At 65.5% G+C, this 56,577-nt stretch carries 54 protein-coding genes (2 of these 54 only partly in view); 32 read left to right on the top strand and 22 right to left on the bottom strand.

Features of this window, described 5'->3' with window-relative positions:
• The 10 genes from cysT to aceA all read left to right on the top strand — a co-directional run.
• On the top strand, positions 1-344 hold the 3' end of the coding sequence (cysT, locus tag F7R19_RS02495; protein ID WP_150979251.1) for a sulfate ABC transporter permease subunit CysT. The gene continues 595 nt to the left of window position 1, outside the view; the window shows 344 of its 939 coding nt (coding positions 596-939); its start codon lies beyond the left edge, outside the window; its stop codon occupies positions 342-344.
• 1 nt (position 345) lies between these two features.
• Positions 346-1,233 carry a sulfate ABC transporter permease subunit CysW gene (gene cysW, locus F7R19_RS02490; RefSeq protein WP_061958247.1) on the top strand — a complete coding sequence of 296 codons (888 nt, stop codon included), beginning with the start codon at positions 346-348 and terminating at the stop codon, positions 1,231-1,233.
• Entirely contained in the window at positions 1,230-2,336 is a 1,107-nt protein-coding gene (locus F7R19_RS02485; protein WP_061958248.1) for a sulfate/molybdate ABC transporter ATP-binding protein, read from the top strand. The genes cysW and F7R19_RS02485 overlap by 4 nt, the downstream gene beginning before the upstream one ends.
• On the top strand, positions 2,333-3,280 hold the full coding sequence (locus F7R19_RS02480) for a CysB family HTH-type transcriptional regulator (protein WP_061958249.1): 948 nt from the start codon (positions 2,333-2,335) through the stop codon (positions 3,278-3,280). The genes F7R19_RS02485 and F7R19_RS02480 overlap by 4 nt, the downstream gene beginning before the upstream one ends.
• Positions 3,281-3,547: 267 nt before the next feature.
• On the top strand, positions 3,548-4,717 hold the full coding sequence (locus F7R19_RS02475; protein ID WP_150979250.1) for a sensor histidine kinase: 1,170 nt from the start codon (positions 3,548-3,550) through the stop codon (positions 4,715-4,717).
• Positions 4,718-4,779: 62 nt separating this feature from the next.
• Positions 4,780-5,625, top strand: a complete 846-nt coding sequence (locus tag F7R19_RS02470; RefSeq protein WP_061958251.1) for a LytR/AlgR family response regulator transcription factor — start codon at positions 4,780-4,782, stop codon at positions 5,623-5,625.
• Between the two features lie 98 nt (positions 5,626-5,723).
• Positions 5,724-6,221 (top strand): ribonuclease E activity regulator RraA, encoded by a 498-nt coding sequence (gene rraA / locus F7R19_RS02465; RefSeq protein ID WP_061958252.1) that lies wholly within the window; start codon positions 5,724-5,726, stop codon positions 6,219-6,221.
• A 3-nt stretch (positions 6,222-6,224) separates the two neighbouring features.
• Positions 6,225-6,641: a gamma-glutamylcyclotransferase family protein gene (locus F7R19_RS02460; protein ID WP_061958253.1), complete on the top strand. Its 417-nt coding sequence runs from the start codon at positions 6,225-6,227 to the stop codon at positions 6,639-6,641.
• 75 nt (positions 6,642-6,716) lie between these two features.
• Positions 6,717-7,688 (top strand): alpha/beta fold hydrolase, encoded by a 972-nt coding sequence (locus F7R19_RS02455; RefSeq protein WP_407648764.1) that lies wholly within the window; start codon positions 6,717-6,719, stop codon positions 7,686-7,688.
• Between the two features lie 302 nt (positions 7,689-7,990).
• Complete coding sequence (gene aceA, locus F7R19_RS02450) at positions 7,991-9,286, top strand: isocitrate lyase (RefSeq protein ID WP_150979249.1); 1,296 nt, start codon at positions 7,991-7,993, stop codon at positions 9,284-9,286.
• Between the two features lie 116 nt (positions 9,287-9,402).
• Here the strand turns inward: aceA and F7R19_RS02445 are convergent, their stop codons facing one another.
• Together F7R19_RS02445 and F7R19_RS02440 are read right to left on the bottom strand one after the other, a co-directional pair.
• Positions 9,403-9,837, bottom strand: a complete 435-nt coding sequence (locus F7R19_RS02445; RefSeq protein ID WP_061958255.1) for a universal stress protein — start codon at positions 9,835-9,837, stop codon at positions 9,403-9,405.
• A gap of 213 nt (positions 9,838-10,050) precedes the next feature.
• On the bottom strand, positions 10,051-10,986 hold the full coding sequence (locus tag F7R19_RS02440; protein WP_061958256.1) for a LysR family transcriptional regulator: 936 nt from the start codon (positions 10,984-10,986) through the stop codon (positions 10,051-10,053).
• Positions 10,987-11,159: 173 nt separating this feature from the next.
• Between F7R19_RS02440 and F7R19_RS02435 the strand changes: the two genes are divergently transcribed.
• Together F7R19_RS02435 and aceB are read left to right on the top strand one after the other, a co-directional pair.
• Positions 11,160-11,861, top strand: coding sequence for a haloacid dehalogenase type II (locus tag F7R19_RS02435; RefSeq protein ID WP_150979248.1), 702 nt, complete (start codon positions 11,160-11,162; stop codon positions 11,859-11,861).
• A gap of 49 nt (positions 11,862-11,910) precedes the next feature.
• Positions 11,911-13,497, top strand: a complete 1,587-nt coding sequence (aceB, locus tag F7R19_RS02430; RefSeq protein ID WP_150979247.1) for a malate synthase A — start codon at positions 11,911-11,913, stop codon at positions 13,495-13,497.
• Positions 13,498-13,573: 76 nt separating this feature from the next.
• Here the strand turns inward: aceB and F7R19_RS02425 are convergent, their stop codons facing one another.
• Entirely contained in the window at positions 13,574-13,990 is a 417-nt protein-coding gene (locus F7R19_RS02425; protein ID WP_150979246.1) for a VOC family protein, read from the bottom strand.
• Between the two features lie 226 nt (positions 13,991-14,216).
• Between F7R19_RS02425 and F7R19_RS02420 the strand changes: the two genes are divergently transcribed.
• Together F7R19_RS02420 and F7R19_RS02415 are read left to right on the top strand one after the other, a co-directional pair.
• The gene (locus F7R19_RS02420; RefSeq protein WP_061959396.1) at positions 14,217-14,687 is read left to right on the top strand and encodes an SRPBCC family protein; all 471 of its coding nucleotides are present in this window, start codon (positions 14,217-14,219) and stop codon (positions 14,685-14,687) included.
• Positions 14,684-16,240 (top strand): DHA2 family efflux MFS transporter permease subunit, encoded by a 1,557-nt coding sequence (locus F7R19_RS02415; RefSeq protein WP_150979245.1) that lies wholly within the window; start codon positions 14,684-14,686, stop codon positions 16,238-16,240. Before F7R19_RS02420 ends, F7R19_RS02415 begins: the two co-directional genes overlap by 4 nt.
• Before the next feature lie 3 nt (positions 16,241-16,243).
• On the opposite strand, the gene F7R19_RS02410 is transcribed toward F7R19_RS02415, so the two are convergent.
• Entirely contained in the window at positions 16,244-16,513 is a 270-nt protein-coding gene (locus F7R19_RS02410) for an acyl-CoA-binding protein (protein WP_061959398.1), read from the bottom strand.
• A gap of 188 nt (positions 16,514-16,701) precedes the next feature.
• Here F7R19_RS02410 and tsaB point away from each other — a divergent pair, with 188 nt between their 5' ends.
• From tsaB to F7R19_RS02390, 4 genes are read left to right on the top strand one after another with little or no spacing between them, the layout of a single operon-like run.
• A complete protein-coding gene (tsaB, locus tag F7R19_RS02405) occupies positions 16,702-17,496 on the top strand; it encodes a tRNA (adenosine(37)-N6)-threonylcarbamoyltransferase complex dimerization subunit type 1 TsaB (protein WP_150979244.1) in 795 nt (264 codons plus the stop codon).
• Positions 17,497-17,549: 53 nt separating this feature from the next.
• On the top strand, positions 17,550-18,041 hold the full coding sequence (gene rimI / locus F7R19_RS02400; RefSeq protein WP_150979297.1) for a ribosomal protein S18-alanine N-acetyltransferase: 492 nt from the start codon (positions 17,550-17,552) through the stop codon (positions 18,039-18,041).
• Complete coding sequence (locus F7R19_RS02395) at positions 18,038-19,027, top strand: uracil-DNA glycosylase (RefSeq protein ID WP_150979243.1); 990 nt, start codon at positions 18,038-18,040, stop codon at positions 19,025-19,027. Before rimI ends, F7R19_RS02395 begins: the two co-directional genes overlap by 4 nt.
• Entirely contained in the window at positions 19,002-20,093 is a 1,092-nt protein-coding gene (locus F7R19_RS02390) for a DUF1853 family protein (RefSeq protein WP_150979242.1), read from the top strand. The genes F7R19_RS02395 and F7R19_RS02390 overlap by 26 nt, the downstream gene beginning before the upstream one ends.
• A 113-nt stretch (positions 20,094-20,206) precedes the next feature.
• On the opposite strand, the gene lplT is transcribed toward F7R19_RS02390, so the two are convergent.
• A complete protein-coding gene (gene lplT, locus F7R19_RS02385; protein WP_061959413.1) occupies positions 20,207-21,526 on the bottom strand; it encodes a lysophospholipid transporter LplT in 1,320 nt (439 codons plus the stop codon).
• A gap of 480 nt (positions 21,527-22,006) precedes the next feature.
• Here lplT and alr point away from each other — a divergent pair, with 480 nt between their 5' ends.
• From alr to F7R19_RS02370, 3 genes are all read left to right on the top strand, one after another.
• Positions 22,007-23,122 carry an alanine racemase gene (gene alr / locus F7R19_RS02380; protein WP_061959402.1) on the top strand — a complete coding sequence of 372 codons (1,116 nt, stop codon included), beginning with the start codon at positions 22,007-22,009 and terminating at the stop codon, positions 23,120-23,122.
• Between the two features lie 41 nt (positions 23,123-23,163).
• Positions 23,164-24,531: a DNA repair protein RadA gene (gene radA / locus F7R19_RS02375; protein WP_150979241.1), complete on the top strand. Its 1,368-nt coding sequence runs from the start codon at positions 23,164-23,166 to the stop codon at positions 24,529-24,531.
• 161 nt (positions 24,532-24,692) lie between these two features.
• A complete protein-coding gene (locus tag F7R19_RS02370) occupies positions 24,693-25,178 on the top strand; it encodes a disulfide bond formation protein B (RefSeq protein WP_061959404.1) in 486 nt (161 codons plus the stop codon).
• A gap of 63 nt (positions 25,179-25,241) precedes the next feature.
• Here F7R19_RS02370 and F7R19_RS02365 read toward each other — a convergent pair whose 3' ends face one another.
• Positions 25,242-27,167, bottom strand: coding sequence for an ATP-binding cassette domain-containing protein (locus F7R19_RS02365; RefSeq protein ID WP_061959405.1), 1,926 nt, complete (start codon positions 27,165-27,167; stop codon positions 25,242-25,244).
• A 285-nt stretch (positions 27,168-27,452) separates the two neighbouring features.
• On the opposite strand from F7R19_RS02365, the gene F7R19_RS02360 reads away from it, so the two are divergent.
• From F7R19_RS02360 to F7R19_RS02325, 8 genes are all read left to right on the top strand, one after another.
• Positions 27,453-28,355, top strand: coding sequence for a MurR/RpiR family transcriptional regulator (locus F7R19_RS02360; protein WP_061959406.1), 903 nt, complete (start codon positions 27,453-27,455; stop codon positions 28,353-28,355).
• 33 nt (positions 28,356-28,388) lie between these two features.
• Positions 28,389-29,351, top strand: coding sequence for an isoaspartyl peptidase/L-asparaginase family protein (locus tag F7R19_RS02355; RefSeq protein ID WP_061959407.1), 963 nt, complete (start codon positions 28,389-28,391; stop codon positions 29,349-29,351).
• Position 29,352: 1 nt separating this feature from the next.
• Complete coding sequence (locus tag F7R19_RS02350) at positions 29,353-31,245, top strand: dipeptide ABC transporter ATP-binding protein (protein WP_150979240.1); 1,893 nt, start codon at positions 29,353-29,355, stop codon at positions 31,243-31,245.
• Positions 31,246-31,302: 57 nt separating this feature from the next.
• Positions 31,303-32,853, top strand: a complete 1,551-nt coding sequence (gene gsiB, locus F7R19_RS02345; RefSeq protein ID WP_061959409.1) for a glutathione ABC transporter substrate-binding protein GsiB — start codon at positions 31,303-31,305, stop codon at positions 32,851-32,853.
• Between the two features lie 205 nt (positions 32,854-33,058).
• The gene (gene gsiC / locus F7R19_RS02340; protein WP_061959410.1) at positions 33,059-33,979 is read left to right on the top strand and encodes a glutathione ABC transporter permease GsiC; all 921 of its coding nucleotides are present in this window, start codon (positions 33,059-33,061) and stop codon (positions 33,977-33,979) included.
• Between the two features lie 10 nt (positions 33,980-33,989).
• The gene (gsiD, locus tag F7R19_RS02335) at positions 33,990-34,892 is read left to right on the top strand and encodes a glutathione ABC transporter permease GsiD (protein WP_061959411.1); all 903 of its coding nucleotides are present in this window, start codon (positions 33,990-33,992) and stop codon (positions 34,890-34,892) included.
• Positions 34,893-34,895: 3 nt separating this feature from the next.
• Positions 34,896-35,942, top strand: coding sequence for a DmpA family aminopeptidase (locus F7R19_RS02330; RefSeq protein WP_150979239.1), 1,047 nt, complete (start codon positions 34,896-34,898; stop codon positions 35,940-35,942).
• Positions 35,939-36,766, top strand: coding sequence for a M55 family metallopeptidase (locus F7R19_RS02325; protein ID WP_150979238.1), 828 nt, complete (start codon positions 35,939-35,941; stop codon positions 36,764-36,766). The genes F7R19_RS02330 and F7R19_RS02325 overlap by 4 nt, the downstream gene beginning before the upstream one ends.
• Here the strand turns inward: F7R19_RS02325 and F7R19_RS29645 are convergent.
• The gene (locus tag F7R19_RS29645) at positions 36,759-36,929 is read right to left on the bottom strand and encodes a hypothetical protein (RefSeq protein WP_157779602.1); all 171 of its coding nucleotides are present in this window, start codon (positions 36,927-36,929) and stop codon (positions 36,759-36,761) included. The two genes, F7R19_RS02325 and F7R19_RS29645, sit on opposite strands and share 8 nt — an antisense overlap.
• On the opposite strand from F7R19_RS29645, the gene F7R19_RS02320 reads away from it, so the two are divergent.
• Together F7R19_RS02320 and F7R19_RS02315 are read left to right on the top strand one after the other, a co-directional pair.
• A complete protein-coding gene (locus tag F7R19_RS02320; RefSeq protein ID WP_061959416.1) occupies positions 36,916-37,653 on the top strand; it encodes a hypothetical protein in 738 nt (245 codons plus the stop codon). The genes F7R19_RS29645 and F7R19_RS02320 overlap by 14 nt on opposite strands.
• A 75-nt stretch (positions 37,654-37,728) precedes the next feature.
• Positions 37,729-38,823 carry a M14 family metallopeptidase gene (locus F7R19_RS02315; protein ID WP_150979237.1) on the top strand — a complete coding sequence of 365 codons (1,095 nt, stop codon included), beginning with the start codon at positions 37,729-37,731 and terminating at the stop codon, positions 38,821-38,823.
• A gap of 57 nt (positions 38,824-38,880) precedes the next feature.
• On the opposite strand, the gene F7R19_RS02310 is transcribed toward F7R19_RS02315, so the two are convergent.
• From F7R19_RS02310 to F7R19_RS02245, 14 genes are all read right to left on the bottom strand, one after another.
• On the bottom strand, positions 38,881-39,783 hold the full coding sequence (locus F7R19_RS02310; RefSeq protein WP_150979236.1) for a LysR substrate-binding domain-containing protein: 903 nt from the start codon (positions 39,781-39,783) through the stop codon (positions 38,881-38,883).
• Between the two features lie 129 nt (positions 39,784-39,912).
• Entirely contained in the window at positions 39,913-41,139 is a 1,227-nt protein-coding gene (locus F7R19_RS02305; protein WP_150979235.1) for a metal-dependent hydrolase family protein, read from the bottom strand.
• Between the two features lie 6 nt (positions 41,140-41,145).
• Positions 41,146-42,450, bottom strand: a complete 1,305-nt coding sequence (locus tag F7R19_RS02300) for an MFS transporter (protein WP_150979234.1) — start codon at positions 42,448-42,450, stop codon at positions 41,146-41,148.
• Positions 42,451-42,619: 169 nt separating this feature from the next.
• Positions 42,620-43,414, bottom strand: a complete 795-nt coding sequence (locus F7R19_RS02295; RefSeq protein WP_170292549.1) for a hypothetical protein — start codon at positions 43,412-43,414, stop codon at positions 42,620-42,622.
• A 51-nt stretch (positions 43,415-43,465) separates the two neighbouring features.
• Positions 43,466-45,001 (bottom strand): mannitol dehydrogenase family protein, encoded by a 1,536-nt coding sequence (locus F7R19_RS02290; protein WP_150979232.1) that lies wholly within the window; start codon positions 44,999-45,001, stop codon positions 43,466-43,468.
• A 9-nt stretch (positions 45,002-45,010) separates the two neighbouring features.
• On the bottom strand, positions 45,011-46,222 hold the full coding sequence (gene manD / locus F7R19_RS02285) for a D-mannonate dehydratase ManD (protein WP_150979231.1): 1,212 nt from the start codon (positions 46,220-46,222) through the stop codon (positions 45,011-45,013).
• Between the two features lie 31 nt (positions 46,223-46,253).
• The gene (locus tag F7R19_RS02280; RefSeq protein WP_150979230.1) at positions 46,254-47,795 is read right to left on the bottom strand and encodes a UxaA family hydrolase; all 1,542 of its coding nucleotides are present in this window, start codon (positions 47,793-47,795) and stop codon (positions 46,254-46,256) included.
• Positions 47,796-47,875: 80 nt separating this feature from the next.
• Complete coding sequence (locus tag F7R19_RS02275; RefSeq protein ID WP_150979229.1) at positions 47,876-48,631, bottom strand: SDR family oxidoreductase; 756 nt, start codon at positions 48,629-48,631, stop codon at positions 47,876-47,878.
• A gap of 28 nt (positions 48,632-48,659) precedes the next feature.
• Positions 48,660-49,763, bottom strand: a complete 1,104-nt coding sequence (locus F7R19_RS02270; RefSeq protein ID WP_150979228.1) for a mandelate racemase/muconate lactonizing enzyme family protein — start codon at positions 49,761-49,763, stop codon at positions 48,660-48,662.
• Positions 49,760-51,163 carry a TRAP transporter large permease gene (locus F7R19_RS02265; protein WP_150979227.1) on the bottom strand — a complete coding sequence of 468 codons (1,404 nt, stop codon included), beginning with the start codon at positions 51,161-51,163 and terminating at the stop codon, positions 49,760-49,762. The genes F7R19_RS02270 and F7R19_RS02265 overlap by 4 nt, the downstream gene beginning before the upstream one ends.
• 12 nt (positions 51,164-51,175) lie before the next feature.
• Complete coding sequence (locus F7R19_RS02260; RefSeq protein ID WP_150979226.1) at positions 51,176-51,799, bottom strand: TRAP transporter small permease; 624 nt, start codon at positions 51,797-51,799, stop codon at positions 51,176-51,178.
• An 82-nt stretch (positions 51,800-51,881) separates the two neighbouring features.
• A complete protein-coding gene (locus tag F7R19_RS02255; RefSeq protein WP_407648760.1) occupies positions 51,882-52,880 on the bottom strand; it encodes a sialic acid TRAP transporter substrate-binding protein SiaP in 999 nt (332 codons plus the stop codon).
• Positions 52,881-52,966: 86 nt separating this feature from the next.
• A complete protein-coding gene (locus F7R19_RS02250; RefSeq protein ID WP_150979225.1) occupies positions 52,967-53,992 on the bottom strand; it encodes an L-idonate 5-dehydrogenase in 1,026 nt (341 codons plus the stop codon).
• Positions 53,992-54,816, bottom strand: coding sequence for a FadR/GntR family transcriptional regulator (locus tag F7R19_RS02245; protein ID WP_150979224.1), 825 nt, complete (start codon positions 54,814-54,816; stop codon positions 53,992-53,994). Before F7R19_RS02245 ends, F7R19_RS02250 begins: the two co-directional genes overlap by 1 nt.
• 348 nt (positions 54,817-55,164) lie before the next feature.
• On the opposite strand from F7R19_RS02245, the gene F7R19_RS30100 reads away from it, so the two are divergent.
• Positions 55,165-55,695 (top strand): RcnB family protein, encoded by a 531-nt coding sequence (locus F7R19_RS30100; RefSeq protein ID WP_223505755.1) that lies wholly within the window; start codon positions 55,165-55,167, stop codon positions 55,693-55,695.
• Between the two features lie 119 nt (positions 55,696-55,814).
• On the opposite strand, the gene prmB is transcribed toward F7R19_RS30100, so the two are convergent.
• On the bottom strand, positions 55,815-56,577 hold the 3' portion of the coding sequence (gene prmB / locus F7R19_RS02235) for a 50S ribosomal protein L3 N(5)-glutamine methyltransferase (RefSeq protein WP_150979223.1). The gene runs 131 nt beyond the window's last position; only the last 763 of its 894 coding nucleotides appear in the window; the start codon falls outside the window, past its right edge; it ends in the stop codon at positions 55,815-55,817.

Below are 56,577 nucleotides of genomic sequence, written 5' to 3'. Positions count from 1 at the left end.
TCGGCGCGACACGCCTGCAGACCTTTCGCCGCGTGATCCTGCCGGCCATCCTGCCAGCGCTGCTGACCGGATTCGCGCTGTCGTTCGCGCGGGCCACCGGCGAGTATGGATCGGTGGTCTTTATCTCCGGCAACATGCCGATGGTGTCGGAGATCGCGCCGCTGATGATCTATTCGAAGCTGGAGCAGTACGACTACGCCGGCGCCACTGCCGTGGCCGTGGTGATGCTGGTGATCTCGTTCGTGCTGCTGTTATTGATCAACCTGCTGCAGGCGTGGACGCGCCGCCATCAGAGCGGCGCCCGCGCCGCGGCGCTGCCTGACGGCAATCCGGAGGTGAACTGACATGGCCGGAGCCGTTTCCCGCCTGGGCGCATCGGGCGCCGCGCATCCGTACGGCGCCACGGGCGAATCCGCCTGGGTGCGCTATACGCTGATTACCGTTGCGGTGCTGTTTCTCGGGCTGTTCCTGTTCGTGCCGCTGGCGTCGGTCTTCTATGAAGCCTTGCGCAAGGGCGTGCAAACCTATTTCGATGCGCTGGTCGAGCCGGATGCGGTCGCGGCGATCCAGCTGACGCTGACCGTGGCGGCCATCGCGGTGCCGCTCAACCTGGTGTTCGGCGTGGCGGCGGCGTGGGCCATCGCCAAGTTCGATTTCCGCGGCAAGAATCTGCTGATCACGCTGATCGATCTACCGTTCTCGGTGTCGCCGGTGATCTCGGGGCTGATCTATGTGCTGATGTTCGGCGCGCAGGGCTGGTTCGGCCCATGGCTGGAGGCGCACGACATCAAGATCATGTTCGCGGTGCCGGGCATCGTGCTGGCTACGGTGTTCGTGACCTTCCCGTTTGTCGCGCGCGAGCTGATTCCGCTGATGCAGTCGCAGGGCAGCGAGGAAGAGGAGGCCGCCATCGTGCTGGGCGCATCGGGCTGGCAGACCTTCTGGCACGTCACGGTGCCCAACATTCGCTGGGGCCTGCTGTATGGCGTGATTCTCTGCAATGCGCGGGCGATGGGCGAATTCGGCGCCGTGTCCGTGGTGTCGGGCCATATTCGCGGGCTGACCAACACGATGCCGCTGCATGTGGAAATTCTCTACAACGAATACAACTTCGCGGCCGCGTTTGCCGTGGCGTCATTGCTGACGCTGCTCGCGCTGGTCACGCTCGGTATCAAGACGCTGGTCGAAATCCGCGCCGGCAAGGAACACGCACAGGAAGGGCAGCCATCATGAGCATTCAGGTCAGGAACGTGCAGAAGCGCTTCGGCGATTTCGTGGCGCTCGACAACGTCTCGCTGGACTTCGCCGAGGGCGAACTGACGGCGCTGCTCGGGCCGTCGGGCTGCGGCAAGACCACGCTGCTGCGGATCATCGCCGGGCTGGAGCGCGCCGATGCGGGGCAGGTGGTCCTGGCCGGGCAGGATGCGTCGACCCAGCACGTGCGCCAGCGCAACGTTGGCTTCGTCTTCCAGCACTACGCGCTGTTCAAGCACATGACGGTGTTCGAGAACGTGGCCTTCGGCCTGCGCGTGAAGCCGCGCGCCGAGCGCCCGTCGGAGGCCGTCATCCGCGCCAAGGTGAAGTCGCTGCTGGAACTGGTGCAGCTCGACTGGCTGGGCGACCGTTATCCGTCGCAGCTCTCCGGCGGCCAGCGCCAGCGCATTGCGCTGGCCCGCGCGCTGGCCGTGGAGCCGCGCGTGCTGTTGCTCGACGAACCGTTCGGCGCGCTCGACGCCAAGGTGCGCAAGGAACTGCGTCGCTGGCTGCGCCGCCTGCACGACGAACTCCACGTGACCAGTGTGTTCGTGACGCATGACCAGGAAGAGGCGCTCGAAGTGGCCGATCAGGTCGTGCTGATGAATCGCGGCAAGGTCGAGCAATTCGGCACGCCCGAAGCGGTCTACAACCATCCCGCCACACCATTCGTGTTCGGCTTCCTCGGCAACGTGAACCTGTTTCACGGCCGTCTGGAAGTGGGCGATACGGGCGGCCTTCTGCACACCGGCGAAGCCGTGCTGCCGGTGGTCGGGAGTGGGCATGAGACAGCGGGCGATGCGGTGGCGTATGTGCGGCCGCACGATCTGGAAGTCGAACGCTATGCGCCGGGCACGGACGGCATCGCGGTGACATTGCGGCGCGCGCTGACGCTGGGCCCGGTTGCGCAACTGGAACTGGAGCGCGAAGACAACCAGGACGTGATCGAGGTGGCGTTGCCGCTCGAACGCTTCCGTCACCAGGGCTTTCGCGAGGGCGAACTGTTGGCGGTGCGGCCGCGCCAGTTGCGCGTCTTCAATCGCAGCCAGACTAACGCGGGACAACAAGGGACGGCCAAATGAATTTTCAGCAATTGCGATCGATCCGCGAGGCGGTGCGCCGCCAGTTCAACCTGACCGAAGTGGCCAACGCGCTGTACACATCGCAGCCGGGCGTGTCGCGCCAGATCCGCGAACTCGAAGAAGAACTGGGCGTGGAGATCTTCGAGCGCTATGGCAAGCGCCTGACGGGTCTGACCGAGCCGGGCCGCGAGATCGTGCGGATCGTCGAGCGTCTGCTTCTGGAGGCCGAGAATCTCCGGCAGGCCGGCGATGAATTCGCGGGCCGCCATACCGGCCGGCTGACGGTGGCCACCACGCATACCCAGGCGCGCTACGCGCTGCCCAAGGTGGTGCAGAGCTTCCGGCGCGAATATCCGCACGTCACGCTCGCGCTGCAGGAGGCATCGCCGTCGCATATCGTGGAACTGTTGCTGACCGGTCAGGCCGACATCGGCATCGCCACCGAAGCCGTGGCCAGCGAGGCCGGGCTGACGTCGTTCGAGGCCTACAGCTGGCAGCACGTGATCGTGGTCTCGCCCGAGCATCCGCTGACGCGCTTGCCCGAGCCCACGCTCGAAGACCTGTGCAATTTCCCGATCATTACGTACGACGCCGGCTTCACGGGTCGCCGCAAGATCGACGGCGCGTTTGCCGACGCGGGTTTGCAGCCCGAGATCGTGCTCACGGCGATGGACGCGGACGTGATCAAGACCTACGCCGAACTGGACCTCGGCGTCGGCATCATCGCCTCGATGGCCTATGACGAACGCAAGGACGCCGGGCTCGTGCGGATTCAGGCTGACCACCTGTTCGAACCGAATACGACCAGCGTGGCGGTGCGCCGTGGCGCCTACCTGCGCGGCTATGCGCACGCGTTCATCAACATGTTCGCGCCGCATCTGTCGCGCGACACGGTGTCGACCGCGCTGGCCGAGGCGTCGAGCCGGATCGCCGTGGCGGCCTGACGTCGCCGAATGGCGCCCGAAATTGCCTGAAACCGCGCGGTTCATACGCGCGTTTGCCGCGCGCGGATCTACCTGCCGGTAGGATCCGCCAACCGGTCGCGCCGCCAGTCGTCAGTTCGTCGCAAGCCGCTTTCCTCGCGCCGCCGTCAGGCGTACATTCCCTCTCATCGCAGCCGCCCCATCCGACCGAATGCATGGGGCGTTGCCTATGCTGCAGTGCATCACAGATTTGCACGCGGCTTGTGGAGCAGAAGGAGGGAGAGAACCATGCGCATGCCAGGCGCGGTGCCGTCGCGGCTCAACATTCTTGCGCGCGATCTGCTGTTCGTGGTCTGCATGAACACAGTCATTGCCGCCAGCCTCAACTATGGGTTCCGGACCGGCGGCTCGCTGGTGCAGAACTTCGTCTATAGCCAATTGATCGGGTTGTCGATCTGGGTGCTGATCGATGTGCCGCGCGTGCTGATCTGGTGGAACGACCGGCCGCGCCGCTGGCCGTTCATGTGCCTGGCAGTGGTGGCCGTGCCGATGGGCGTGGTGCTAGGCAGCTGGGCCACGCGCGAACTGCTGAACCTGCCCGAAAAATCGCCGGCCGCCACCGGCGATATGCTGCGCATGTGCCTGATCGTCGGCATGCTGGCGTCGGCGAGCATGATCTACTTCTACTGGTCGCGCGAGAAGCTGGCCTATCTGGAACGCCAGGCCGCGCTGGACGCGCTGCAGCGCGAGGAAGCCGAGAAGCAGCTGGTGCGGGCGCAATTGATGGCGCTGCAGGCCCAGATCGAACCGCACTTCCTGTTCAATTCGCTGGCCAATCTCGACGGTCTGATTGCGACCGACCCACGCGCCGCGCGCCAGTTGCTGCAACGGCTGATCGGCTTCCTGCGGATGTCGCTGTCGCACACGCGCGCGGAGCATTGCACGCTGGCGCAGGAATTCGAACTGCTGCGCAGCTATCTCGATATCCAGGGCATGCGATTCGGTTCGCGGCTCGATCACGCCGTGGAATTGCCGGCGGCGCTGGCCGACGCCGAGATCCCGCCGATGCTGATCCAGCCGATAGTCGAAAACGCGGTCACGCACGGCATCGAGCCCTGCATGCGCGGCGGCAAGATCCTGCTGTCCGCGCAGCAGACCGCGGACGGCAGCCTGCAGGTGATCATCGCCGACACCGGCGTTGGCTTCACGCAGGGCGCAAAGAGCGGCAAGGGTGGATCGGGTCTGGGGCTGACCCACGTGCGCGAACGCCTGGCGCGTATTTTCGGCGCCGCGGCCAGCATGCAGATGGAGGAAAACGTGCCGCGAGGCGTGGTGGTGCGCCTGACACTGCCGTTGACACGCAGCACCGATCCGACCGTCGCGCCGGTGCGGGCAGCGCAGGAGCCGCCGCGCGCGTCGGCGTCCGCCCACGTGACGCCGGCGATTTCGCGTCCGTGAGGCCGCGGTACGCCGCGCATCGCCCAATTTCTTGAACCGCAGTCCCTGACATTCGCGCCCCCATGTCTCCGACCCTGCTGATCGCCGACGACGAGCTGCTGCTCGCGCGCGTGCTCGAATCCGAACTGAAATCGTTGTGGCCGGAAGCCACCATCGCCGCGGTGGTCCACGATGGCGTGGCCGCGCTGGAGGCAGCGCGCGCGCACCAACCCGACGTCGCCTTTCTCGATATCCGCATGCCGGGCATGAGCGGCATGGACGTGGCGCGCGAGCTGATCGAATTCGACAACCCGCCGCTCGTGGTGTTCGTGACCGCCTACGATCAGTTCGCGCTGGAGGCGTTCGAGCGCGCGGCGGTCGACTATGTGCTCAAGCCCGTACAGCACGAGCGACTGGAAGCCACCGTGGAACGCCTGAAAGCGCGCATCGTGCTGCGTCATGCCACACCCACCCATGACGGTCGCACCGATGACCATGCCGGCGACGCCGCACCGGAGATCGGCGCGATGGTTGACGCGGACAAGCTTGCGCAACTGCTGCAGCGGCTGGAATCGCTCGACAAGCCGGCTGTCGCGCGCGGCCAGTACTTGCGGTTTATCAAGGCGCTGGTCGGGCAGGAAGTGCGCATCATCCCGGTCGACGAGGTGATCTATCTCGAAGCCACCGACAAGTACGTGAACGTGGTGGCTTCCAGCGGCGATGCGCTGATCCGCACCAGCCTGCGCGAACTGACCCAGCAGCTCGATCCCGACCGTTTCTGGCAGATCCATCGCGGCACCGTGGTCAATATCGATTGCGTGGCCAGCGCGGTCAACCAGTCGCTGGGCCGCCTGTCTTTGAAGCTGCGCGACCGGCCCGAATCGCTGCCGGTGGCCAGACAGTACGCGCATCTGTTCAAGCAGATGTAGCGCGCCATGTGCGCGGCAGGCATGCGACGGCCGGTGGCGCGGAATTTCCTCTAACATGGCCGCTTTGTGCCACTCACGAACTGTCAGAGGAGTCATCGATGAAGCCCGTCACCACCGATCTGTGCGACGCCAATGAATCGCGCCTGGCCGACGGCACCTTGCGGGTGCTGTCGCCGGGGTTTCTCCACTTTGGCAAGCGCGTGGCGTTTGCCGGCCCGGCCGCCACGCTGAAGGTGCACGAGGACAACTCGCTGGTGCGCGCCGCGCTGGAGACGCCGGGACAGGGCAGGGTGCTGGTGGTCGATGGCGGCGGATCGATGCGCTGCGCGCTGGTCGGCGGCATGCTCGGCGAACTGGCCGAAAAGAACGGCTGGGCCGGCATCGTCGTGAACGGCTGCGTGCGCGACAGCGTTGAACTGAACGCCTGCGACGTCGGCATCCGCGCGCTCGGCGTGCATCCGCAAAAAAGCCAGAAGCGCAATATCGGCCAGCCCGATGTGGCGGTGCAGATGCCCGGCGCGGTGGTGCGTCCCGGCAACTGGATCTACGCCGATGCCGACGGCGTGCTGGTCGCCGACCAGCAACTGGAGGCCTGATCGATGCCGCGCGTTTTCGTCTATGGCACGCTGCGCGCAGGCGAGGTCAACGATCTGAATCACGCCGCCGCGCGACACGGCATTGCGCCGCCGACGCTGGTCGGCAGCGGCGCGATCGCGGGCCGGCTCTATGACTTCGGCAGTTATCCGGGTCTCGTGCTCGATCCATCGGCCGGGCCCGTGGCCGGCGACATCTACGACATTCCCGATGCATTGTTGCCGGTGCTGGACGAGATCGAGGAGGTCTATCCCGGGCAGGCCACGCTGTTCATCCGCGAATCCCGGCCGGTACTGTGCGATGGCGTCGCGCTCGATTGCCTGATGTACCCGGTGGCCGACGGCGCCGTGACCGGCCTGCCGCGCATCGATGGCGGCGACTGGGTCGCGTGGCGCCGCGCGCGCGATGCGGCGGCGGCCTGAGATTCGCCGTTTCAAACGCCGTCGCGCGGTATGCGGCGGCGTTAGCATGGGCGACGATGACATTCGATACTGTCAATGCCCGACGCCATGACCCTGCCGATTTCCTCGCGGCCATCGCCGCTCGCTTTTCATATCCAGACAGGCACTGTGCGGCTCGCCGCCTCGGCGTGGGGCGACCCAAGCCATCCCGTCGTGGTGCTGGTGCACGGCTATCCCGATAACAGCCACGTCTGGCACGGCGTGGCGCAGGCGCTGTCCGAGCGTTTTCATGTGATTGCCTACGACGTGCGCGGTGCGGGGGCCTCGGACGCGCCGCCTAACGTGTCCGACTATCGGCTTGAACGCCTGGCTGACGACTTTATCGCGGTGATCGACGCCGTTTCGCCCGATCGCGCCGTGCACTTGGTCGGGCATGACTGGGGATCGATCCAGGGCTGGGAATTCGTCACCGATCCGCGCCTGTACGGGCGCATCGCTTCGTTCACGTCATGCTCGGGGCCGTGCCTCGATTACGCCGCGATCGCCTTGCGCAGCGTCGGCCGGCGCTCGCTCCGGCAGTGGGGCGCCACGCTGCGTCAGGCGCTGGCATCGTGGTACATCGTGTTCTTTCATCTGCCGAAACTGCCGGAATGGAACTGGAAGGTCTGGCTCGGCCGAAGCTGGCCGTTCTGGCTGCGCAAGACCGAAGGACTGTATGCGCCGGCCAATCTCACCCAGACTGCCGACGGTGTGAACGGGCTGCGGCTGTATCGCGCCAACTTTCGCGTCCGCCTGCGTGCGCCGCGCGACAGACGCGCCCATGCGCCGGTGCAGATCATCGTGCCGCTGCGCGATCGCTATGTGCGGCCGGCTGTGACCGAGGGATTCGGGCGTTGGGTCGCGCATTTGTGGCGCCGCGAAGTCGATGCGCATCATTGGCTGCCGCTGTCGCATCCGCAACGCATGGCCGCCATGATCGGCGAATTTGTCGACCATCTGGCCGGCGCGCCCGCATCGACCGACCTGCAGGCCGCGCGTGTGAATCCCGAGGCTGCTGAAATTTCATGATGCGGAAAGCTGTTTTGTTTCGCAAAAACATGTCGGTGCGCAGCACAAGCTCCGTTTCTCATGATGGAAGACTCCCTTCCACATCGTGGCATACGATCGGCAACTCATTGAAAGTAAAGAATAAAAAAACGAGGCGTTGACCACAGTTGGCGCTGTTGCGACGCGGGATCGTTCCCTACACTCTTATATAAGACACATGACTTGAGACGCTGGAACCACAGCGTCGCCTAGGTCTCCCCGGCAACGGGGCCGTGTCGCAAATTTCGAAGCGAATCCCTGGCATTGCTATCAGGAGAGTGAATATGACTACGCGCCAACAACAGATTGAAGCCCTGCAAAAGGATTGGGATACCAACCCGCGCTGGAAGGGTGTGAAGCGCAACTTCACCGCTGAAGACGTGGTCCGCCTGCGCGGTTCGGTGCAGGTCGAACATACGCTGGCCCGTCGCGGTGCGGAAAAGCTCTGGCACCTGCTGAACACCGAGCCGTTCGTCAACACGCTGGGCGCGCTGACCGGCAATCAGGCGCTGCAGCAGGTCAAGGCCGGACTCAAGGCGATCTATCTGTCGGGCTGGCAGGTCGCTGGCGACGCCAACCTGGCGGGCGAAATGTATCCGGATCAGTCGCTGTATCCGGCCAACTCAGTGCCGATGGTGGTCAAGCGCATCAACAACACCTTCCAGCGCGCCGACCAGATCCAATGGAGCGAAGGCACCGGCGACACCGATTTCTTCGCGCCGATCGTGGCCGATGCCGAGGCCGGCTTCGGCGGCGTGCTCAATGCGTTCGAGCTGATGAAGTCGATGATCGAGGCGGGCGCCGCTGGCGTGCACTTCGAAGATCAACTGGCGTCGGTCAAGAAGTGCGGTCACATGGGCGGCAAGGTGCTGGTGCCCACGCGCGAAGCCGTGGCGAAGCTGACCGCCGCGCGGCTGGCCGCCGACGTGTCGGGCACGCCGACGCTGGTGATCGCCCGTACCGATGCCGAAGCGGCCGACCTGCTGACGTCGGACGTGGACGAGCGCGACCAGCCGTTCCTGACCGGCGAGCGCACCGTGGAAGGTTTCTACCGCACGCGGCCCGGCATCGATCAGTCGATTGCGCGCGCCGTGGCCTATGCGGAGGTGGCGGACCTGGTGTGGTGCGAGACCGGCAAGCCCGATCTGGAATTCGCCAAGCGCTTTGCCGAAGCGGTCCACGCCAAGTTCCCGGGCAAGATGCTGGCGTACAACTGCTCGCCATCATTCAACTGGAAGAAGAATCTTGACGATGCGACGATCGCCAAGTTCCAGAAGGAATTGGGCGCGATGGGCTACAAGTTCCAGTTCATCACGCTGGCCGGTTTCCATTCGCTGAACTACTCGATGTTCAACCTGGCCTACGGCTATGCCCGCAACCAGATGAGCGCGTTCGTGGAATTGCAGGAAAACGAGTTCGCCGCGGCCGAGAAGGGCTTCACCGCCGTGAAGCATCAGCGCGAGGTGGGCACCGGTTACTTCGATGCGGTGACGCAGACCATCGAGGGCGGCCAGTCGTCGACGACCGCGCTCAAGGGCTCGACCGAAGACGAACAGTTCTTCGACAAGAAGGTGGCCTGAGCCATTCGGCCAGGCAACGCGAAAGGTAATTCGGGGACGGCGTGCGACCATCACGCCGTCAGTTTGGCACCGCGCCGCATGACCTGCGGCGCGGCTTTTTTTGGCAGGGCGGCTGACTATCGATAGACGATAACGGGAATATCCGTGTGCGTGAGGACCTTCTGGGTCTCGCTGCCGAGCAGCAGGCCGGACAGGCCGCGCCGGCCGTGCGAGGCCATGAAGATCACGTCGCAGCCATGACGCTCCGCCGCGTCGATGATGCCGAGATAGGGCACCGCGAAGGTGGTCATGTCCGCATCGAACGGCAGCCCGGCGGCGACCGCGGCGGTTTCAATCTCCTTCAGGTACAGCCTGGCCTGGTTCTCGATACGTTCCTTGAACGCCTGCGGAGCCTCGACCACGATTTCGCTGAAGGGCGTGTACGGATATTCCTCAAGGCAGACATAGGCAGTGACGCGGGCGTTGATCGCCTTTGCCAGTTCCAGGCCGCCATCGATGGCCTTCTTGGACAACTCAGAACCGTCGGTGGGTAGCAGGATGTGCTTGAACATACCGGACCTCCTTTCACGAGTGGGGCAGGCCAAGTCAGCGCCTGTCTGATTGATTGTAGTCAGTGTGAAGTGTCCGTCATTGCGAAATATCAAACCGATTGGTGGGCGAAGGAACTTTTGTCCGCCAATCGCGCGAATTGCGATTCAAGCAATCGGCGATGTCGCGTCGGCCGCGAATCTGGTCCGCGCAGTGGGTCCGCGCCACTGGCCAGCTTAGTCGGCACCGCTGGCCGGCGCCTGTTCGGCGCGTCGCCAGTAGGCCGGGTTGCCATAGGTGTTCTTGAGATGATCGATGAACAGACGAACGCGCAGCGGCAGATGCTTGCGCTGCGGGAATACCGCATGAATGCCGATCGGCGGCGCCTGGAATTCGTCCAGCACGGTGACCAGTCGGCCGCTGGCGATCTCATGGCCGACTTCCCACCAGGAGCGCCATGCCAGGCCGTGGCCTTGCAGGCACCAGGCGTGCAGCACCGCGCCGTCGGTGCATTCCATCGTGCCGCCAACCTTGACCGTGATGGCGCGGCCATCCTGCTGGAATACCCAGCCGCGCTGCACATTGGCGCTGGCGCCAAAGGCCAGGCAGTTGTGGCGCGACAGGTCGTCCGGCTGCTGTGGCGATCCGGCGCGCGCCAGGTATTCGGGCGACGCCACCACCACGCGCCGGTTTTCGGCCAGGCGGATCGACACCAGGCTCGAATCGGGCAGATCGCCGAGGCGAATCGCGCAATCGAAGCCTTCGTTGACCAGATCGACCACGCGATCGGAAAGGTCGAGCGTCAGCGTGACGTCGGGATGCGATTCGATAAACAGCGGCACCACCGGCGCCACATGCTTGCGGCCGAAACCGGCCGGCGCGGTCACGCGCAGGTGTCCGCTGGCCTTGACGCCGCCCGCGGAGACGCTCGCTTCGGCATTGTGCAGATCGTTCAGGATGCGCTGGCAGTCCTCCAGGAAGGCCGAGCCCTCAAAGGTCAGCGTGATCTTGCGCGTGGTGCGGACCAGCAACTTGACGCCCAGGCGCTCTTCCAGCGCGTCGATGCGCCGGCCAATGATGGCCGGCGCCACGCCCTCGGCAGCCGCCGCGGCGGAGAGGCTGCCACGTGATGCGACCGATACAAAAGTCTCCAGTTGCTTGAAATGGTCCACGAATGTTCGCTGGCTGATACACAGTCTTGATGAGGAAGGCCAAGATTAGTAGTGCAAAAGTAAAAGATCAAGTGACCGCACTTGGCTTTGCCGCACTGCAACGCGTCTCTAGAATTCGATGCATTCAATCGTGTACAGCCCCATTCAGTCCCTGGCGTTTATAGAGTCCATAGATGAACAAGATCCGCGCGGTCGTTTTCGATGCCTATGGCACGCTGTTCGACGTGTATTCCGTCACGGCGCGCGCGGAGCAATTGTTTCCGGGCAAGGGCGAAGCGCTGGCGCTGCTATGGCGCGAACGCCAGATCGATTATTCGCGGCTGCGCTCGCTGGCCGCGCCGGACGGGGCGCGATACAAGCCGTTCTGGGACATCACGATCGACGCGCTGCGTTATGCGGCGGACCGGCTGGCGCTGGACCTCGACGAAGCGTCGCAGGCTCACTTGCTCAAGGAATATGCGTGCCTGTCGGCGTTCCCCGAAAACCTCGCGGCGCTCAAGCGCTTGCGTCGTGCGAATCTGCCGCTGGGCATCCTGTCCAATGGCAATCCGGAGATGCTGGACATCGCGGTCAAGAGCGCAGGCATGCACGGGTTGTTCGACCATGTGCTGTCGGTCGATGCGGTGCGCCAGTACAAGACCGCGCCGGCCGCGTATGCGCTGGGACCGCAAGCGTTCCGGCTGCCGGTCGCCGAGATCCTGTTCGTCTCGTCGAACTGCTGGGATGCATGCGGCGCCACGTGGTTCGGCTACACCACTTTCTGGATCAATCGTGCCGGCCACCCGGCGGAGCGCCTCGACGTGGCGCCCACCGGCACCGGGCACGACATGAACGACCTGCTTGCTTTCGTTGCCGCCTCGGGCGCAACGGTCTGACAAGCGTGGTCATCCCCTCACACACCATCGCACATACAGGAGAAGACTGATGGCTATCACGCTGCCCGCGGGCATGAAGATTACCGGCGAGATCCTGCCGGCTTACGAAGACATCCTCACGCCGGAAGCCCTGGCCCTGGTCGACAAGCTGCACCGCGCCTTCGAGCCGCGTCGTCAGGAACTGCTGGCTGCGCGCGTGGCGCGCGCCAAGCGCCTGGACGCCGGCGAGATTCCCGATTTCCTGCCGGAAACCAAGGCCATTCGCGAAGGCGACTGGAAGGTGGCGCCGGTGCCCAAGGCGCTGGAATGCCGCCGCGTGGAAATCACCGGCCCGGTCGAAGCCAAGATGGTGATCAACGCCTTCAATTCGGGCGCTGACAGCTACATGACCGACTTCGAGGACTCGAACACCCCGAACTGGCACAACCAGATGCAGGGGCAGGTCAACCTGAAGGCGGCGGTGCGCCGCACGCTGACGCTGGACAGCAACGGCAAGCACTACAAGCTCAACGACAAGATCGCCACGCTGCAGGTGCGTCCGCGCGGCTGGCATCTCGACGAAAAGCACGTCACGATCGATGGCAAGCGCATTTCGGGCGGCATTTTCGACTTCGCGCTGTTCCTGTTCCATAACGCCAAGGAACAGATCGCCCGCGGCGCCGGCCCGTTCTTCTACCTGCCGAAGATGGAAAGCCATCTGGAAGCGCGCCTGTGGAACGACATCTTCGTGATGGCGCAGAACGAGATTGGCCTGCCGCAAGGCACGATCAAGGCGACCGTGCTGATCGAGACGATCCTCGCCGCGTTCGAAATGGAAGAAATCCTGTACGAACTGCGCGACCACAGCGCGGGCCTGAACGCCGGCCGCTGGGACTACATCTTCTCGTGCATCAAGAAGTTCAAGGTGGACAAGAACTTCTGCCTGGCCGACCGCGCCAAGGTGACGATGACCTCGCCGTTCATGCGCGCCTACGCGCTGCTGCTGCTGAAGACCTGCCACAAGCGCGGTGCTCCGGCGATCGGCGGCATGAGCGCGCTGATCCCGATCAAGAACGATCCGGAGAAGAACGCGATCGCCATGCAGGGCATCATCGGCGACAAGCGTCGCGACGCCACCGATGGCTATGACGGCGGCTGGGTGGCTCACCCGGGGCTGGTCGAGCCGGCGATGAAGGAATTCGTGGCCGTGCTGGGCGACAAGCCCAACCAGTTCGAGAAGCAACGCCCGGACGTCGAAGTCAAGGCGGCCGACCTGCTCGACTTCAAGCCCGAAGCGCCGATCACCGAAGCTGGCCTGCGCATGAACATCAACGTCGGCATCCACTACCTGGGCGCCTGGCTGGCCGGCAACGGCTGCGTGCCGATTCACAACCTGATGGAAGATGCGGCCACCGCCGAGATCTCGCGTTCGCAGGTCTGGCAATGGATCCGCTCGCCGAAGGGCAAGCTCGAAGACGGCCGCAAGGTGACCGCCGAGCTGGTGCGCGGCCTGATCCCGGAAGAACTGGCCAAGGTGAAGGAAGTGGTCGGTGGCGAGACGAAGACCTACGATCGCGCCGCGCAGATTTTCGAGCAGATGTCGACTTCGGAAGACTTTGCCGAATTCCTGACGCTGCCGCTGTACGAGGAAGTCTGAGCGTCGCTCGTTGTTCCGGCGTCCGCCAGCAAAAAACCCCATGGCCAAAACCATGGGGTTTTTTGTTGATACCGATTCAGACCGGTCGCGAGCCCGGCGCGTCGTATCCGCCGGACTTCCATTCTATAAAGCACAGGCCATGCCCGAATGGATCGGACAGGCGGGCCTGGCGGCCCCATGCGAAATCCTGCGGCCAGTCTTCCAGTTCCGCGCCGGCGCCAAGCGCCTGTTCGATGGCGGGTTCGAGCGCCGCGACCACGAAGTCCAGGTGCACGGGCGTCCAATGCCGCGTGTAGTCGCGCCGCGTGTCGCTGCGCGTGGTGGCCAGCGAGCCGGCCGCCTTGGCCAGCAGATAGATCGGCGCGCATGCGCCATGCATCTCGGCCACCGTGCCGTCGAACAGCTTGCGGTGAAGCCGCAGCCCCAGCCCTGCCTCGTAAAAGCCGATGCCGCGTTCGAGGTCATCGACGTCGATGTTGATCAACAACTCCATGCCTGCCTCCTGAGCGTTCTCCGGCGCGCGCCCGCGGAGCCGCTCCTGACGGCTCCTGACGACTGGTGACGACTACTGACGCACTTGCACACACCGGGCCAGCATTCTGCGCGCCCGCTCCTGACATGTTTTGTCAGCAGTGATGACGGACGCCGCGCCCATGTCGGCGACGCAGCCTCGCGCGGGAGGGCCCATAATATGCAAATTCACGATTGGGAGAGTCAAGTTGCGTTTCGAACACCTGGTGGAGATCAATGACCCAGGCAACCCGGCGCTGGAGCCGTTGTCGGCCGACCAGCTCTGGCAAGGCCTTGTATTGCGGGCGGAATCGCCGGAACTCTTCATGCTGGGCCTCGACAGCGCGGAAATTGTCGACCGCGGCGACGGCTGGATCGAACGGGTGTTGCATTTTGGCAAGGCCCATGTGCGCGATCGCGTGGTGTACGAGCCGCGACAGGCCGTGCGCTACGAATCGGCCGCCACGGCCGAGCACGCAGGCGGCACGCTCGAAATGATCATCGAGACGCCCGCGCCCGGCGCGTTGCTGGTGCGCTTTATCTATCAGACGACCATGCCGGCGGTCGATGCCAGCGGTGACGACCGCTATGCCGAGATCGTCAAGTCCGCATACCACGAGGCCGATCTCGACACCGTGCGCAAGATCCGTGAAATCGCGCTGACGGGCAGGCTAGGGTGACGCGGCCGTCCACTGCGCCGGCACGTACCGGCAGCGGGGATGCGGCAGGCAGGGCGGACAGAAGCGGCGGGCCGGACGAGCCTGACGACAAGCCCGGCAAGCCCGGTGACAAGCGCGGCGGCCCCACGCGCGCGACGCTGCGCGCCCGCTATGGCGACCGCCTGCGCTGGCTGATTCTGGTGACGCTGATGCTCGGGACGATGTCGTCGATCATGTCGTCGACCATCGTCAACGTGGCCGTTCCCGATCTGAGCCGCCATTTCCATCTGGGACAGGAACGCGCCCAGTGGGTCGCCGCCAGTTTCATGATTGCCATGACGCTGTCGATGCTGCTGACGCCATGGCTGCTCAACCGCTACGGGCTGCGACGCACGTTTATCGGCTCGTTGCTGTTACTGGGCCTGGGCGGATTCGTCGGCGGGTTTTCTCCGACCTTCGGCGTGATGCTGGCCATGCGCGTGGCAGAAGGCATCGCCGCCGGCATCATGCAGCCGTTGCCCAATATCTTCATCCTGCGCGTGTTCGAGGAGCGCGAGCAGGGCAAGGCGTTGTCGCTGTTCGGCTTCGGCGTGGTGCTGGCGCCCGCCATCGGGCCCAGCGTGGGTGGTTTTCTGGTGGAAACCTTCGGCTGGCGCTCGATCTTTTTCGTCGTGGTGCCGTTGACGCTGATCGGCCTGTGGATGGGCCGGCGCTTCATGGCTGTGGATTCCGCGATGATGGGCGAGCGCAAGCCGCTGGACTGGCGTGGGCTGGCGCTGGTGGGCGTCGCCACGGTGAGTCTGCTCAACGGACTGGTCGCCATGCGCGAGAGCCTTGGCGAAGGGCTGGGCCTGGCCGCCTTCGGCGTGGCGATGCTGGTCGCCTTCGTTGCCTGGCAACTGCGCGCGGCCGATCCGCTGATGAACATGCGGCTTTACAGCTACCGACAGTTTGCCGCCGGCGCCGTGGTGGCATTCATCTACGGCGCGGGTTTGTTCGGATCCACCTACCTGCTGCCCGTCTACATGCAGACGGCGCTGTCTTATACGCCGTCGGCGGCCGGCATCGTGCTGATGCCCGCGGGCATCGCGCTCGCGCTCACGATTGCAGCGGCGGGGCGCCTGACCAGCCGGGTGCCGCCCCATCGACAGGTGTCGTTCGGCCTGGTGCTGCTGGCCGGGTCATTCCTGCTGATGGCGACCGTGTCGACGGTCACGCCCTATCTTCTGCTGGTGCTTTACGCGATCGTTGGCCGCATCGGCCTGGGTTGCATCCTGCCGTCGCTGACGCTGGGTTCGATGCGCGGCGTGGATTTTTCTCTGATCGCGCAGGGGTCTAGCTGCATCAACTTCCTGCGGCAGCTTGGCGGGGCGATTGGCGTGGGGCTGGCTGGCGTGGGTTTGCAGTGGCGGCTTGCCGAACATGGGGCAGTGCTCGGCACGGGCGGCGATGCGGCGGCCCAGGCCGCGCGCATTCACGCATTCGACGAGACGTTCCTGGCGGTCGGGCTGGTGATTGCCACCGCGATTCTGGCCGCGTGGCGCATTCGCCCGCGGCCGGTTCCGGCGGCCTGAGGATCAGCTGGCGCGACCTGCCAGCAGGTCGCCCACCAGCTCGATGTATTTCTGCTTGGCGTCGTCCTGGCTGGTGCCCTTGAGCGCTTCCCACGCTTCGAACTTGTAGCGGCCGACGAAATCAGTCATGCCCGGCTTGTCGCCGTGCGCGTCGCCCTCGGCGCCTTGCTTGTACAGCGCGTAAAGGCGCAGCAGCGTCATGTTGTTGGGGCGCTCGGTCAGGGTCTTGACGTCGATTTGAGCCTGGTCGAATTGGGCCTGCAGGTCGCTCATGGTGTCTCCGGGGTGGCAGTTTGTCGATAACAGTTGCGGATGATATAGGGCGGCGCCGTCCGTATCGGACAAAAAAATCCGAAGAAGCTCTCGGTCGGCGGCGCGCTGGCCTTTGCCGCGCGAGGCGTTTGGCGCGCACGGCCATCGCCAGTACAGCTTTGCGCGTGAGAGCGGATACAATCGCTGCCATGTCCTGGATTCTTGCTGTCGAGACCTCCACAGAGTGGTGTTCCGTTGCACTCGGGCGTGCCGTTTCCGGCGGCGCCGTCGAGTGTTTTTTCCGTCATGAGCATACTGGTGCGCGCTCGTCGTCGCGCGTGCTGCCTGCCGCCGGCGAGGTGCTGGCCGAAGCCGGCATTCGTCTGGCCGATTGCGCCGCGATCGCGTTTGGCGCGGGCCCCGGATCTTTCACCGGCCTGCGCACGGCGTGCGGCGTGGCACAGGGTCTGGCCTTCGGCGCGGACCTCCCTGTCATTCCCGTCAATGTCTTGATGGCCTGCGCCGAAAGTGCGCGCACCGCCACGCCCGGTCTGCCGGCCGGCGCGTCGGTGCTGGTCGGACTCGATGCGCGCATGGACGAAGTCTATGCCGCGGCGTTCCGCTGGGACGAAGGCCGCGGCGATTGGTCGATGGAAGGGGCGATGCATGTCGGCGCGCCCGAGGCAATTGTTGCGCCCGCCGGGCCTTACTGGCTGGCCGGCAATGCGGCAGCCGTGTTCGGCGAGCGCCTGGCGGTAGCCGCGCAGGCGGCGCGGATTCTGCCGGACGCGTTGCCCGACGCCCGCGCGATGGTGTCGATCGGCATGCGAGCGCTGGCGCGCGGCGAGACCATCGACGCGGCCCAGGCCATGCCGATCTACGTGCGCGATAAGGTCGCGCAGACCATCGTCGAGCGCGAAGCCGTCGCGGCGGCCAAGGCTGCAGCCGCCGCCACCGCGGCAAAGGCCATGGAAGCGGTCCCGGGCCGGGGAGATGTCGCGTGAGCGCCGCGCCGGAGCGATTCGCCAATACGCTGGCTTGGCCCGATGTGCCAGAGATGCCGACGATGGCGCCTGGCTGGCAACTGCATCAGATGAGTGCGCTGGATCTGCAAGCGGTGGCCGAGATCGAACAGCGTGCGTACAGCCATCCGTGGACGCGCGGCAATTTCGAGAACTCGCTCAAGGCGGGGCACTTCGGCCTGACGCTGCGCGATCCGGCGGCGGTGCTGGTCGGGTACGTCATGCTGATGCCGGTGGTTGACGAAATGCACCTGCTCAACATCACGGTCGATCCGGTCTACCAGCGGCAGGGCTATGGGCGCCTGTTGCTGGCCGTGGCGCTGGCCACGTCGCATGCGCAGCATCTGCATACCATGCTGCTGGAAGTGCGCCCGTCGAACACCGGCGCGCTTGCGCTGTATGCCGAAGCTGGATTCGTGGAAATCGGCCGACGCAAGCACTACTATCCGGCCACTGCAACGGGACGCGAAGACGCCCTGGTGCTGCGGCGCGTCTGGTCGGATGCCCATGAGGGAGATCCGGTATGAATCGCCGCGTCATGTTTCTGGAAGCGCTGGGCATCACGACCGAGTGGCTGCCGCGCGGGCTTAACGACGCGCAAGCCGATTCGCATGCCGATGCCGCGTCCGATCCGGAGCACGGCGTTGCGCCGCAAGCGGGCACGACCAGCGCCACGCCAGCGCGTGATCTTGCCGCACCCGCCATGGTCGAACAGTCCGCGCCGGCACAGCCCGCCACGGCCCATGCCGCAGGCGATGTCAGGACAAATCCAGTCGCCGACGCGATGGTCGATGCCAATGCCGCAGCCGCGGCGGCTCACGTGGCCGATGTAGCGCGGATGGCCGAAGCGTTTGATGCGCCTCCGCCGCTTGATTCCGCGCGCCCTGTCGCGCCGGCGCCGCGTCAATCCTCGCCGGCGCAGCAATCGCGCGAGGCCGCCATCGCGCAGATGCCGTGGACGGAACTGGCGCAGAGCGTGGCCGGTTGCACCGCTTGCGGCCTGTGCGAAACGCGCACGAATACCGTGTTCGGCGTCGGTGATATGAACGCCGAATGGATGCTCGTCGGCGAGGCGCCCGGCGAGAACGAGGATCTCCAGGGCGAGCCGTTCGTCGGCCAGGCCGGCAAGCTGCTCGACAACATGCTGGCTTCACTCGGCATGGCGCGCGGGCGCAATGTCTACATCGCCAACGTGCTCAAGTGCCGGCCGCCTGGCAATCGCAATCCCGAACCGGACGAGGTAGCGCAATGCGAGCCATACCTGAAGCGGCAAATTGCGCTGATCAAGCCGAAGGTGATCGTGGTGCTGGGCCGGTTTGCCGCGCAATCGCTGTTACGGTCCACCACGCCGATCGGCAAGCTGCGCGGCGCGGTGCACCAGTACGAAGGCATTCCGGTCGTGGTGACCTATCACCCGGCCTATCTGCTGCGCACGACGACCGACAAGGCGCGCGCGTGGGAAGACCTCTGTCTGGCGCGCGAGGTACATGAACGTGCGGGAGCTCAAGCCTGATCCTGTCCAGATGGCGTGCCCCGGCGGGCCACCAGCCACCGCCGGCGTAGCGCCTGCCGACGCGCCGCCGCTTTGGCGCAGCGCCGCGTCGCAACGCACGCGCGACCTGGCGTGGTGCTCGCTGTCGCCGCAGTTACTTTCCAGTCTGCCTCCCGGCGTGCAGCACGATGACGTGCGGCTGGCGCGTCTGCCAGCCGGCGTCGCCAGCGACTGGACCTCGTGGCTGGCCCATGCCGATCCCGCGACGTTGCCCGAGACCATTGCGGAACTGAGCGGCCATCCCGACCCCACCGCCAGCCGCAGCCTGCGGCTGGGCCGCCATGCCGAACGACTGCTGCATTTTGCGTTCACGCGGATGCCTGGCATCGAACTGCTGGCCGCCAATGTGCCGATCCGCCGCGCCAATGGCCACGGCGTGCAGACGCTGGGCGAACTGGACCTGATCTGGCGCGAGCCCGCTTCGCGCCAGATCGTGCACTGGGAAATGGCCGCGAAGTTCTACCTGATGGCCGATGCAGTGCCTGACCGGCGCGCGTTCGTCGGGCCGAATCTGGTCGATCGCCTCGGCGACAAGCTCGATCACATCCTCCATCGACAATTGCCGCTGGGCCGCACGGCCGAGGCGCGCGCAATGCTCGGGCACACCATCGACCGCAGCGAAATCTATCTGCTCGGCTGGTTGTTCTATCGCGACGGAGAGATCCCGGCCGGTCTCGATGCGCTGGGCATCGCGGCTGATCATCTGCACGGCTGGTGGTCGAACCTCGATGCCTGGATGGCGCGAGCAGCCGCTGCCGACGGCGCTGCGGTGCGGTGGTATCGGCTGCCGCGCGCGGACTGGCTGTCCGGCGCCCGGGTCGCGGAGTCGCAGACCGAATCGGCTGCATCGCTGCATGCGGCGTTGATACGCCGCTTCGCCGATCCCGAGCATGCGTGGCGGCGCGAATCGCCGGTGATGGTTTGCGAACTGGAGCCCGCCGACGAACCAGGCTTCTGGCAGGAGCGTTCGCGCGGATTCATCGTGCCGCAGGACTGGGAGGCGCGGGCGCGGCTGCGCACGCGCTGACTGGCCGGGACGGCGCCGCCGTCAAGAGGGTGTGAGCATGGGATAAGCGGCCAGCGCAGTGCGGCCGGTTGGCAATCGAGGCGGCACCGAGGCCGCCGGATGCCGCTGGCGGGCTAGTGGTGCTTGTCTTCGCCGATCATCGCCAGCGAGTTGTGGATTTTGACGTTGTGCTTGTGCAGTCGCATGACCAGCGCCATGGTGACGCAGATGAACAGGCCCAGCGCGACGATCACGAAGCCGATCGGAATGTTCAGCTTGATCATCAGTGCGTACAGGCACAGCATCAGCAGCACGGAAACATTCTCGTTGAAGTTTTGCACCGCAATCGAGTGGCCCGCCGACAGCAGCACGTGACCCCGGTGTTGCAGCAGCGCGTTCATCGGCACCACAAAATAGCCCGACATCGCACCGACGATCATCAGGAACACGTACGCGATGGCCATGTAGAGCGGCATGTGCATGCCCAGCACATCGAGCGTCACCGCGGGCATGGTGTCCTTGGTATAGAACGCCATCAGCATGACCGTGGCGCCCATCGCGACGCCGAATGGCAGCACCGACAGCGACTTGCGCAGCGGAATGCGCGCGGCGGCCATGATCGCGCCGACCGCCACGCCGACGGCCACCACGGCCTGCAGCAGTGCGCCTTGCGACAGATTCAGGCCAAGCGATTTTTCCGCCCACTTGAGGACGATGAACTGCAGCGTGGCGCCGACGCCCCAAAACAACGTGGTGACAGCTAGCGAGATCTGGCCCAGCTTGTCGCGCCACAGCGCGATGAAGCAGTCGCCGAATTCGGCAATCAGCTTGATCGGGTTCTTTTCCTGTTGCGGATAGCGGGCACCGGTATCGGGAATGAACAGGTTGAAGACCGAGGCGATGAAATAGAACAGCATGATCACCACCATCGCTGCTTCGGCCGGCGTGTTGATGCCCGTATCGATATAGGGCAGGTCGAAGCGCAGCAACAGCGACGAAATGTGCACGGAGATCAGCGCGCCGCCAACCACCGTACCCAGGATGATCGACCCGACCGTCAGGCCTTCGATCCAGCCGTTGGCCATCACGAGTTTTTCGGGCGGCAGCAATTCGGTCAGGATGCCGTACTTGGCCGGCGAGTAGGCCGCCGCGCCGAAGCCCACGATGCCGTAGGCCAATAACGGGTGCAACCCGAACATCATGATGGCGCACCCGACGATCTTGATCGCATTGGTGATCAACATCACCTTGCCCTTGGGCATCGAATCGGCGAAGGCCCCTACAAATGCCGCAAGCACCACATACGACAGCACGAAGAACAGCTTGAGCAGCGGTGTCATCCACTGCGGGGAGTGCAACTCGGTCAGAAGGGCAATGGCCGCGATGAGCAGGGCATTGTCGGCCAGCGACGAGAAGAACTGCGCGGCCATGATCGTGTAGAAACCCTTCTTCATACTGTCGACTTTGTCTCCATCGCGGATGTCCGTGTGGACGGGCAAAAGCGCGCCGGCGGGCAGCGTCGCGGCTTGCAGGGAACCTGCTGCGCCGGCCTTGTCAAACTGGGGCTGCTGCGCAACTTTCGCGCGCCTTGCGGCTTGCCTCGCCGTCATTGACATATTGCTTCTCTTTTAAAACATGGCCGGAGCGTCCGGCTTTATATCACGAAACTGCGACGATTCAGCACACTGGCAAACGCGGATTGGACACAATGTCGCTCAATGGATTCCCGGAATCTTCGCTTTAATGTGGTCAAATATCGCCTGCGAGAAAGTCGCCCGGACGATGCCGGCCGCCGGTTGTCCCAGATGCCCGCTACCGCACAGTCCGTGCCATCTCAACGCTCAAATTCTGCGGGTTGCCGACCGGGTCTTCCCTGATCTGGTGCAGCGCCGGGCGATCTCCCGCCAGGCAATCCGCCCAAGTCGTCATATTTCATGCCCAGACCCATTCACGCCGTCATCCACCAGCCCGCGCTGGCCAACAACCTTGAGGTGGTGCGCCGCCACGCGCCAAACGCCCGCGTCTGGGCGGTAGTCAAGGCCAACGCCTATGGGCACGGCATTCGCCGCGCGTTCGCCGGCCTCAAGGCTACGGACGGTTTCGGCCTGCTAGACCTCAGCGAAGCCGTGCTGCTGCGCGAGCTGGGATGGCAGGGCCCGATCCTGCTGCTGGAAGGATTTTTCGATCCGCAGGACATCGCGGTGATCGAGCAATACCGGCTGACCACGGCCGTGCACTGCGAAGAGCAACTGCGCATGCTTGAGCAGGCCCGGCCGAAGGGGCCGCTTGCGATCCAGCTCAAGCTCAATACAGGCATGAACCGGCTTGGCTTCCGTCCGGCGCAATATCGCGCTGCCTGGGAACGGGCCCGCACCATGTCCTGTGTGGGCAGTATCGTCCACATGACGCATTTCTCGGATGCGGATAGCCCGCGCGGCATCGCGCACCAGATAGAGGCGTTCGACGCCGCCACCGCGAATCTGCCGGGCGAAGCCAGCTTGTCGAACTCGGCGGCCGTGCTGTGGCATCCCGGGGCGCATCGCAACTGGGTGCGCCCGGGCGTGATCCTATACGGCGGCTCGCCCACGGGCCTGAGCGCCGATATCGAGCACACCGGGCTGCAGCCGGCCATGTCGCTGCACAGCGAACTGATTGCCATCCAGGATCTGCAGCCCGGCGATACCGTAGGCTACGGCTCGATGTTCACGGCCGAGCGCGCGATGCGAATCGGCGTGGTCGCGTGCGGCTATGCCGACGGCTATCCGCGTCACGCGCTGGGCTGGGGCGAGCGGCGCGCACCGGTGCTGGTCGATGGCGTGCGCACCGACCTCGTTGGTCGCGTGTCGATGGACATGATCTGTGTGGACCTCACGCCGTGCCCGAAGGCGAAGATCGGGTCGCCGGTCACGTTGTGGGGTCACGGCCTGCCGATCGATGACGTGGCTGCCGCGAGCGGCACGGTCGGTTACGAGCTGATGTGCGCATTGGCGCCGCGCGTGCCGACCACCGTCGCCACGCTGACCACGGCGGACGACGTCGCCCGCGCCTGATCCGCCTGACCCTCAAGCTGACCCGATCCCGCTCCCATTCCATGGCAAAAACCAAGACTGTCTATACCTGCACCGAGTGCGGCGGCACCGCGCCGCGCTGGGCTGGCCAGTGTCCCCAGTGCAATGCCTGGAACACGCTGGTCGAAACGGTGGCCGATACGGGCTCGTCGGCCGCGCGCCGCTTCCAGCCGCTCGCGGCGTCCGCGGTGGTGCGCAAGCTGTCCGAGATCGAGGCGGCCGATGTGCCGCGTTTCTCTTCCGGCATCGACGAATTCGACCGCGTGCTCGGCGGCGGCCTGGTCTCGGGCGGGGTGGTGCTGATCGGCGGCGATCCCGGCATCGGCAAGTCGACGCTGTTGCTGCAGGCGCTGGCAAACCTGTCGGCCTCGCGGCGCGTGCTGTATGTCAGCGGCGAGGAATCCGGCGCGCAGATCGCGCTGCGCGCGCAGCGCCTGGGCGTGGAAGCCGCCACGCTCGGCTTGCTGCCCGAAATCCAGCTCGAAAAGATCCAGGCCGCATTGGAATCGGACAAGCCCGAAGTGGCGGTGATCGACTCGATCCAGACGCTCTATTCCGATGCGCTCACGTCCGCGCCGGGGTCGGTGGCGCAGGTGCGCGAATGCGCGGCCCAACTGACGCGCATTGCCAAGAGCAGCGGCATCACGATCATCCTGGTCGGCCATGTCACCAAGGAAGGCAGCCTGGCCGGTCCGCGCGTGCTCGAACATATCGTCGATACCGTGCTGTATTTCGAGGGCGACACGCACTCGTCGCACCGACTGATCCGGGCCTTCAAGAACCGCTTCGGCGCGGTCAACGAACTTGGCGTGTTTGCGATGACCGAGCGCGGGCTGCGCGGCATCAGCAACCCGTCGGCATTGTTTCTGTCGCAGCATGAAGACCAGGTGGCGGGCTCATGCGTGCTGGTAACGCAGGAGGGCACGCGGCCGTTGCTGGTGGAAGTGCAGGCGCTGGTCGACACGGCCAACGTGCCCAATCCGCGCCGGCTGGCCGTGGGGCTGGAACAGAACCGACTGGCGATGCTGCTGGCGGTGCTGCATCGCCACGCCGGCATCGCGTGTTTCGACCAGGATGTTTTCCTGAATGCTGTGGGGGGCGTCAAAATCACGGAGCCCGCGGCCGACCTGGCCGTGCTGTTGTCGATCCACTCGTCGTTGCGCAACAAGCCGCTGCCGCGCGGTCTCGTGGTGTTTGGCGAAGTCGGCCTCGCGGGCGAAATCCGCCCCAGCCCGCGCGGCCAGGAGCGCCTCAAGGAAGCCGCCAAGCTGGGCTTCACGATCGCCGTTATCCCGAAGGCCAACGCGCCCAAGCAGGCGATCGAAGGCCTGCAGGTGATCGCGGTGGATCGGCTCGAACACGCGATCGACCGCGTGCGCAATCTGGACTAGCGCCGACGCCGGCCTTTCGGACTTCGCGCGATGCGTCGCGCAGATTCAGAGGGTGCGGCAATCCGCCACGGCGACAGGTGTGGCGGATTGTTTCGACACTGCCATCGCCGCACGAAAAATCGGTAATAATTCGCGTCGATGCAATCCTTGCCCATGGACCCATGCAAGCCAATTCCCGTGCCTACTTCCTGCTGATCGCCGTCGTCTCGTTTGCGATGCTCGGCGCAGCGCTCTATATGCAGTATGTCGAGGGCCTGCAGCCGTGCCCGCTCTGCATCATGCAACGCTTCGCGTTCCTGGGCATCGGCATCTTTGCGCTGCTGGCGGCGATCGCGCAGAACACGCGCACGCTGTGGCAAGGGCTGGGCATGCTGTCCGGCGTGGCCGGCATTGCGGTGGCGGGCTACCACGTGTCGCTGCTGCTCAACCCCAAGGCGTCGTGCGGAATCGATCCGCTGGAAAACTGGGTCAACGCGCTGCCCACCGCCAAGCTGCTGCCGCAGGTGTTCTACGCGGACGGCCTGTGCACGGCGCCGCTTCCGCCGCTGTTTGGTCTGTCGATCCCGGCCTGGTCGCTGATCTGGCTCGTGATCCTGACCTTCACGCTCGCCATCGGCCTGATCCGGCGCGAGAAACACTATCGCTGAACCGCGCTGCAATAAAAAAATGGCTGACACTTCGATGTCAGCCATTTTGTTTTCAGCGCAGTCTCACGCAATCTGTTCGATCTGTTCCTGCAGTTCCAGCCATCGCTCTTCCAACTGATCGAGTTCGCTGGTGACTTCGCCCTGGCGCTTGAGCATTTCCATCAGCCGGGTCTTGTTGGCGTCTTCGTAGCTGGCCGAGTCGGCCATGAAGGCGTCGATTGCGGTCTTGTCGGCTTGCAGCGTCGCCATGCGTTTTTCCACCTTTTCCAGTTCGCGGGTCAGCGGCTTGCGTAGCACGGAAAGCCGTTGGCGTTCGTCTGCCTCGGCGCGGCGCTGGTCCTTGCGGTTGACTGCCGGCGCCGACATATCGGCGGCGTGCGCGGCGGTGGCGGCGTTGCGCTTGGCGGCGGCCTGTTGCAGCAGCCAGTCGCGATAGTCGTCCAGGTCGCCGTCGAACGGACGGATGGTGCCGTCAGCCACCAGCATGAACTGGTCCGACGTGGCGCGCAGCAGATGCCGGTCGTGCGACACCAGGATCAGCGTGCCTTCGAACTGTGCCAGCGCCATGGTCAGTGCCTCGCGCGTGTCCAGGTCCAGGTGGTTGGTCGGCTCGTCCAGCAGCAGCAGATTCGGTTTTTGCCAGACGATCAGCGACAACGCCAGCCGGGCCTTTTCGCCGCCAGAGAACGGCTCGATCGGCGAAGTCGCCATATCGCCGCGGAAGTTGAAGCTGCCCAGGAAATCGCGCAGTTCCTGCTCGCGCACGTCCGGTGCCAGCCGTGCCAGATGCTGCAACGGCGAATCGTGATCGCGCAGTGTTTCCAACTGGTGCTGGGCAAAGTAGCCGATGACCAGTCCTTTGCCGAGCCGCACGGTGCCGTTGAGCGGCGGCTGGGTGCCGGCCAGCGTTTTCACCAGCGTCGACTTGCCCTGGCCGTTGGCGCCCAGCAGACCGATGCGCTGCCCGTTCTGGATCGAGAGCGCAAGATTGTGCAGGATGGTGACGGGCGGATCGGCTTCCGCGTAGCCGCAGTCCACGCCATCGAGCACCATCATCGGATTGGGCGCCGAATCGGGCTCGCGGAACTCGAACGCGAAGCCGGCCGCCACATGCACCGGCGCCAGCCGTTCCATTTTCTCCAGCGCCTTGACGCGGCTCTGCGCCTGGCGCGCCTTGGTGGCCTTGGCCTTGAAGCGCGTGATGAACGATTCCAGATGCGCGATTTCCTTCTGCTGGCGCGAATACGCGGCCTGCTGCTGGGCCATCTGTTGCAGCCGCATGGTTTCGAACTGCGTGTAGTTGCCGCCGTAGCGCTTCAGTTGCTGGTTTTCGATGTGCACCGTGACGTTGCAGATGGCATCGAGAAATTCGCGATCGTGAGAAATCATCACCAGCGTGCCTGGATAGCGCGCCAGCCAGTCTTCCAGCCAGACGATTGCATCGAGATCCAGGTGATTGGTCGGCTCGTCCAGCAGCAACAGATCGGACGGGCACATCAGCGCCTGCGCCAGGTTCAGGCGCATGCGCCAGCCGCCCGAAAACGATGCCACCGGCTGCGACACCTGCGGCAGCGTGAAGCCCAGGCCCAGCAGCAGCGCCTCGGCGCGAGCCGCAGCGGTGTAGCCGTCGGCATCGGCATAGGCCGCATGGGCTTCGCCTTCGGCCGAACCGTCGCCGCTGGCTTGCGCGGCGGCAATGCGGGCCTCGATCTCGCGCAGCCGCGTGTCGCCGTCGATCACATAGTCCACCGCGGTGCGGCCCACCGCCGGGGTCTCCTGCGCCACATGCGCGATGCGCCATTGCGCGGGCACGAACAGGTCGCCGCCATCCGGATGCAGTTCACCGCGCAGCATCGAAAACAACGTCGATTTGCCGCTGCCATTGGCGCCGACAAGGCCCACGCGCTCGCCGGGGTTGAGCGTCACGCTGGTGTGGTCGAACAGCACTTTGGTGCCGCGCTGGAGGACAAGCTGGTCGATTCGTATCACGGAGGAAGGCTTGAAGCTGGAAGACGCCGATTGTTCGGCAGGCCGGCATTGTAGCGCGCCGCTGGCGTGGCAAGGCCTTGCACGGCCCGCCCGGCATGTTCGCGTCCATGTCTTCAGGGATTTCCCCTAAATGGGCACTTTTCGGGTTTCAGGCACATGAATTGCGTGTAAATTTATTTACATAAATTGACGCACTGCGAAAGTGCCTTTTCATCGCCGTTTCCTGGAAATGGTGCCGAAGTGGTGCAACGCATTTTTCCGAACCCACGCTCCGAGCTGCCCCGCATGTCAAACGGCCAGTCGATTTCCGAACGCATTGCACGCGCCTTGCCCACGCTGACGCCGGCGCATCAGCGCATGGCGAACTACGTGCTGGACAACCTGTTCCGCGCGGCCACGATGCGGATCGACGAATTTGCCACGGCCGTCGATGTATCGGTGGCCACGGCTAATCGGTTTGCCAAGGCGCTCGGGTTCGACGGCTATCCGCAATTCCGCGCCGAACTGGTGCGCGGCTTCGAGGCGACGCTGGCGCCCGTGGAACGCCTGCGCGACGAACTGGCGCGTCCGACCACCGTGGCCGAAGTCTTTGCGGCGTCGCTGGACGAGGGCGCCCGCAATCTGGAGTCGACGCGCCGCAGCCTTGACCCGGAATCGATCGAACGCGCGGTCGACGCGATCCTGAGCGCGCAGCGTGTGTACGTGATGGGCTTTGGCGCCAGCGGTTTTCTGGCGGGTCTGATGCAGCACGGACTGGAGATGCATTGCCATATGGTGACGTCGGTTTCCACCGTCGGCGGCGCCTCGCACGCGGCGCGCCAGCTGTTCAAACTGACTGCGCAAGATCTGGTGGTGGTGATTGCCTTTCCGCGCTACGTTACCGATTCGTTGATGCTGGCACAGCGCGTGAAGGACCACGGCGGCCGTTTGCTGGCGTTGACCGATGGTCCGACGTCGCCGCTGGCACCGCTGGCCGATATCGCGCTGTACGCGAACGCGGGCAACCGGCTGTCTGCCAATTCCGATGCCACGGTGCTGGCGTTGATCGAAGCGCTGTGCGGCGCGGTGGCCTATCGCTCGGCGCGCTCGGTGAAGGCCGCCGCCGCAATGACCGAGTTCCTGCTGCCGTGGCTGTACGGCGCGCCCGGTGCGCGCGACGGCCGCGCGGCGCCGAAATCATCCGACTGAATCTGACTGAATCTGACTGAAGTAGAAGGATCTATGCCCCAAGCTGTTATCGCCATTCACGGCGGCGCCGGAACGATTACCCGTGCGGCCATGGACGCGCGGCGCGAGCGCGAATACACCGCCGCGCTGGAGCAGGTGCTGCAAAGCGGCCAGCGCGTGCTGGCCGAGGGCGGCAGCGCGCTCGACGCCGTGACCGAAGCCGTGCGCCTTCTCGAGGACTGCCCGCTGTTCAATGCCGGCAAGGGCGCGGTGCTGACGCACGCCGGCACCTATGAGCTCGATGCCGCGGTGATGGACGGGGCGACGCGCAACGCCGGTGCGGTGGCCTGCGTCAAGCGCCTGCGTAATCCGGTGCTGGCCGCGCGCGCGGTGCTAGAGCACAGCGAGCACGTGCTGTTTGCCGCCGAAGGCGCCGAAGCGTTTGCCCAGGCGCAGGGACTGGAACTGGTGTCGCCCGACTACTACTTCACACAGGCGCGCCACGACCAATGGCAGCGCGCCCAGGCCGGCACTGGCATGGCGCTGCTCGATCACGACGCCGCCGCGCTGGCGGCCAAAGGCGCCGATCCGCTCGACGCCGACAAGAAGTTCGGCACGGTCGGCGCGGTCGCGTGCGATGCCAATGGCAATCTTGCCGCCGCGACATCGACGGGCGGCGTCACCAACAAGCAGGTGGGACGTGTTGGCGACACCCCGGTGATCGGCGCGGGCTGCTACGCCGACGACATCGCGGCGGTCTCGGCCACCGGCACCGGCGAGATGTTCATTCGCACCGTTGCGGCGTTCGACGTATCGGCGCAAATGCGCTACGCGGGTTTGTCGCTGGAGGAATCGGCGCGCCGCGTGGTGATGGAAAAACTCGTGGCGATCCATGGCCGTGGTGGGCTGATCGCTGTCGACCGGGACGGCAACGTCTCGCTGCCGTTCAACACCGAAGGCATGTATCGCGGCGTGGCCCGCGTCGGCGAACCGGTCAACGTCTGGATTTACGGCTGATATGGCGACTACTGTTTCAAGGCAAGGCATCGTGCTGCCCCCCGAGCGGGTGGTGGCGGTAGACAATCTCACCGTGCGCTTCGCCACGTCCGAGCGCACGGTCGAAGCCGTACGCGACCTCTCGTTCCACATCGATCGCGGCGAGACGCTCGCGGTGGTTGGCGAATCGGGATCGGGCAAGTCGGTCACGTCGCTGGCGTTGATGCGGCTGGTGGAGCATGGCGGCGGCAAGCTCGCCAGCGGCAGCATGCTGCTGCGCCGTCGCGGCGGCGAAGTGCTCGATCTGGCCAAGGCAGGCGAATCGACCTTGCGTACGGTGCGCGGCGCCGACATCGCGATGATCTTCCAGGAGCCGATGACATCGCTGAATCCGGTATTTCCGGTCGGCGAGCAGATCGCGGAATCGATCCGCCTGCATCAGGGCAAGAACAACGCGGCGGCGCGCGCCGAGGCGCTGCGCATGCTCGAACTGGTACGCATCCCCGAGGCACGTCGCGTGCTGGACCGCTATCCGCACCAGTTGTCCGGCGGCATGCGTCAGCGTGTGATGATTGCCATGGCGCTGTCGTGCAAGCCGGCGCTGTTGATCGCCGATGAACCGACCACCGCGCTGGATGTCACGATCCAGGCCGAAATCCTGCAGTTGATCCGCAACCTGCAGGCCGAAATGGACATGGGCGTGGTCTTCATTACGCACGACATGGGCGTGGTGGCCGAGGTAGCCGATCGCGTGCTGGTGATGTATCGCGGCGAGAAAGTCGAGGAGGGCACCTCCGACGACGTGTTCCACGCGCCGGCCCACCCCTATACGCGCGCGCTGCTGTCGGCCGTGCCCAAGCTGGGCGCGATGTCGGGCACCGATCTGCCGGCGCGCTTTCCGCTGGTGCAAATGCGTGACGGCGCGGCGCCGGTCGTGGAGCTGCCGCAGGACACCGTGCCGGCGGGCGCCGAACCGATCCTGCGCGTGCGCGATCTGGTGACGCGATTCGATGTGCCGGGCGGCCTGTTCGGCAAGGTCACGCGTCGCGTACATGCGGTGGAGCGGGTCAGCTTCGATCTCTATCCCGGCGAGACGCTTGCGCTGGTGGGCGAATCGGGCTGCGGCAAATCGACTACGGGCCGCTCGCTGCTGCGTCTGGTCGACGCGCAAAGCGGCACCATCGAGTTCGCCGGTCAGAACATCAGCAAGATGCAAGGCCCGGCGCTGCAGGCGCTGCGCCGCAATATCCAGTTCATCTTCCAGGACCCGTTCGCATCGCTCGATCCGCGCGTGCCGGTCGGTTATTCGATCATGGAGCCGTTGCTGGTGCACAAGGTGGCCAGCGGCAAGGACGCCGAGGCGCGCGTCGCATGGCTGCTCGAAAAAGTCGGCCTTACCGCCGCGCATGCCTCGCGCTATCCGCACGAGTTCTCTGGCGGCCAGCGCCAGCGCATCTGCATTGCGCGCGCGCTCGCGCTGAATCCGAAGGTGGTGGTGGCCGACGAATCGGTGTCCGCGCTCGACGTGTCGATCCAGGCGCAGATCGTCAACCTGATGCTCGATCTGCAGCGCGAACTCGGCGTGGCATTCCTGTTCATCTCGCACGACATGGCGGTGGTGGAGCGCGTCAGCCATCGCGTGGCGGTGATGTACCTGGGCCAAATCGTCGAGATCGGCCCGCGCCGCGCGATCTTCGAGAATCCGCAGCACCCGTACACCCGCAAGCTGATGTCGGCGGTGCCGATCGCCGATCCGGCGCGCCGCCATCTGAAGCGCGAACCGTTGTCCGATGAAATCCCGAGCCCGATCCGCGCGGTCGGCGACGAGCCCGTGGTGCAGCCGCTGGTGGCCGTCGCGGGCAGCGGTGCGCATGGCCATTACGTGGCGCGGCACGCCGTCGGCGGCGCCTACTGATCGATCCGTTTTTGTACCGAAGTACTGAAGTCCCTGTATTCCCTGAGAGGAGAAGAGATGTCCAAGGTTTCTTTCCGGCTGATGGCCGGTGCTGCCGCAGTAGGCGCCGTCGGCATGCTGGCCGCCGCGCCGGCGTTTGCCGCCAAGGATGCGGTGATGGCGGTGTATTCCACCTTCACCACGCTTGATCCGTACGATGCCAACGATACGCTGTCGCAAGCGGCGACCAAGTCGTTCTATCAAGGCCTGTTCGGCTTCGACAAGGATCTGAAGCTGGTCAACGTGCTGGCAGAGAGCTATGAAGTGAGCAAGGACGGCCTGGTCTACACGTTCAAGCTCAAGAAGAACATCAAGTTCCACGACGGCACCACCTTCGATGCCACGGCCGTCAAGGCCAACTTCGACCGCGTGACCGATCCCGCCAACAAGCTCAAGCGCTACACGCTGTTCAACCGCGTGGCCAAGACCGAGGTGGTGGACCCGTACACCGCCCGCGTGACGCTCAAGGAGCCGTTCTCGCCGTTCATCAACGTGCTGGCCCACCCGTCGGCCGTGATGATCAGCCCCACGGCGCTCAAGAAGTACGGCAAGGAAATCGCGTTCCATCCGGTCGGCACCGGCCCGTTCGAGTTCGTCGAGTGGAAGCAGACCGACTACCTGAAGGGCAAGAAATTTGCCGGCTACTGGAAGACCGGCTATCCGAAGATCGACACCATCACGTGGAAGCCGGTGGTCGACAACAACACGCGTTCGGCCGTGATGCAGACCGGCGAAGCGGACTTCGCGTTCAGCATTCCGTTCGAGCAGGCCGCCGTGCTCAAGGCGAGCCCGAAGGTCGACATGATCGACTCGCCTTCGATCATCCAGCGCTACCTGTCGTTCAACACGATGGTCAAGCCGTTCAACGACCCGAAGGTGCGTCAGGCGATCAACTATGCGATCAACAAGGAAGCGCTGACCAAGGTGGCGTTCGCCGGTCATGCGGTGCCGGCCGAAGGCGTGGTGCCGCCGGGCGTCGACTACGCCGAAAAGCTCGGCCCGTGGCCGTACAACCCGGCCAAGGCGCGCGAACTGCTCAAGGAAGCCGGTTATCCGAACGGGTTCGAGACCACGCTGTGGTCGGCCTATAACCACACCACCGCGCAAAAGGTGATCCAGTTCGTGCAGCAGCAGCTGCAGCAGGTTGGCATCAAGGCGCAGGTCCAGGCGCTCGAAGCCGGCCAGCGCGTGGAGCGCGTGGAAAGCGTGCAGAAGCCCGAGGACGCCGGCGTGCGCATGTATTACGTCGGCTGGTCGTCGTCGACCGGTGAATCGGACTGGGCGCTTCGTCCGCTGCTGGCGTCGGAATCGATGCCGCCCAAGCTGCTGAACACGGCCTACTACAAGAACGATCAGGTCGACGCCGACATCGCCGGCGCGCTGCGCACCACTGATCGCGGCGAAAAGGCCAAGCTCTACAAGGACGCGCAGGAACGCATCTGGAAGGATGCGCCGTGGGCCTTCCTGGTGACCGAGAAGATCCTGTACGCGCGTTCGAAGCGGCTCACCGGCGCCTATGTGATGCCGGACGGCTCGTTCAACTTCGACGAGATCGACATCAAGCAGTAAGCGTGTGTCGCATGCCGCGCTGCGCAAACAAGGCGCGACGCGGTGCCGCTGCCACGGCCGCGCAGGCCGTGGTGGCAACTAGCACTCAGGCAGTGCCATAACAAGCTGTTCAACGATGCGGTAAGCCGTGAGGCCGCCTGCCCGTGTACGCGGGGTGAAAGGGTGGGCGGCCGCCGGTCTCAATTTCTGGTTTTCTGGTGTCAGGATGCTGAATTACTTCCTCAAACGATTTCTGGGCGTAATACCGACGATGCTGATCGTGGCAGTGTTGGTGTTTCTGTTCGTCCATCTGCTGCCTGGCGATCCGGCGCGGCTGGCCGCGGGCCCGGAAGCCGATTCGGCCACTGTCGAGCTGGTGCGCAAGGACCTTGGGCTCGATTTGCCGATGCACGAGCAGTTCGTGCGCTATTTCTCGAACGCGCTGCGGGGGGATTTCGGCATATCGCTGCGCAGCAAGCGCCCGGTTTCCGACGAGATCGGCGAGCGCTTCCTGCCTACGCTCTACCTGACGATTACCTCGATGGTGTGGGCCGTGGTATTCGGCATGGCGGTCGGCATCAGTTCGGCCGTGTGGCGCAACCAATGGCCCGACCGCCTGGGCATGACGCTGGCCGTGTCGGGCATTTCGTTTCCCGCCTTCGCGCTGGGCATGCTGCTGATGGAAGTGTTTTCGGTGCAACTGGGCTGGCTGCCGTCGATCGGCGCCGATAGCTGGAAGCACTACATCCTGCCGTCGCTGACGCTTGGCGCGGCGGTGGCCGCGGTGATGGCGCGTTTCACGCGCGCGTCGTTCATCGAAGTCCTGCAGGAGGATTTCGTGCGCACCGCGCGCGCCAAGGGCGTGCGCGAAACCGTGGTGGTGATCAAGCACACGCTGCGCAACGCGATGATTCCCGTGGTCACGATGATGGGCCTGCAGTTCGGCTTCTTGCTGGGCGGCTCGATCCTGGTCGAGAAAGTGTTCAACTGGCCCGGCCTGGGCCGGCTGCTGGTGGACGCCGTGGAAATGCGCGACTACCCCGTCATCCAGGCTGAAGTGCTGCTGTTTTCGCTCGAATTCATTCTGATCAACCTGGTCGTGGACATGCTCTACACGGTGATCAACCCAACCATCCGCTACAAGTAAGGAGGCCGACATGTCCGAGCTTTCCACGTCTGCCGCCGTTGCATCGAACCCGGTCCCCGAAGCGGTGCGCACCCCCTGGACCGAATTCTGGCGCAAGTTCCGCAAGCAGCATCTGGCGCTGGGCGCCGGCGCGTTCGTGCTGGTGCTGGTGGTCATCGCGATCCTGGCGCCGTATATCGCGCCGTACGATGCGGAGAATTTTTTCGACTACGACGCGCTGAACGCCGGGCCGTCGATGGCGCACTGGATGGGCGTCGATTCGCTGGGCCGCGACATCTTCAGCCGCATTCTCGCCGGCACGCGCATTTCGCTGGCTGCCGGCTTTTTCTCGGTCATCATCGGCGCCATCATCGGCACTGTGATGGGCCTGCTGGCCGGCTACTACGAAGGCTGGTGGGACCGCATCGTCACGCGCGTCTGCGACGTGCTGTTCGCGTTTCCCGGCATTCTGCTGGCGATCGCCATCGTGGCGATTCTCGGCAACGGCATGGTCAACGTGATCTTTGCCGTAGCGGTGTTCAGCATTCCCGCGTTTGCGCGGCTGGTGCGCGGCAACACGCTGATGCTCAAGCGCCTGACCTATGTGGAAGCGGCACGCAGCATCGGCGCGTCCGACTGGACGATCCTGATGCGGCATATCCTGCCAGGTACGGTGTCGTCGATCGTTGTGTATTTCTCGATGCGGATCGGCACGTCGATCATCACCGCGGCGGGGCTGTCGTTCCTCGGTCTGGGCGCGCAGCCGCCCACGCCCGAGTGGGGCGCGATGCTCAACGAGGCGCGCGCCGACATGGTCACCGCGCCGCACGTGGCGATTTTTCCCAGCCTTGCGATCTTCCTGACGGTGCTCGCGTTCAATCTGCTCGGCGATGGCCTGCGCGACGCGCTGGACCCGAAGATCGACCGCCGCTGAGCCATGCCTGACACGTCCCATGCGCGCATCGCGCCGCCTGCACCGTTTGTCGGCAGTCTGCCTGCCGGCGCGCGCGATGCGATCACCGATGTGCCCGGCGTCACGGTGGGCCATTGCACGCTTGCCGAAGGCGCCTGCCAGACCGGCGTCACGGTGATCCGCCCGCACCCGGGCAATGTCTATGTCGACAAGACGCCCGCCGCCGCCGCCGTGATCAACGGCTTCGGCAAGAGCATCGGGCTGGTGCAGGTCGATGAACTTGGCGTGCTCGAGACGCCGATCGCGCTTACCAATACCTTTTCGGTGGGCGCTGTCGCGCAGGCACAGATCCGCGCTGCGATTGCCGACAATCCCGACATCGGCCGCGCATGGCCCACCGTCAATCCGCTGGTGTTCGAATGCAATGACGGCTATCTGAACGATATCCAGGCCATGGCGGTGCAAGCCCAGCACTATGACGCCGCACTGGGCGCCGCGGCAGCGCAGTTCGCGCAAGGCGCGGTCGGTGCCGGACGCGGCATGTCGTCGTTCGGTCTGAAAGGCGGCATTGGCAGCGCGTCGCGTGTCGCCGGCGGCCATACCGTTGGCGCGCTGGTGCTGGCCAATTTCGGCACGCCGGAATCGCTGGTGTTTGCCGGCCGGCCGTTGGGCGATGCGCTCGCCGCGCGCCTGCAGCAGGAAAAATCGCCCGAGAAGGGCTCAATCATCATGATCGTGGCCACCGACGCGCCGCTCGATGCGCGGCAACTGCGTCGCCTGGCGATGCGCGCCGGCGCCGGCCTGGCACGGACCGGGTCGGTCTACGGGCATGGCTCGGGCGATATCGCGCTGGCCTTCTCGACGGCCTATACCGTTCCGCATCGCGCCGAAACGCCGATGCCCGCTGTGGCGATGGTGCATGAAGCGCGGATCGATCCGCTGTTCCGTGCCGTGGCCGACTGCGTCGAACAAGCCATCGTCAGTGCGCTGTGGCACGCCGAAACCGTCCATGGCCGCGATGGCCATTTCCGCCGCGCGCTGCGCGAGACGTTGCAAGACCTGATCGCATGAAGATTCTGATTTCCGCCGATATCGAAGGCGTGGCCGGCGTATTCCACACCGAACAGACGCGCGCCGGCAACGGCGAATATGAACGCGCCCGCGCATGGATGACCGCCGAGGCCAACGCGGCCGTGCAGGGCGCGTTCGCGGGCGGCGCCACGGCCGTGCTGGTCAACGATTCGCATGGCGGCTTTCGCAACCTGCTGCCCGACCAGATCGATCCGCGCGCGCAGCTGGTGCTGGGCAAGCCGCGCTACCTGAGCATGATGGCCGGCGTCGAGCAGGACTGTGACGGCGTGTTCATGATCGGCTACCACAGCCGTGCGCAGAGCCGCGGCGTGCTGGCGCATACGATCAACAGCAGCGCCTTCGCGCGGGTCTGGTTCAATGGGCTCGAATTGGGCGAGGCCGGCATCTACGCGGCGCTGGCCGGCGAGTTCGACGTGCCGGTGCTGATGGCCAGCGGCGACGACGTCTTCATCGCCGAGACCCAGCCGCTGATGCCCTGGGTGCGCTTCGTGCAGACCAAGACGGCTGGCGGGCAGGGCAGTGGCACCACGCTGTCGCCAGGGGCCGCGCGCGAGGCGATTGCCGCCGCCGCGCAGGCCGTGACGCGCGAGGCGATCGCTCATCCGCAGGCGCGCTGCCTGGAGCTGGCCGGACCGGTGACGTGCCGATTGCAGACGCAGACCACCGCGCATGCCGACCTGTTCTGCCAATGGCCCACCTTCGAACGTGTGGACGGCGTCACGCTGTCGTTTGTCGCGCCCAGCGTGCAGGCCGCCGTGCGGATGCTGAACTGCTGCTCGGCGATGTCTTTCATGCTCAAGTGATCGGCGTGGCGCCTGCGCGGAAATGCGCGGAGCCGAAGGGATTCGCCCAGATCGGTGCTGCAAGATAACGGCGTGCCGATCCGCGCGGGAAAACGGCAAGATGACCAAACAGTGGGACAATACCGGCCGTTTTCCCATTTGCCACGCCGATGACTTCACCCATGCACGGGAGCTGGATTCCCGTTCGCAAGGACTTTGCCGATCCGTCGACCACACGCTGCCATGCGCGCAGTGCCAAGGGTGGGCGGCATCATGGCTTCCCCGAAGGCCACGCATGGATCCTGCGCGGCCCGGACGGCCACGAGTATCCGTTCGGCCTGGAATGCGCGCGGGCCGCGCTGGCGGTGCCGGGCATGCTCGACCAGATTCCCGACTATACCGAGCGCGACGCCATCCATCGCCTCGACGCCGCGCTCGCGCCGCTGCCGCGCCGCAAGCCGACCGCCGCGGAACTGGAACTGGAGCGTCGCAACGCGGCTACGCGCTATGTCGTGCTGCGCATGGAAAAGGTCGCATCGGTGCCGCGCGTGCAGCCGACGGTGCGCTTTGCCGCGCTCGACGACCTCTACCAGCAGATCGCCGCTGGGCGTCCGTTGACGCAGGCACAAGCGCAGCGCGTGCTGGCGATCGAACGCAGTCCCGCCACGCCGCCCAAGCTCAAGAGCGTCAACCTGCTCGATGTCTACACCGCGCACGTCAAGCTCGAGTGGCTGATTGCCGCATCGAACCGCGTGGATCGCATACGTTTTCTGCGCAGCCTGCATGACTGGCTGGCCAGACATCTGGTGTTATCCGCCGCGCAGATCGAAGCGGCTGGCATCGTCATGCATCCGCATGCATTCCGTTCCGCATGGCCTGACGAAGACGGCGCGGCCGAACGTTTCTAGCGCCGTCTGGCAATCCGGGGGCGAATGGCGTTACATTGACGGCATCCCCACTCGGCCCCGGTCCAACGTCCCGCCATGGCTGCCAGTCCGAAGGTTCGTTCCGCGCGGTATTTCGCCCGCAGCTATGCCGAAGCGCGGCAAAAATTTCTCGATGCCGCGCACGCGTGCGGCGCTTCCCTGACCGAATTTCCACATCCCACCGAGACCGGCCGCGATGGCGAAACGCTGGCGATGGATGTCGCATGGCTTGGCGATGCGCAGGCGCAGCGCGTGGTGCTGGTGACATCGGGCACGCACGGCGCCGAGGGGTTTTGCGGATCCGGCGCGCAGGTGGCGATGCTCGACGACACCGCGCTGCATGCGGACTGCCGGCGCGCCGGCGTGGCGCTGATGCTGGTGCACGCGGTCAATCCCTATGGTTTCTCGCATCTGCGGCGCGTCAACGAGGACAACGTCGACCTGAACCGCAACTTCATGGATTTCGATCGGCCGCTGCCGCTCAATCCGGCCTATGCGGAAGTGGCGCCGCTGTTGCTGCCATCGCAATGGCCGCCGTCGTGCGACGAGCACACCGCGCTGATGACGGCCGTGGCGCGCAAAGGGATGCCGTGGTATCAGGCCGCGGTCAGCGCCGGGCAATATCAGGATCCGCACGGCATGTTCTTCGGCGGGCAGAAGGCCACGTGGAGCAACTACACGCTGCGCCGCGTGCTGGCGCGCTTCGGCGCGGGCCGCAGCGCGTTGCGCTGGATCGACGTGCATACCGGGCTGGGTCCCTGGGGCTACGGCGAGCCAATCTATATGGGCCCGGACGACAACGCGCATCTGGCGCGCGCCCGTACGATCTGGGGCGCCAGCGTGACCTCGATCTATGACGGCTCGTCGTCATCGGCCAATCTGACCGGACTGGCGTGGCTGGCCGTGCCGCAGACGTTGCCGTCGATCGACTACGCCGGCATCGCGCTCGAATTCGGCACGTTGCCGCTGTCGGAAGTACTCGATGCATTGCGCGGCGACCACTGGCTGCACGTGCATCCCGAGGCCGACGAGAATCAGCGCGCGCTGATCAAGGACGCGGTGTGGCGTGCGTTCTATGGCGACGCCGACGATTGGCGCGAAGGCGTGGTGACGCAGGTGACCGATGCCGTGCGCAAGGCGCTGACGTCATAGCGGCGATGTGGTTCAGGCGCCTGTGATTCGGCCATTGATGGGCGCGCTGCGCTCGACTCACGCATCCGCGCCGCTTTCCTCGATCAACCATTGGCGGAAGGCGCGCGCCGCCGCCGGCTCGGCACGGTCGCGCGGCCACACGGCGTAATAGCCGCCGCCCAGCGACGCGCTGGCGTCGCACGCGCGCACCAGCAGTCCGGCCGCCACGCAGCGGTCGATCATGTGTTCCCACCCCAGTACGATGCCCTGGCCTTCGATGGCCATCTGCACCAGCACCGGATAGGTATTGGCCACGAGTTCGCGCTCGAAGCGCGTTTCACGCAGGCCGTTTCGTGCAAACCATGCAGGCCACGACATCCAGATGCGCTGGGCGTCTTCCAGTACCAGCAGCGACTCCCTGGGCAGGTCGGCGACGGCGAGCCGCCTGCCGGCCAGGTAGGACGGCGCACAGACCGGATACACCTCTTCGTCGTACAGGCGGCGCGCGGCCATGCCGCTCGGCGCGCCTTCGCGCAGGTAATACAGGCCGATATCGAAATCGGTGTCCGACAGCGACGCCAGGCTGTCGTTGACCACCAGCCGCACATGAAAATCGGGATGCCGCGCGCGAAACGCGGCCAACCGCGGCGTCAGCCACAGCACGGCGACGCCCGACGAACAGGCCACGGTCAATTCGACCTGGCCCTTGCGCTTCATGACGTCCTCGGTGGCTTGCGCACAACTGACCAGCAGGCGTTGCACCTGCTCGGCGTATTGCTGGCCGCTGACGGTCAGCCGCAACGCGCGCGGTTCGCGGATAAACAGTTTCTTGCCGAGAAAGCGCTCGAGCTGCGCCACCTGGCGACTGATCGCGCTTTGCGTGAGATGGAGTTCGGCGGCGGCGCGCGTGAAGCTGCCGTGCCGCATCGCCGATTCGAAGGCGACCAGGCAGGCAAGCGGCGGGAGCGGGGAAATGCGCATGGGGCAGGCGTCATCAATGGCGAGGTTGCTGCCAATGATAGACGCAAGCCCCATGCCATCGGGGCGCGACGGCTTCTAAGGTGTGCCCGCGAAGCGCGCTCCAGCGCGCACTACGCGGTGCGCCGTCCGTTATGCGTTGTGGATCTTGCCGGCCTGCATGACCAGCTCGATGCGCGATGCGGGGCCGGCCAGCACGCCGATGTCCGCAAGCGGATCGCCGTCGACCACCAGCACATCGGCCAGCGCACCGGCCTGGATTGCGCCGAGTTCGCCTTCGCGCTGCAGGATCTGCGCCGCGATCGAGGTGGCCGAACGCAGCGCTTCGGCATTGCCGAGCAGCGCCGCGCGGATCAGGAATTCCTCGGACTGGTACTGATGCATTTCGCCGAGCAGGTCGGAGCCGAAGCCCATCGGCACACCGGCTTCGGCGTAGATCGCCAGCGAATCGCGGCCGGCCTGGCGCACGGTTTCGATCTTGGCCACCGAATCGGCCGGCAGGCCCAGGCGTGCGCCGTCACGCGCGAGCGCGTCGTAGGTGATCAGCGTGGGCACGACGAACGCGCCATGCTCGCGCATCACGCGCGCCGCGGCGGCGTCCACGAGATTGCCGTGCTCGATGGTGCGCACGCCGCAGCGGACGGCGCGCGTGATGGCGCGGCCGGTGTAGGCATGGGCCATCACGTAGGTCTGCGCAGCCTCGGCTTCGGCCACGATGGCGCGGATTTCGTCTTCGCTGTACTGCGTGTTGCCGATCGGATCGGTCGGCGATGCCACGCCGCCGGACGCCATGATCTTGATCTGCGTGGCGCCTTTCTGGATTTCCTCGCGCACCGCCAGACGCACCGCGTCGACGCCGTCGACCACGCGGGCAATCGCGCCGGCACGGAACGCGCACGAACACGGCTCCAGCGTGTCGGAACGCGGGCGGAAATCGCCATGGCCGCCAGTCTGCGACAGCGCCTTGCCCGACGGGAAGATGCGCGGGCCCGGAATCAGTCCGGTGGCGACGGCCTGCGACAGGCCCCAGTCGGCGCCGCCCGCATCGCGCACGGTGGTGAAGCCGCGTTCGAGCATGCCGCGCATGATCGGCATGGCGCGGAACGCCACCAGCACGTTGGGCTGCACGGCGTTGATGCCCAGGTTGGCGAGCGATGCCAGCACATGGACGTGCAGGTCGATCAGCCCGGGCATCACGGTCTTGCCGCTCACGTCGATCACCTTGGCGTGCGGCGCGCTGATTGCAGCGGCGGATACCTCGACGATGCGCTCGCCGTCGATCAGCACATCATGGCGCGCCAGCAGTGCGCCGCGTACGGGGTCCAGGACGTTGCCGCCCTTGAGCAGGATCTGGGTCATGCGGATTTACTTCTTGTTGAGGTAGGCGGGCTCGCGCACCAGGCGCGTGCCGCAGAAACTGATGGCCGCGGCGATCATCACGTAGATGGCCGGCGCCATGGTGCTGCCGGTGCTGGCAATCAGCCATGTGATGAAGAACGACGCAAAGCCGCCGAAGATCGTCACGGCCAGGTTGTAGGCCACGGACAGGCCCGTCGACAGCACCTTGGCCGGGAACAGCTCGGCAAACGCGGCCAGGATCGGGCCGGTGTACGCGGCGATCAGCACGCCGAACACCAGCTGGAACACGAGCAGCGACGCCAGGCCCGGCGTGTGGTTGATGTACGCGAACATCGGCCACGCCAGCACGAAGATCAGCGCGGCGGCGCCGGACAGCAGCCCGCGGCGGCCGATGCGGTCGGCCAGCATGCCAACCAGGGGTGCAAACACCATGATCGCCAGTCCGCCTGCCATGCCGGCAATAAAGCCCGTCGATTGCGGCACCTTGAGCACCTTCACGGCATACGTCGGCATGTAGAACAGCAGCACGTAGGTGCAGACCGTCCACAGGATCACCATCGAGAAGCTGGCCGCGGTCTGGCGCGGGTAGTCGCGCAGCACTTCGGTCAGCGGCGAATCGGTCTTGTCGGTGGTGGCCTGGAACGTCGGCGTTTCATCGAGGTTGTGGCGGATATAGAAGCCGACCGGCCCGATGATCATGCCGATCAGGAACGGTAGCCGCCAGCCCCAGCTGTTGAGCGCCTCCGGGCTCAGCGTCGCGGTGACGAAGGTGCCGACGGCCGCGCCGAGCAGCACCGCCACGCCGATGCTGGCCTGGATCCAGCTCGAATAGTAGGCGCGCTGGTGTTCCGGAGCGTATTCGGTCAGGAAGGCCGTGGCGCCGCCCATTTCGCCGCCGGCGGAAAAGCCCTGCATCAGCCGTGCGAGGACGATCAGCAGCGGTGCGAACAGGCCGATCTGGTCGTAGGTGGGCGCGATGCCGATCAGCGTGGTGCCGGCCGCCATCAGCAGGATGGTCAGCGACAGCGCCGCCTTGCGGCCGACGCGGTCGGCGTAGACGCCGAGGATGATGCCGCCCACGGGCCGCATGAAGAATCCCACGCCGAACGTGGCCACCGCCAGCAGCAGCGAAGACAGTTCATTGCCGGTGGGAAAGAACAGCTTGGCGATGATCACGGCAAAGAAGCTGTACACCGTGAAGTCGAACCATTCGAGACCGTTGCCGATCACCGTGGCGATGATGGCGCGGCGGCGTTGGCTGGCCCCGATGTGGGGCCCCGTGCCGGTATAGATGGGGGCGCTGGCTTGCATGTCTCTCCTTTCCTCCTGAACGCCGCTGCGGCGCGCCCGCGCTTGTGGGGGCTGGCCGTTGGGCTTGCCCGATCTTAGGGGCGGCGTCGTGACACCGGAAACGAATTCTGCGCATGCCGCCATGACGCCAGCGCATACCAGCCGCGCGCCGGCCGGAATGCATCAGATCTCAATCGCCGTTTTGCACGGTAAAACGGAATGGGTTCTCGGGTTCGGCAAAGCGCAGCCGCAGCGGCGGCCGATCCGCGGCGACAAACCTGCTCCGGAACGTGTAGTACGAAATCAACAGGCCGGTGCGGGCCTCGCCCTCGGTATCGATGACGTAGGTGTTCTTCGGAAACAGCAGCTCGCCGGACTCGCTTGCGATCACGGCGCGGCACGATGACAGCAGGCTCGGCAGATGCAGCAGCCGCGGCCGCCCGCGAATGCCCAGCGGGTCAAGCAGCAGGTAGATCTGCGCGTGGCGATTCGCTTCGCCGGAGCCGTCGCTATGACCGGTCACGCATAGCATCGGAGGTCGATTGCCGTTGGCGTCCGAGGCAAACACGGTGGCACTTGCGGGATAGATTTTCGAAAATTGCTCGCGTCGGAATGTCGTGGCGCGCCTGAAGCGGAAATCCCTGCCGTTGACGACGATGCGGTCCTCGCCGATCTCGATCTTCAGGCGCTGGCCGTAAAACGAGGTTTGCGCATCCACGTACATGCCCGGCCGATCGGCATAGGAGTAGAGCGTGTTGTCCGAAGTGGTCAGCGGCGTGTCGAACACGGCGCCCGGCAGGGCGCCGTAGAAGGCGTCGTAGTCGTCATAGACGGGGTCGGCGGCGAGGGCTCTGGCAGGCAGCACCGAGACAAGGCCGGCGAGGAGGGCGATGGAGAGGCCGGTGATCCAGCGGGGAAGGAAAGTGGCCTGCAAGGCAGAGATCGGGGCCGCCAGTCTTGAAGGGAATGTCATCGGTGCGCGCACGGTGATCCAAGGATCCGCGATTATGCTGCCGGCGATTCGCGCATGCGCCGTTTATGCCGTCTGGTTGATGCGGGTCAGGGCGCCTGTGACGCCATATGCGCATAGCGCTTCGAGTTGCGTAGCCACGGTATCGACGAATTCACGCGACTGGCCCAGATCGCCAAACACTGGCGCGAAGCCGGCGATGATGCGCACGCGCGCCCGCTCGCGCGCATGTGCATCGAACAGCTTTTCGGTGTCGCGTGCCGCCTGCGCCATGGCGGCAGCCAGCGGCTGAGCCAGTGGGTCTTCGATCGGGAACGCGTTGCCAGCTTCGTCGTAGCCGCGCAGGAAATGCAGCCAGGCGGCCACGCCCAGCGCCAGGCGCGGAAACGGCAACCCGGCCGCGATGCGCTCGCGGATCGGCGCAAGCAGGCGCTGCGGAATTTTCTGCGAACCGTCCATGGCGATCTGCCGCGTGCGATGCCCGAGCGCAGGGTTGGTGAAACGCGGCAGCAGGCTGGCGCGATATGCGTCGACGTCGAGCCCGGGCAACGGCGGCAAGGTGGGCTGTGTTTCGCGCGCCATGGTGTCGGAGATGAACGTGCGCACGGCCGGCTGTGCGATCACGCGGTCGGTGGTGGGCCAGCCCGCCAGCACGCCCATGTACGCCATCATCGATTGGCTGCCGTTGACCAGGCGATGCTTGAGAACTTCGAACGGCTTGGCGTCGGCGACGAACTGCGCGCCGCCCGCTTCCCAATCGGGCCGGCCCGCTGCGAAGCGCTCCTCGATGACCCACTGGAAGAACGGTTCACCGACCACGGGCCATGCGTCGTAGCGCCCCAGCGCGCCCGATACGCGCGCGATATCGTCGGCCGTCGTCTTCGGCACGATGCGGTCGACCATCGAATTGGGAAACGTGCAGCGCGCCGCAACCCAATCGCGCAGTGCGGGATCGATCTCGGCGCAGAACGCCAGCAGCACGCCGCGCAGCGTGTCGCCGTTGCTGGCAAGGTTGTCGCACGACAGCAGCGTCACCGGGCCAAGGCCGCGTTCCATGCGGCGCTGCAGGCCGCGCGCCAGGTAGCCGATCGCCGTAACCGGATGCGCGGGGCCGGACAGATCTTCGACGATGCCGCGATCCTCGCGGTTCAGCGCGCCCGTGGCGGGATCGTGACAATAGCCCTTCTCGGTGACAGTAAGGCTGACGATGCGCGTATCGCGATGGGCGATGCGGTCGAGCACCACCTCGGGGTCTTCTTCGGCGACCAGCACATCGATCAATGCGCCAATCACGCGCAACTGCTCGGTATCGGCGCTGCGCAGCGACAGTGTATAGAGACCGTCCTGCGCCTTGAGCGCGTCGCGCGTATCGGGCCGACGCAGCGATACGCCAACGATGCCCCACTGCAATCCGCGTTCACCGGCGGCCTCGATGGCGGTCTCGGTGATCTCGGCCTGGTGGCCGCGATGAAACGCGCCCACGCCCAGATGCACGATGCCTGCGCGCAGCTGCTCGCGCGGATAGGCTGGCCGTCGCACCGCGGCGGGCAGCGCGCCGAGCCGGTCCGGATGCAGCCGTGGCAATTGCGTGATATCGCTCATGGTCCTCTCCTACCAGTGCCACAACGTGCCGTCGTGCGCGAGCCGGTTCACGGGCAGATACGCACGCTGGTAAGGGTACTTCGCGGCCAGCGTTTCGTCGATCTCCACGCCGTGGCCCGGCGCATCGCCCGGCACCAGCATGCCGTCGGCGAACTTATAGCTGTGCGGGAAGACCGCGTCGGTTTCCTCGGTATGGCGCATGTATTCCTGGATGCCGAAGTTGGGCACCCAGATATCGAAATGCAGCGCCGCGCCCATGCACACCGGCGACAGGTCGGTGGCGCCATGGCAGCCGGTGCGTACCTGATGCATGGCCGCGAAGTCGGCAATGCGCCGCAAATGCGTGATGCCGCCCGCGTGCACGACCGTGGCGCGGATGTAGTCGATCAGTTGCTCCTCGATCAACGTCTTGCAATCCCAGACGCTGTTGAAGATCTCGCCCACGGCCAGCGGCGTGACCGTGTGCTGGCGGATCAGGCGGAACGCGCGCTGGTCCTCGGCCGGCGTGGCGTCCTCCATCCAGAACAGGCGATACGGTTCCAGCGACTTGCCGAGCCGCGCCGCCTCGATCGGCGTGAGGCGATGGTGCACGTCGTGCAGCAGGTGGATGTCCGGGCCGACCGCTTCGCGCACCGCCTCGAACAGCCGCGGGGTGTGTTCCAGATAGCGCTCGGTGCTCCAGTCGTGTTCGGACGGCAGGTCGGCGTCGGCGGGCTCGTAGAACAAGCGGTCGCGCGATACGCCGTAGACCTTGTTGAGTCCCGGCACGCCCGATTGCGCGCGGATCGCCTTGTAGCCCATTTCCTTGTAGCGCAGCACTTCGTCGACGGTGTGCGCGATATCGCTGCCGTTTGCGTGGCCGTAGACCATCACGCCGGTCCGGCTCTTGCCGCCCAGCAACTGGTACAGCGGCAGATTGGCGGCCTTGGCCTTGATGTCCCACAGCGCGGTATCCACCGCTGCAATCGCGCTCATCGTTACCGGGCCGCGCCGCCAGTACGCCCCACGGTACAGGTATTGCCAGATGTCTTCGGACTGGTGCGGATCGCGGCCGATCAGGCACGGAATCACGTGGTCCTGCAGATAGCTGACCACCGCCAGTTCGCGGCCGTTGAGCGTGGCGTCGCCAATGCCCGTCAGTCCTTCATCGGTTTCGATCTTGAGCGTGACGAAGTTGCGGCCCGGGCTACACACAATGACGCGCGCGTTGGTGATCTTCATGCAGGTCTCCGGATAGGGAAAGACGTAACCGTTACATCACCGCGCCCAGCGTCCAGGGCACGAATTCGTTCTGGCCGTACCCGTGGATTTCGCTGCGGGTCTTGCGGCCCGACGCGGTATCGAGCATCAGCCGGAAAATCTCGGCGCCTTTCTCGGCGATGGTCGACGCGCCGTCAATGATGTCGCCGCAATTGATGTCGATGTCCTCGCCTTGCCGCTGCCACAGCGCGTTGTTGGTGGACAGCTTCAACGATGGCGACGGCGCGCAGCCATAGGCCGATCCGCGCCCCGTGGTGAAGCAGATGAGGTTGGCGCCACCCGCCACCTGGCCGGTTGCCGACACCGGGTCGTAGCCGGGCGTATCCATGAACACCAGCCCATGCGCGCGGACCGGTTCGGCGAACTCGTAGACGTCGACCAGGTTCGTCGTCCCGCTCTTGGCCACCGCGCCAAGCGATTTTTCGAGGATCGTGGTCAGGCCGCCGGCCTTGTTGCCGGCCGATGGGTTGTTGTCCATGCTGCCGGCATTGCGCGCGGTGTATTGCTCCCACCAACGGATGCGCGCGATCAGGCGCGCGGCCACGTCGGGCGATACGGCGCGGCGCGTGAGCAGATGTTCGGCGCCGTAGATCTCGGGCGTCTCCGACAGGATCGCCGTGCCGCCCTGCGCCACCAGCAGGTCCACCGCCGCGCCCAGCGCGGGATTGGCCGTGATGCCCGAATAGCCGTCCGACCCGCCGCATTGCAGCCCGACCACGAGATGGCTGGCGGATACCGGCTGGCGGGTGACGCGGTTGGCGTCGTCAAGCAGCGCCTGCACGATGCCGATGCCGCGCGCCACGGTCTTTGCGGTGCCGCCCGTGTCCTGGATATTAAAGCTATGGAAGCGCGTGCCGGCAGCCAGCGCCGCCATGCCCGGTTCGTCGAGCAGCGCGTCGATCTGGTTGGTCTCGCAGCCGAGTCCCACCACCAGCACGGCGGCAAAATTGGCATGGCGCGCATAGCCGGCCAGCGTGCGGCGCAGCACGCGCAGGTTTTCGCCATCGCTGTCGGTGGCGCAGCCCGCGCCGTGCGTGAGCGCCACCACGCCGTCGATGTTGGGAAACGCTTCGAGCGCCTCGGGGTGGATGTCGCGCCGGAAGTGATCGGCGATTGCACGTGCTACGGTGGCCGAGCAATTTACCGATGTCAGGATGCCGATGTAGTTGCGCGTGGCGATGCGGCCGTCGGCGCGCACGATGCCGTCGAACGTGGCGGCATCGCTGGCGGCGGGCGTCGCGTGGACGTCGCTGCCGGCCGCGTAGTCGCGCGCGAAATCGCCCATCGCCAAATTATGCGTATGGACGTGCTGGCCCGGTACGATGGCCTGGCGCGCAAAGCCGATGATCTGGTTGTAGCGGCGCACCGGCGCGCCCGCTGCGATGGCACGCACGGCCACCTTGTGACCGGGCGGCACCATGCCGGCCACGGTGATGCCTTCCTCGGGCAATACGGTGCCGGGCAGCAACTGCCGGCAGGCGATGACGATATCGTCGGCGGGATGGATCCGGATCGCGGCGGGTGCGGCTGACATGCGCCACTCCTGTTTGGGGCCTGCGTTGTTCTGGGCCTGTGTAGCAGGGCCCGCTCAGTTGGGCCGTTTAGTTAGGCCGCTCAGTTGGACCAGCCGCCGTCGATGATCTGCGCGGTGCCGGTGGTGAAGGCCGATTCGTCGGATGCCAGGTACACGGCCAGCGCGGCGATTTCGGCAGCGGTGCCAATGCGTCCCATCGGCTGGCGCGCGATGAAATCGGCTTCCACTTGCGCCAGCGTCTTGCCGCTGGTGGCCGCCTGATTGCTGATGCGCTGGCGCAGCGAAGGCGATTCGACGGTGCCCGGGCAGATGGCATTGCAGCGAATGCCGCGCGTGATGAAATCCGCGGCCACCGCCTTGGTCATGCCGATCACGGCGGCTTTGGTCGCGCCGTACACGAAGCGGTTGGGCGCGCCCTTGATGCTGCCCGCCACCGACGCCATGTTGATGATCGATCCGCCGCCGGCGTCGAGCATCGCCGGCAAAAACGCGCGCATCATGCGATACATCGCGCGCACGTTCAGGTTCATCGAGAAGTCGAAAGCCTCGGCATCGCACTCGAGGATCGTGCCGTGATGCACGAACCCCGCGCCGTTGAACAACACGTCGATGCGGCCCGTTTCGTGCGCGGCGGCGTCGACTGCGGCGCCGTCGGTCACATCGAGCCGCAGCGTGCGGCAGCCCGGCAGCGCGGCCAATCCGGCCAGGGTTTCGGCGTTGATATCGGCAGCGATGACCTGTGCGCCCTCGCGCAGGAATGCCTCGGCCGTGGCGCGGCCGATGCCTTGTCCGGCGGCCGTGACCAGCGCCGTCTTGCCGGCGAGTCGATTCGACATGGATAGCTCCTTGATAAGCGTAAGCGGTTCAGGAAACGCTCGCGCGCGCCTTGGCGCGGCGCTCGATTTCGGGCCAGTCCCACGCGATGCCAAGTCCCGGCGCATCGGGCGGCCGGGCGTGGCCATCGATGATTGCCACGCGGCTGTGCGCGATCGCGTCGAGTTGCGGGATGTATTCGAGCCACGCCGCGTTGGGCACGGCCGCGCACAGCGACACATGCAGTTCCATCAGGAAATGCGGGCAGATCGAGACGTTGCACGCCTCGGCCAGATGCGCCACCTTGATCCACGGCGTGATACCGCCGATGCGCGCCACATCGGCCTGCACGATCGAGCACGCGCCGAGGCGCAGGTAATCGGCAAACTGGCCGATCGAATACAGCGACTCGCCCACGGCGATCGGCAGATGCGTGGACGCAGCCAGCCGGACGTGACCAGCGACATCGTCAGCGGGCAGCGGCTCTTCGAACCAGCCGAGCCCAAGCCCGGAAAAATGCGCGGCGCGTCGCACCGCTTCGGACGCGGTGAAGCATTGATTGGCGTCGATCATCAGCGCGAAATGCGCACCGGCCGCCTCGCGCACGGCATGGAGCCGCTCGATGTCGTCGGCCAGTTGCGGCTTGCCTACTTTGATCTTCGCGCCGAGAAATCCGGCTTCGCGCGCGGCCAGCGTCTGTTCCACCAGCGCCCGCTGCGACAGATGCAGCCAGCCGCCCTCGGTCGAGTAGACCGGCACGCGCGAGTGGGCGCCGCCCGCGGCCAGCCACAGCGGCTGGTTGTCGCGGCGGCAGCGCCAGTCCCACAGCGCCGTATCGATGGCGGCCAGCGCCAGGCTGGTGATGACGCCCACCGAGGTGGCGTGCGTGCTGAACAGCAGGTCGCGCCAGATGGACTCGATAGGTGCCGGATCGCGGCCGATCAGCTGCGGCGCGAGATGGTCGCGCAGCAGCGCCATGACCGACGAACCGCCGGTGCCGATCGTGTAGCTGTAGCCGATACCTTCGCTGCCGTCCGCGCAGCGGATGCGGACCAGCGGCGTTTCCTGCGTGGCGAACGACTGGATGGCATCGGAGCGCGCCACCGGCGGGGTCAGATCCACCTGGATCAGATCGACATGAGTGATCGTTGTCATTTGCTGCCCACCAGGCCGGGCAGCCACAGCGTGATGGCCGGCACGTAGGTGATGGCGATCAGCGTCAAGAACAGCGGCACGAGCCAGGGCAGGATCGCCATGGTGGTGCGCTCCACCGACAGCCGGGCCACGCGCGCCAGCACGAACAGCACCATGCCCAGCGGCGGATGCAGCAGGCCGATCATCAGGTTCAGCGTCATGATGAGCCCGAAGTGGATCGGGTCGATGCCGAGCTTGAGCACGATCGGCAGCAGGATCGGTACAAGGATGGTGATGGCCGCCGTGGTGTCGATGAAGCAGCCGACGATCAGGATCAGCACATTGGCCAGCAGCAGGAACACCCATTTGTTGTGCGTGAAACCGAGGATCGTGTCCGTCAGCGCCTGCGCGGCCTGGCTGGTCGTAAGCAACCACGCGAAGATCGACGCGGCCGTGACGATGAACAGCACCGACGCGGTGGTCTCGATGGTGTCCAGCGTGGCGCGCGCCAGCGCGCGCATCGTCATCGACCGGTAGCGCACCAGGCCAAGGAACAGCGCCCATATCACGGCGGCGACGGCCGCCTCGGTGGGCGTGAACCAGCCGAGCGTCATGCCGCCGATCAGGATCACCGGCGCCATCAGCGCCATCACGGCCGAGAAATCGAAATACCAGTCGAGCGCCAGCAGCACCACCAGCGCGATCATCGCGGCCGTATTGGTCGATACGCCGGCCGACACGGCCAGCCAGATCGCCAGCGGGAACGCTAGCACCACGACGATTTCCATCGAGGCGGCGCGGAGCAGCTTCCACGAAAATGCGGTGTCGCCGCCCCAGCCGCGCCGGTGCGCGATCCACGCCACCGTCGCCATCATGAACAGCGTCAGCACCAGCCCCGGCACAATGCCCGCGAGGAACAGCGATCCGATCGAGACGTTGGCCATCATCCCGTAGATCACGAACGGCAGCGAAGGCGGAATGATCGGGCCCAGCGTGGCCGATGCGGCGGTCACGCCCACCGCGAATTCGGTTTCGTAGCCGTGGTCCTTCATCGCCTTGATCTCGATCGTGCCCAGCCCCGCCGCGTCGGCGATGGCCGTGCCGCTCATGCCGGAAAAGATCACCGAACCGATGATGTTGACGTGGCCGAGCCCGCCGCGCATCCAGCCGACCAGCGCCACCGCAAAGTTGTAGATGCGCCCGGTGATGCCGGCCACGTTCATCAGGTTGCCGGCCAGGATGAAGAACGGTACGGCCAGCAGCGGAAAGCTCTCGACGCCGGCGATCATGCGCTGGGCCAGGATGACGTCGGGCGCCGTGCCGCTGGCCCAGATATAGAACAGCGACGCCAGCGCCATCGACATCGCGACCGGCATGCCCACCAGCATCAACAGCAGAAACGATGCAATCAGGATCCACATTGCCGCTGCTCCTCAGTTGTCCAGCGCATCGAACGCCGCGGGGCGTTCCAGGATCGAATATCCGTTACGCCAGTTCTGCCACGTCACCTGCAGCGAGCGCGCGGTCATCAGCACGAAGCCGGCCAGGGCAAGCCAGTAGACGTAGCTCTTGTTCCACGCGACGGTGGTCATCGGCTCGTCGCCGACGATGCCGATGAAGCGCCACACCAGATACACCGCATAGCCGAGGAAAGCCGTGCGCACGACGTCGACCAGCGTCGACAGCGCGCGCGCCGGGCGGTGCGGCAGGTAGCGATACAGCAGGTCCACCTGGATATGGCGGCTCTTGCGCACGCACATCGATGCGCCGATAAACACCACGCCGATCAGGCAGTAGGTGGCCAGTTCCTCGGTCCACGCCAGCGAATCGTTCATCACGTAGCGCGTGAAGAACTGCAGGAAGACCAGCAGTGTCATCAGCCAGAACAAGCCGAAGTTGAACCAGTCCTCGGCAGCGTAGCCAGACAGGTCCACCGGTTGCGCATCGGCCTCTTCGAAACTCTGGACGATTTCCTCGACCGAGGACATGTGCGGCGCGCCTTCGGACGGCGGCTGGGCGGGCGCATTGCCGTCCATGGCTTGGGATCGCATTTGCATCGCATCGGCTCCGTTCTGCTGAAGGGCAGGGCTGTGCTGCGGGACAGGCCCCCGGGGAAGGGCGAAGTGGCCCGGCGCGCGTCTAGCGCACCGCCTGGATCTTTTCCCAATCGGCCTGGCGATATCCCTGCGATTCGAAGCTCACGTTCTTGAGCACGGCGTCGCGATATTCGGGCACGCTGACCGGAGTGACCGTGAGGCCTTTCTGCTTGAACACGGCGACCAGTTCCTTTTCGCGCGCTTCCACGTCGGCGCTCGCGCGGGCGGCGGCTTCCTGCGCCACCTCGCCGAACATCTTGCGCTCCGGTTCCGACAGCCGCTTCCACAGCGATCCGGAAATCACCGTGTTGAGGTGATCGACGATATGGCCGGTCAGCACGATGTACTTCTGCACTTCATAGAACTTCTTTGCCTCGATGGTCGTCAGCGGGTTTTCCTGCGCTTCGACCGTACCGTTCTGCAGGGCCAGATAGACCTCCGCAAACGCAATCGGCGATGTGTTGACGCCACACGCGCGCGGCATCGCCAGATAGGCGGGCACATCGGGCACGCGCATCTTCAGGCCCTTCATTTCCGCGCAATGCGAGAACGGCTTGTTCGAGGTGGACTGGCGTGTGCCGTAGTACGTGGTCGCCACGATATGGTTGCCGGTTTTCTGTTCGTAGCCAGTGGTCAGTTCCCGGTAGATGTCGCTCTTCGTATAGGCCAGCAGATGCGCCGGATCGCGGAACGTGTACGGGTAGTACGTCACGCCGATACGCGGAAACGATTTGGCCGCGAAACTCGAGCCGGAGATGATGATGTCCACCGTGCCCATCGCCAGGCCCTGGTTGATATCGTTTTCCTTGCCGAGCTGCGACGCGGGGAAGACATCGATCTGATATTTGCCGTTGCTGCGTTTTTTGATTTCATCGGCGGCCCATACCGACCACTTGTGGAACGGCTCCGAGGTCTCGTATACGTGCGCCCACTTGAGTTTGATCGGCGCCTGTTGCGCCAGGACGGGCGTGCAGAACGCAGTGGCGGCGAGCAGCATGCCCGCACCAAGCATGCACGAGAACTGCCGGCGGATTCGCATCATGGGTTGTCTCCTGTTTTTGGTTGAAGCCGCCGGCCCTTGTTGGTATGGCGTTGTCGGTCGGGCCGGTCGGTTGCGAGGCGCGCGCCTCAGCCAGTCAACTGCACCTTGGTACTGCGGGATTTGTCGGCCGCCAGATGGAAGGCGTCCACGGCCTGCGCCAGCGGCAGCTGTGCCGACAGCAGCGGGCGTACATCGAGCCGCCGGCTGGTCAGATAGCGCACCGACCAGTCGAACTCGCGGCCAAAACGGAAGGCGCCGACGTAGTCGAGCTCGCGCGCCATGATGTCGTTGGCCGGAAAACGCAGGCCTTCGGCCGGCAGCGTGCCGACCTGGACGATGCGCCCGCCGCGGCGCGTGGCAGCCAGGCAGGTGCCAAGCGCCGCCGCGCTGCCCGCGGCTTCCAGACTGACGTCGGCGATATCACGCAGTGCGTCGGGACTGAGCTGCGATGTCTGGATGGTTTCATCGGCACCGACCGCGCGCGCCACATCGAGCGGACGCTGGGCGATATCGCACACCACGATGCGCGCCGCGCCTGCGAGGCGCGCCGCCATCACCGTCAGGCTGCCGATGGTGCCGCCGCCGGTTACGAGCACGGTCTTGCCGAGTAGTTCGCCCGCGCGATTGACGCCATGCAGCGCCACCGACAATGGTTCCGCGAAGGCAAGCTCGCCCAGCGAGATGTCGGCGTCCACAGGCGTGAGCTGTTGCTCGTGCATCAGGAAGTGCTGGCGGAACATGCCCTGCACATGCGGATAGATGCTGGCGCTGCCCAGGAAGCGCATGTTGCGGCAAAGGTTGTCGCGCCCGGTGCGGCAGTAATCGCATTGGCCGCATGCGTGCGACGGATTGATGGCGACCTTGACGCCGGGCGCGACGCGCGTCACGGCGCTACCCACGGCTTCGACAATGCCCGACGCCTCGTGCCCAGGCGTCAACGGCTCCTTGATCACGAATGCGCCCACCTTGCCGTGGAAGTAGTAGTGCAGGTCCGATCCGCAAATACCGGCGGCGCCCAGGCGAACCAGCACCTCGTGCGGGCCGGGCGCGACGGGGGCGACATCGCTGAAGCGCAGGTCTTCGCTGGCGTGGATATGGCAGGTCAGGGACATCACGATTCCTCGCTGAGCGTGTTGGCGCCGACATCGGCCTTCGCGGATTTCCTGCGCCGCTGGCGTGCCGGAGACGTCGGGCCGGCTGGCGCTGATGGCGCGGGTTGCGTCGCGCCGTCGGCATGGCCGGGCCACGCCGCGTAGAAGCGGTTGTGCGATTGTTCGAGGTGATCGCACATCGCGGCGCGCGCCGCGTCCGGCGAGCCCGACGCGATTGCGGCGATCACGGCGCGATGCTCGGCGATGGCGGCGGACCAGCTTTCCGCGTTCTCGAAATGATTGCCGAACTGCGCGAACAGCGGGTTGTGCCGTTCGTCGAACAACTCGGCTACCAGCCGCGACAGCACAGCGTTCTCGGACACTTCCGTGATGCGCAGGTGGAACAGGCGATCGCCGCGCACGGGAATATTGCCCCCGGCGGCCTCTTCTTCCATCATGGCCACCGATGCGGCCAGCGCATCGAGCAGCGCGGGCGTGCACTGGCGCGCGGCGTTGGCGGCCATTTCGCCCTCGATGGTCTGGCGCGCGCGGATGACATCCAGCGGCGGCTCGGCCATCACGCTGCCGGCGGGCGTGGCGAGCGGCGCGGGGTCCGCGGCGCAGGCGTAGATGCCGGAGCCCATCCGCACTTCGACCAGCCCTTCCACTTCCAGCGCGATCAACGCCTCGCGCACCGATGGGCGTGACACACCAAGTTGCGCCGCTAGGTCGCGCTCGGGCGGCAGGCGCGACCCCACCGGAAACTCGCCGCCTTCGATCAGCCGTCGCAACTGGTCGGCAATCTGGCGGTACAGGCGACGCGGTTCGATCTGCTGAAGCGGCATGGGGTTTCCCGGGCGAGCAGCGGACAAATGGTCAAGCGGTCTGACCAATTTCTAGGAAACTTTCAGCATGGCCGCAAGAAGAAGATGTGCCGCGCCGCAGCACGGTCGCGGAAATTGCTACACACGATACTGGCCGAATCTGCGTGCGCCAGCATTCGGGAACGGGCACGCGGACTTGCGCCGATTTCACCGCGGTGGCCCAAGTACCTGAATCGATTGGCAAAAAACGTCATTGTTCGGACGATTTCCGCATATCTGACAATGCGGGCCCCGCAATTGCTACTAAGCTTGGTTGGGGCTGTCCGGTTCGCGGGCAGTCTGCCGTGTTCCATCTGTGAGGAGATCACGATGAAAACGAAGACGTTAATACCCGCCGTCATGGTCGCCGCCGGTCTGCTGACCATGCCGTTCGCGCAGGCGCAGCAGCAACAGCCGATGCAGGGCCAGATGCAACCGATGCCGGGCCAGAGCCAGCCGTCGGGCCCGACCCCGATGCCGTCGCCCGGACAGGCTGGCGCGATGCCACCGTCGGCCACGCCGATGCCGCCGGCACGTGGCGGCACCCCGCCACGCGGCATGGCGCCATCGCGCCCCGGATCGATGCAGCAGGGCATGGAGCCCGGTATGCAGCAAGGGATGCAATCCGGCAGCAGCGGCAGCATGCCGATGGGCGCGCAATCGCCGTATACGCCGCAGAAATGGAGCAAGGGGCAAAAGCTGCCCACGGAGTTCCGTGACCGGCAATACGTGATCGACAAGTTCAAGGACTACAACCTGCCCGCGCCGAAGAAGGGTTATCACTGGGTGGGGGTTGGCGCCGACTACTACCAGGTGTCGTCCAACGGCACGATTTACTCGGTCGGCCCTGGCGGCATGTGACGCGCCATTGCGCGCGCCTTGCCAAACGAAAACGCGCCATGATCACTCATGGCGCGTTTTTTATTGGGCGACCGGATGTTTCGCCTGCGCCGGCGCGCGCAGGGGGCGATCCGCTCCTCTCAGTCGGGCAATGCGTCGTACGTGACCAGGAACACCTGATCGTCGCCGGCACTGATCGACAGCCACACGATATCGAGCTCCGGGAACGCAGCCTGCACGTTGGCGTGTTCATTGCCGATTTCCACCACCAGCACGCCGCCCGGATTCAGGCGCTTTTTCGCGCCGGCGACGATACGGCGGACGATGTCCATGCCGTCGTCACCGCCAGCCAGCGCGATGCGCGGCTCGGCCAGGTATTCGGCCGGCAGGTCGCGCATCGACTGCTCGTTCACATAGGGCGGATTGGTCAGGATCACGTCGTACGTGGCGCCCGACGGCAGCGGCGCGTAGAGATCGCCCTGATAGAGCGCGATGCGATCCTCCATCTTGTAGTCGGCCACATTGCGACGCGCCACGGCGAGCGCATCGGACGAGATATCGACGGCATCGACATGCGCATTGGGCCAGACGTGCGCGGCGATGATCGGCAGGCAGCCAGACCCCGTGCACAGCTCCAGTACCGGGCCAATCTCCTCGACGTCGCCAAGCCACGGCTGCAGACCGTCCTGCAGCAATTCGCCGATAAAGCTGCGCGGCACGATTACGCGGGAATCGACGTAGAAGCGCAAGCCGTGCATGAACGCTTCATGCGTGATGTAGGCGGCTGGCACGCGTTCGGTGACGCGACGGTCGATCACCTTCAGCACAGCGTCGATTTCTTCGGGCAGCAGTCGTGCATCGAGAAACGGATCGAGCGTATCGAGCGGCAGGCTCAACGTATGC

Origin of the sequence: Cupriavidus pauculus (genome assembly GCF_008801835.1) — a bacterium.
Lineage (GTDB): Bacteria > Pseudomonadota > Gammaproteobacteria > Burkholderiales > Burkholderiaceae > Cupriavidus > Cupriavidus pauculus.
The sequence above is the reverse complement of the archived record's forward strand: the minus strand, read 5'-3'. Positions and strand labels throughout refer to the sequence as shown.

What these genes read in the sequence shown, in the direction of transcription:
- F7R19_RS02445 (WP_061958255.1), bottom strand. Translation starts at nt 9,837, where the DNA reads ATGTTCAAGCACATCCTGCTACCCACCGACGGTTCTGAGTTGTCCAAG.
- F7R19_RS02270 (WP_150979228.1), bottom strand. Translation starts at nt 49,763, where the DNA reads ATGACAACGATCACTCATGTCGATCTGATCCAGGTGGATCTGACCCCG.
- alr (WP_061959402.1), top strand. Translation starts at nt 22,007, where the DNA reads ATGCCCAGACCCATTCACGCCGTCATCCACCAGCCCGCGCTGGCCAAC.
- F7R19_RS02260 (WP_150979226.1), bottom strand. Translation starts at nt 51,799, where the DNA reads ATGCAAATGCGATCCCAAGCCATGGACGGCAATGCGCCCGCCCAGCCG.
- F7R19_RS02290 (WP_150979232.1), bottom strand. Translation starts at nt 45,001, where the DNA reads ATGAGCGATATCACGCAATTGCCACGGCTGCATCCGGACCGGCTCGGC.
- F7R19_RS02455 (WP_407648764.1), top strand. Translation starts at nt 6,717, where the DNA reads ATGCCCGACGCCATGACCCTGCCGATTTCCTCGCGGCCATCGCCGCTC.
- F7R19_RS02330 (WP_150979239.1), top strand. Translation starts at nt 34,896, where the DNA reads ATGCCTGACACGTCCCATGCGCGCATCGCGCCGCCTGCACCGTTTGTC.
- F7R19_RS02355 (WP_061959407.1), top strand. Translation starts at nt 28,389, where the DNA reads ATGCCCCAAGCTGTTATCGCCATTCACGGCGGCGCCGGAACGATTACC.
- F7R19_RS02250 (WP_150979225.1), bottom strand. Translation starts at nt 53,992, where the DNA reads ATGTCCCTGACCTGCCATATCCACGCCAGCGAAGACCTGCGCTTCAGC.
- gsiC (WP_061959410.1), top strand. Translation starts at nt 33,059, where the DNA reads ATGCTGAATTACTTCCTCAAACGATTTCTGGGCGTAATACCGACGATG.
- F7R19_RS02245 (WP_150979224.1), bottom strand. Translation starts at nt 54,816, where the DNA reads ATGCCGCTTCAGCAGATCGAACCGCGTCGCCTGTACCGCCAGATTGCC.
- cysW (WP_061958247.1), top strand. Translation starts at nt 346, where the DNA reads ATGGCCGGAGCCGTTTCCCGCCTGGGCGCATCGGGCGCCGCGCATCCG.
- F7R19_RS02360 (WP_061959406.1), top strand. Translation starts at nt 27,453, where the DNA reads ATGTCAAACGGCCAGTCGATTTCCGAACGCATTGCACGCGCCTTGCCC.
- F7R19_RS02460 (WP_061958253.1), top strand. Translation starts at nt 6,225, where the DNA reads ATGCCGCGCGTTTTCGTCTATGGCACGCTGCGCGCAGGCGAGGTCAAC.
- F7R19_RS02480 (WP_061958249.1), top strand. Translation starts at nt 2,333, where the DNA reads ATGAATTTTCAGCAATTGCGATCGATCCGCGAGGCGGTGCGCCGCCAG.
- F7R19_RS02390 (WP_150979242.1), top strand. Translation starts at nt 19,002, where the DNA reads ATGAACGTGCGGGAGCTCAAGCCTGATCCTGTCCAGATGGCGTGCCCC.
- F7R19_RS02255 (WP_407648760.1), bottom strand. Translation starts at nt 52,880, where the DNA reads ATGATGCGAATCCGCCGGCAGTTCTCGTGCATGCTTGGTGCGGGCATG.
- radA (WP_150979241.1), top strand. Translation starts at nt 23,164, where the DNA reads ATGGCAAAAACCAAGACTGTCTATACCTGCACCGAGTGCGGCGGCACC.
- F7R19_RS02395 (WP_150979243.1), top strand. Translation starts at nt 18,038, where the DNA reads ATGAATCGCCGCGTCATGTTTCTGGAAGCGCTGGGCATCACGACCGAG.
- F7R19_RS02275 (WP_150979229.1), bottom strand. Translation starts at nt 48,631, where the DNA reads ATGTCGAATCGACTCGCCGGCAAGACGGCGCTGGTCACGGCCGCCGGA.
- F7R19_RS02265 (WP_150979227.1), bottom strand. Translation starts at nt 51,163, where the DNA reads ATGTGGATCCTGATTGCATCGTTTCTGCTGTTGATGCTGGTGGGCATG.
- F7R19_RS02325 (WP_150979238.1), top strand. Translation starts at nt 35,939, where the DNA reads ATGAAGATTCTGATTTCCGCCGATATCGAAGGCGTGGCCGGCGTATTC.
- F7R19_RS02410 (WP_061959398.1), bottom strand. Translation starts at nt 16,513, where the DNA reads ATGAGCGACCTGCAGGCCCAATTCGACCAGGCTCAAATCGACGTCAAG.
- manD (WP_150979231.1), bottom strand. Translation starts at nt 46,222, where the DNA reads ATGAAGATCACCAACGCGCGCGTCATTGTGTGTAGCCCGGGCCGCAAC.
- rraA (WP_061958252.1), top strand. Translation starts at nt 5,724, where the DNA reads ATGAAGCCCGTCACCACCGATCTGTGCGACGCCAATGAATCGCGCCTG.
- F7R19_RS02350 (WP_150979240.1), top strand. Translation starts at nt 29,353, where the DNA reads ATGGCGACTACTGTTTCAAGGCAAGGCATCGTGCTGCCCCCCGAGCGG.
- F7R19_RS02485 (WP_061958248.1), top strand. Translation starts at nt 1,230, where the DNA reads ATGAGCATTCAGGTCAGGAACGTGCAGAAGCGCTTCGGCGATTTCGTG.
- F7R19_RS02425 (WP_150979246.1), bottom strand. Translation starts at nt 13,990, where the DNA reads ATGGAGTTGTTGATCAACATCGACGTCGATGACCTCGAACGCGGCATC.
- F7R19_RS02435 (WP_150979248.1), top strand. Translation starts at nt 11,160, where the DNA reads ATGAACAAGATCCGCGCGGTCGTTTTCGATGCCTATGGCACGCTGTTC.
- gsiD (WP_061959411.1), top strand. Translation starts at nt 33,990, where the DNA reads ATGTCCGAGCTTTCCACGTCTGCCGCCGTTGCATCGAACCCGGTCCCC.
- F7R19_RS02310 (WP_150979236.1), bottom strand. Translation starts at nt 39,783, where the DNA reads ATGCGCATTTCCCCGCTCCCGCCGCTTGCCTGCCTGGTCGCCTTCGAA.
- F7R19_RS02315 (WP_150979237.1), top strand. Translation starts at nt 37,729, where the DNA reads ATGGCTGCCAGTCCGAAGGTTCGTTCCGCGCGGTATTTCGCCCGCAGC.
- F7R19_RS02320 (WP_061959416.1), top strand. Translation starts at nt 36,916, where the DNA reads ATGACTTCACCCATGCACGGGAGCTGGATTCCCGTTCGCAAGGACTTT.
- tsaB (WP_150979244.1), top strand. Translation starts at nt 16,702, where the DNA reads ATGTCCTGGATTCTTGCTGTCGAGACCTCCACAGAGTGGTGTTCCGTT.
- F7R19_RS02370 (WP_061959404.1), top strand. Translation starts at nt 24,693, where the DNA reads ATGCAAGCCAATTCCCGTGCCTACTTCCTGCTGATCGCCGTCGTCTCG.
- F7R19_RS02305 (WP_150979235.1), bottom strand. Translation starts at nt 41,139, where the DNA reads ATGACCCAGATCCTGCTCAAGGGCGGCAACGTCCTGGACCCCGTACGC.
- F7R19_RS02470 (WP_061958251.1), top strand. Translation starts at nt 4,780, where the DNA reads ATGTCTCCGACCCTGCTGATCGCCGACGACGAGCTGCTGCTCGCGCGC.
- F7R19_RS02300 (WP_150979234.1), bottom strand. Translation starts at nt 42,450, where the DNA reads ATGCAAGCCAGCGCCCCCATCTATACCGGCACGGGGCCCCACATCGGG.
- F7R19_RS02475 (WP_150979250.1), top strand. Translation starts at nt 3,548, where the DNA reads ATGCGCATGCCAGGCGCGGTGCCGTCGCGGCTCAACATTCTTGCGCGC.
- lplT (WP_061959413.1), bottom strand. Translation starts at nt 21,526, where the DNA reads ATGAAGAAGGGTTTCTACACGATCATGGCCGCGCAGTTCTTCTCGTCG.
- F7R19_RS30100 (WP_223505755.1), top strand. Translation starts at nt 55,165, where the DNA reads ATGAAAACGAAGACGTTAATACCCGCCGTCATGGTCGCCGCCGGTCTG.
- F7R19_RS02280 (WP_150979230.1), bottom strand. Translation starts at nt 47,795, where the DNA reads ATGTCAGCCGCACCCGCCGCGATCCGGATCCATCCCGCCGACGATATC.
- aceB (WP_150979247.1), top strand. Translation starts at nt 11,911, where the DNA reads ATGGCTATCACGCTGCCCGCGGGCATGAAGATTACCGGCGAGATCCTG.
- gsiB (WP_061959409.1), top strand. Translation starts at nt 31,303, where the DNA reads ATGTCCAAGGTTTCTTTCCGGCTGATGGCCGGTGCTGCCGCAGTAGGC.
- F7R19_RS29645 (WP_157779602.1), bottom strand. Translation starts at nt 36,929, where the DNA reads ATGGGTGAAGTCATCGGCGTGGCAAATGGGAAAACGGCCGGTATTGTC.
- aceA (WP_150979249.1), top strand. Translation starts at nt 7,991, where the DNA reads ATGACTACGCGCCAACAACAGATTGAAGCCCTGCAAAAGGATTGGGAT.
- rimI (WP_150979297.1), top strand. Translation starts at nt 17,550, where the DNA reads ATGCCGACGATGGCGCCTGGCTGGCAACTGCATCAGATGAGTGCGCTG.